This is a genomic window from Rhodococcus sp. Chr-9 (assembly GCF_000801125.1).
GTDB lineage: Bacteria > Actinomycetota > Actinomycetes > Mycobacteriales > Mycobacteriaceae > Rhodococcus > Rhodococcus pyridinivorans.
In genome coordinates, this window is sequence record NZ_JTIZ01000089.1 from 227268 (window position 1) to 284938 (window position 57671).

Genomic DNA, 57671 nt, shown 5'->3' on the forward strand with positions numbered 1-57671 from the left:
CCGATGGCCGTGAGCGCACCGATGGTGACCGTGCCGACGCTGCGCAGGGCGGCGGAGTCGAACACGAGTGTGCGGACCGTCCGCCGCGGCCCGGGTGCGGTGTTCACAGCGACCAGCGGCCTCCCCGGGGTGGGTGGCGGCACCGAGGGGTCGGCGAGCTGTCGCGCCGCATCCACCGACCGCCGCCCGTCGGCGATCACCCGTGGAATCGAGAACGGCAGCCGCAGGACGGCACGCGTAAGCATCCCGGCGGGCGAGAGGGCGCGCGGCGGTGTCGTGGGTGTCGCGGTGCCCGCCAGCAGATCGCGGGCGAGCGCGGAGGTGCGCACCCCGTCTGCGAAGGCGTGCGACATCTGCAGGACGACCACGAGGGCGGGACCGTTCCCGCGCGGAGCACCCGTGACATGTGGGAAGACGTGCAGTCGCCACGGCGAGACGGTGACGTCGACGCGGGTCGCGACGAGCCCGGACAGCGCGACGAGCATCTGTTCGTAGCTGCCGGATTCGTGGACGACGAACCGGTCTTCTGCTGGGGTGTGCGCTGCCCAGTAGGGATAGTCGAGACCCGCGGGTACCTCGACCATCCGCACCTGCAGCTCCCCCATCACCGCCGCCCGCGACCGCAGTTCGTCGAGCACGTCGGCGACCGGAGTCGCGGGGGCGTCGAAACAGTAGAGGGCGAACAGGTCGCCCGGGATGCGGTCGCCGAGCCATTCCCGGCGCGCGTCCGACGGATGCATCTGCACGAGGTCACAGTCTGCCTGCCGCCGGAGGCACGTGCGGGGCGGGTATGAATGGATCATGAGCGACGACACGACCGATCCGTACCTATGGCTCGAGGACGTCACCGGCGAGGAACAACTCGACTGGGTGCGTGCCCGGAACGACCGAACGGTCGAGGAGTACACCCGCACCGAGAGCTTCACCGACCTCGAATCCCGCATCCGCGAGATCCTCGACACCGACGCCCGCATCCCCTATGCGCGTCGGCGGGGCGAATACCTCTACAACTACTGGCGGGACGCCGAGCACGTACGCGGCCTGTGGCGTCGCACGACGATGGAGCAGTACCTGCGCGACGAACCCGAATGGGACGTCCTCGTCGACCTCGACGCCGTCGCCGAGGAAGAGGGCGAGAACTGGGTGTGGTCGGGTGCCCAGGTGCTGCGGCCCGATCAGACCCGCGCGCTCATCAGCTTGTCGCGCGGTGGTGCCGACGCGAGTGTGATCCGCGAGTTCGATCTCGTCGAGCGACGATTCGTCTCGGGCCCGGACAGTTTCGAACTACCCGAGGCGAAGACGGACATCGGGTGGATCGACTCCGACACCGTCTATGTGGGAAGCGATTTCGGCGACGGGTCGCTCACCGACTCGGGTTATCCGCGACTCGCGAAGCGTTGGCGGCGCGGCACTCCGATCGATGAGGCCGAGACGGTCTTCGAAGGTGAGCGCACCGATGTCGCTGTCTCCGCCTGGTACGACAACACTCCCGGATACGAGCGCAGCTTCGTCGACCGCGCGATCGACTTCTACCGGGCGCAGCGTTTCGAACTCACCGCGGACGGCGAGCTCGTCGAACTGGATGTTCCCGACGACGCGCGGGTGAGCGTGTACCGCGACCACCTGCTCGTGCGCACCCGCTCCGAATGGCTCGGCCATCCCGCCGGCACGCTGCTCGCCGCGAACTATCCGGCCTTCCTCGCCGGCTCGCGTGAGGTGACGGTGCTGTTCGCCCCGGACGAGCACACCTCGCTCGAGCAGTACGCGTGGACGCAGAATCACCTGCTCGTCGTCACACTGCGCGACGTGCAGACCCGCGTGCGGGTGCTCACACCGGGTGAGGACGGTTGGTCGGACGAGGAACTGCCCGACGTCCCCGATGCCACGTCGACTTCGATCATCGACGTCGATCCGCTCAACAGCGACGACTTCTTCCTCAACTCCAGCGGTTTCACGATCCCTGCGACCCTGCTGTCGGGGACGGTCGGCGGCCCGGTGGAGGCGATCAAGCAGGCCCCGTCGTTCTTCGACGCCGAGGGCATCACCGTCGAGCAGTTCTTCGCGACGTCCGACGACGGCACGCAGGTGCCCTACTTCGTGGTCGGCAGCAACACCGGAACCCCGTCGCCCACACTGCTGTACGGGTACGGCGGGTTCGAGAACTCGATGGTGCCGGCCTACAGCGGCGGCGTCGGGCGGGCGTGGCTCGAGAAGGGCTACACCTACGTCATCGCGAACATCCGCGGTGGCGGCGAGTACGGACCCAGCTGGCACACGCAGGCCCTGAAGGAAAACCGGCACAAGGTCTTCGAGGACTTCGCCGCGGTCGCGAAGGATCTCGTCGCGCGCGGGATCACGACGGCCGAGCAGCTCGGCACCCAGGGCGGCAGCAACGGCGGTCTGCTCATGGGCGTGATGCTCACCCGCTGTCCCGAACTGTTCGGGGCGATCGTGTGCCAGGTGCCGCTGCTCGACATGAAGCGCTACCACCTGCTGCTCGCCGGTGCGTCGTGGATGGCCGAGTACGGCGACCCCGACAACCCCGCGGAGTGGGAGTTCCTGTCGAAGTACTCGCCGTACCAGAACACCGACCCGGATGCCGACTACCCGCCGATCCTCGTCACCACGTCGACGCGCGACGACCGGGTGCATCCCGGCCATGCGCGGAAGATGGTGGCGCGGCTCGAAGAGCAGGGTCACGAGGTCCGGTACTACGAGAACATCGAGGGCGGCCACGGCGGCGCTGCCGACAACGCCCAGGCGGCGTTCAAGTCGGCGCTGACGTTCACCTTCCTGGCGGACAAGCTCGCGAACCGGTGAACTTCGGGGAGGCTGTGTGCGTTCTCGTCGAGAAAGACGCACACAACCTCCCTCATCTCGCCGGTCCGGTGGACTCGCGGACGACGAGCTGCGTCGGGAGCACGAGTTCGTCGGCCACCGCGACCCGCTCGTAGGCCTGCCGGGCGAGCATCTCGATGGCGCGCGCCCCGGCGTCCTCGGTGCGTTCGGCGAGCGTGGTGAGCGACGGCCGGCACAGGTCGGAGCCGAAGATGTTGTCGAATCCGACCACGCTCACGTGCTCCGGGACGGACACCCCGCGTTCCCGCATCCGGCGCAGCACCCCGATGGCGAGCATGTCGTTGTGGCACACCACCGCGGTGGCACCGGCCGCCACGGCGGCGTCGGCCGCGGCGGCACCGCCACCGAGCGTCGGCGAGTAGGGGCCGAAGCGACGCACCGCGATGCCGTGAGCCTGCGCCGCGGCCTGCAGACCGGCCCAGCGCCGCGCTCCCGACCACGACTCGGGCGGACCGCCGAGGAACAGCAACGAGCGGTGCCCGAGCGACGCGAGGTGGTCGACGATCTGCCGCGTGCCCGTCTCGTAATCGGCGACAACGCAGGAGATTCCGCGGATCGCCCGGTTCACCAGGGTCACGGCGTCGAATTCGGCGACGCGCCGCAGCTCGTCGTCCGGCATACGGGCGGCCGCCAGGACGAAACCGTCGACGGCCGGCCCCAGCCGCCGGATGATGTGCGCTTCGGTGGTCGCGCTCTCCTGGGTGTCGGCGAGGACGAGGGTCCGGCCGGAGGCGACGGCGGCGCGTTCGGCCCCCTTGATCACGCCCGAGAAGAAGGGGTTCGTGATGTCGGGGACCAGCAGCGCCAGGGTGTTGGTGCGTCCCGATTCGAGGGCGCGGGCCGCGGGGTTGGGTGCGTAGCCGAGCCGGTCGGCGACCTCGAGGATGTGGTCGCGAGTGGCGGCGTTGACGCGACCGGGCTTGGTGAACGTGCGCGAGACCGTCGACGCCGCGACCCCTGCCTCGCGGGCCACATCGGTGATGGTGGCGCGTTTCCGTGAACGCGGAGAGGCCGACATACGGACAGTATGGCAAAAAAAATGGCAAACGATTGTCGTGGGCTGCGCCACACCCATAACGTCCGTGTATCCGATACTGAAGACCCACCCCCCGAGGCATCCGATGACTGAAAACACCACGGTGCAGCGCACGCCCCGCAAGGCGGCCCTCGCCGCGTGGAGCGGCAGCGCACTGGAGTACTACGACCTGGCGATCTACGGTACCGCCGCTGCGCTCGTCTTCCCGAAGATCTTCTTCCCCGAGGGCAACCAGGCGGTCGCGACCGTCGCGTCGCTCGCGACCTTCGGCGTCGCCTACGTCGCGCGCCCCTTCGGCTCCGTCCTGATGGGCCACATCGGCGACCGCTTCGGCCGCAAGCTGATCCTCGTCGGCACGCTGCTACTGATGGGTGTCTCGACCTTCCTCATCGGCTGCCTGCCGACCTACGGACAGGTCGGCATGATCGCGCCGATCCTGCTGGTCGTGCTGCGGCTGCTCCAGGGGCTGTCCGCCGCGGGTGAGCAGGCCGGCGCGAACTCGATGTCGTTCGAACACGCCCCCGACGACAGACGCGGTTTCTTCACCAGCTGGACACTGAGCGGCACGCAGGGCGGCCAGGTGCTCGCACCTCTGATGTTCCTGCCCGTGATCGCGCTGCTGTCCGAGGAGCAGTTGCAGTCGTGGGGCTGGCGCGTGCCGTTCTGGATCAGCGCCGTGATCGTGCTGGTCGGTTTCCTCATCCGGCGCAGCCTCGACGAGACCCCCGAGTTCCACGCCGAGAAGGCGCACGACGAGGCCCCCAAGGCACCGCTGGCCGTGCTCTTCCGCCACCATTGGACCGGCGTCCTGCGCGTCTTCTTCGCGGCCTTCATCGCCATGGTCAACACGGCCTTCCAGGTGTTCGCCCTCAACTTCGCCACAGCCGACGAGTACGGCATCGGCATCAGCGACACCACGATGCTGTGGCTGGCGATCGTCGCCAACATCATCGCCGTGGGCACCATCCCCATGTGGGCCCTGCTGTCCGACCGCATCGGTCGCAAGCCGGTCTTCGTCTCCGGCCTGATCGGCAGCGCCGTGATGGTGACGGCCTTCCTGTGGTCGATCTCGCGGGGCGACGTGCCGCTCGTGCTCATCACCGGAATCCTGCTCGCCGGCGTGATCTACAGCATGCCGAACGCGGTGTGGCCCGCCACCTACGCCGAGTACTTTCCCACCAGCGTCCGCCTGTCGGGCATGGCGATCGGCACCCAGTTCGGCTTCGCGCTCGCCGGTTTCACCCCGGCCATCGCCGGCTCGCTCATGGACGGCAACGCCGACAACTGGTACCGCGTGGCCCTGTTCTGCGTCGGCGCCGTCGCCATCTCGCTGATCGCGGTGGCCACCGGACCGTCCGGAACCCACAAGATCCCCACCCGTGAGATCGGCCTGCTCCCCCACGATCGGAACACCGCGCCGGTCCCCGCCGGAGCGGCATCGTGAGTGCTCGTCCGACGATCGCCGTTCTCAACGGGCCCAATCTCAACCTGCTCGGCACGCGCGAACCTCATCTCTACGGCACCGCGACGCTGACGGACATCGAGAAGTCGTGCCGCCGCACCGCCGACGACCTGGGCTTCGACATCGACTTCCGGCAGAGCAACCACGAGGGCGAACTCATCGACGCCGTCCACGAACTCCGCGAATCGGCAGCCGGTTTCGTCGTCAACGCCGCGGCCTACACGCACACCTCGGTCGCACTGCACGACGCGCTCGTGACCGTCGCGGCACCGATCGTGGAAGTGCATTTGACCAACGTCCACGCCCGCGAGGAGTTCCGGCACCGTTCGTTCGTCGCTCCCGTCGCGAAGGCCGTGATCGCCGGATGCGGCCCCGACGGATACGAGTTCGCCGTCCGTCACCTGGCCGCACTCGCACTCGATACCGAGAAGAAGGAAAGCTCCCGATGACCACCGCAGCGCCCGCACGTACGTCCTTCCTGCTGGGCCTGTTCGGCGCCGGGATCGGCGGTTCGCTCACCCCGGCCATGCAGGAACGGGAGGGCTTCGCCTCGGGACTGAACCTGACCTACCGCCTCGTCGACGCCGAGCGCCTCGGCTACGGCGCCGAGAACCTGGCCGAGATGCTCGACTGGGCACAGCGTTTCGGCTTCGACGGGCTCAACATCACGCACCCCTTCAAGCAGGTCGTCATCCCCCTGCTCGATGAGTTGTCCGACGACGCCCACGATCTCGGCGCGGTCAACACGGTGGTGTTCCGGGACGGTCGCGCACTCGGCCGCAATACCGACTGGTCCGGCTGGGGGCGCGCGTTCCGCCGCCGGCTGCCCGAGGCCGTCTCCGACCGCGCCGTGCTGGTCGGGGCCGGCGGTGCCGGTTCGGCCGTCGGGTACGCGCTGCTCGAACAGGGCTCCGCGCACGTGTCCATCGTCGACGTCGACGTCGAGAAGGCGCAGGCCTGCGCGACCCGCCTGGCCAAACGCTTCGGCGACGACCGGGTCCGCGCGACCACCGATCTCGCCGGCGCTCTGGCCTCGGCGCAGGGTCTGGTCAACGCGACCCCCACAGGCATGACCGGCCACCCCGGCCTGCCCGTCCCCGCCGAGCTCGTCCGCGAGGACCTGTGGGTCTCCGACGTCGTGTACTTCCCGCTCGAGACCGAACTGATCCACCTCGCCCGCTCCCGCGGATGCCGCGTGGTGCCCGGTGGCGGCATGGCCGTCTTCCAGGCCGTGGGTGCCTTCGAGTACTTCACGGGCGTCGAACCCGACGCCGAACGAATGGTCCGACACTTCGAGGAGCTGACCAGCTGATGCGCCGCGGAATCGCCACCGTCTCGCTCTCCGGTGTTCTCGCCGACAAACTCGACGCGATCGCCGCCGCAGGATTCGACGGGATCGAAATCTTCGACAACGACCTCATCGCGTCGCCGCTGTCACCCGCCGAGGTAGCGCGGCGCTGCGCCGATCTCGGTCTGTCGATCGACCTGTTCCAGCCGATCCGCGACATCGAGGGCGTCGACCCGCGGCGATTCCCCCACGTCCTGCACCGCGTCCGCCGCAAGCTCGAGGTGATGAACGAGCTCGGCGCAACGACCTTCCTGGCGTGCTCGAACGCGCTGCCGACCGCGATCGACGATCCGGAACTGTCCGCCGAACAGCTGCGCGCCGTCGGCGATCTCGCCGCCTCGCACGGGGTCACCTTCGCCTACGAGGCCCTCGCCTGGGGACGCCACGTCAACCGGGTCGGGCAGGCGTGGAATCTCGTCGAACGCGCCGACCACCCGGCCGTGACGCTGGCCGTGGACACCTTCCACATGCTCGCGCGCGGCGACGACGGACGCGCCCTGGCCGGCATCCCAGGCGAACGCATCGGCTTCCTGCAGGTCGCCGACGCCCCGGTGCTCGACATGAACGTCCTCGAATGGAGCCGCCACTTCCGGTGCTTCCCTGGGCAGGGCATGCTCGACGTCTCGGGGGTGGTCGCGGCCGTGCTCGACGCCGGTTACGACGGTCCGCTCTCGCTCGAGGTCTTCAGCGACGTGGTGCGCGAAGCGGATCCGCATGTGACCGCGCGCGACGCGATGCGGTCGCTTCTGTTCCTCGAGGACCGGCTCGGTGCGCGGGTCACCGGGCCCGCACGCGAGAAGGTGACGGTCGCACCGCCGCTTCCGGCGCACACCGACGCGGCGTTCGTCGAACTCGCCGACCCCGACCGCACCGACTACCCGGCGCTGCTCACCGGACTCGGATTCCATGTCGCCGGCCGGCACCGCAGCAAGCCCGTCGTGTGGTGGCGCAACGGCGGCGCGAACGTCGTCCTGAACGAGGAGCCCGCGCCGGGCCCCGCCGCGACCGCGCTGGGTCTCGTCGCCCCCGACGTCGCCGCGGTGGCCGAACGCGCCGCCAGCCTGTTGTGGCCCGCGGTCGACCGCACCCGCGGGGAGGGCGAGGCGGGCCTGCCGGGCATCACCTCCCCCTCCGGCCTGCACGTCTTCGTCAGTGCCGAGGCGGGGCAGACCGACGACTGGCACAACGACTTCGTGGCCGACGGCGCCCCGGGCACTTTCGTGTCCGACGACGCCGCAGTCACTCCCCCGGCCGACGAGGGATGGCTCGGTCTCGACCACGTCGACGTGACGGTCGCGGCGGACGACCTGAACCAGGAATTGTCGTTCTTCCGCACCCTGTTCGGACTGCGTCCGGAGGACCCCGAGGAGTACATCCAGCCGCAGGGCCGCCTGCGTATCCGCGCCCTGCGTGCGGAGAAGGGGGACCTGCGGGTCGCGTTGAACGTCTCCGAGACCGGTGCGGCGCCACAACCGCACGGGGTGACCCAGCTGGCCTTCGCCACGGCAGACGTCGTCGACTCGGTGCGCCACGCGCGTGCACGCGGTGTGGAGTTCCTCCGGCCACCCGCGAACTACTACGCCGACCTCGATGCGCGGTTCGCGCTCGACCCCGCGTTGCTCACCGCCCTGCAGAGCAACGGCCTGCTCTACGACCGCAACGACGACGGCGGTGAATTCCTGCACGCCTACACGTTCCCGGCGCAGGGCGGATTCCAGGTCGAACTCCTCGAACGGCGTGGTGGCTACACCGGATACGGCTCCCCGAACGCCCACGTCCGGCTCGCCGCGGCCGCCCGCGCGGGGTCAGCGGTCACGTAACCACGCCACGATCTTCGCGACGGTGTCGTCGTTGTCGCGGATCCAGCCGTTGTGGCCCAGGGCCCGCGGATTGTGCCACCGGGTGATCTCGGTGGACGGCAGCTTCTCGAGCAGGTGCTGTGCGGACGCGACGGGGGTGAGTTCGTCGCCGTCGATCGTGATCGACAGGACGGGAAGCGTGAGCCGCCCGATCCGTTCCTCGTAGTCGATGTCCGCGCCGGCCGGTTCGAACCGGCCGGTGCGGGCCAATCGTGCCCAGTCGGAGATCAGGGCGCGCGACTGCCGGCCGAAGCCGGCGACGTCGGTCCGGTCGCCGGGCCAGAACCCGGCGACCGCGGCGGTCAGCGACATCGCCGTCGATCCGAGCCACAGTCCCGGGCCGCGGACGCCGCCGTGGTGCCGGTAGTAGGGCGTGCCCGACGCGACGAGGATCAGCCCGCCGAGCCGACCGCGGATGCGCGCGGCGTAGAGCGCGCCGAGCTGCCCGCCCATGGAGTGACCGAGCAGGTACGGCGTCGAGTCGGGAAAACGTTCCCGCACCACCTCGAAGACGGCGGGGAAATGCGTCGCGACGATCTCGTGGTAGCCGTACGTGCTGTCCGGTCCCGGCCTCGGACGGCTGTCGCCCTGGCCGGCCAGTTCACAGATCGCCGCGTCGAATCCGTGGTCGGTGATCGCCTGCGCGAACGGCTCGTAGTAACCGGCGGGAATACCGAGGCCCGGGACGACGACCACGACGGCGCGGGAGGCGTCGCGGCGTGTCTCGTGCTCGTGGTCGGGTCCCGCGAAGAGGCGCACCGGGGCCGTGGTGCCCCCGGGAAGCTGGATCGGTACGGTCTCCACCGGCCCAGACTAGGCCGATCCGGACGCGGCGGGTGCCGGTTTCCCCAGTGTCCCTGCCACCCCGAGTCCGGAATTCAGGGTCGGGATGGGGGTCGTGCCCGGATGTGCTCGGGCCGGGTCGCGGCGGACGATCGAAATGTCCGGTCCAGCACCCTTTCGGAGGAACCCATGCGTACTCTTGTCACCCGCTCCCGTCTCGCGACCGCCGCCGTCCTGTCGCTCGGCACCGCCGCAGTACTGCTCGGAACAGGAACTGCCACAGCACAACCCGCGCCCGGTGTGGTCGGCTCGAGCGAGCAGGCCGCGGTCGCCGTGCTCGCCGCGGAGGGTGTGCCGTACTCGATCGTCAACCGGTCCGGTTCCGCCGGCGGCGACTGCACCGTGACCGCTCAGCGCGACCGGGGATACCGGACCGAGGTCGAGTACGAATACGACAGTGACGACAACGAGTTCGATCGTGTCGAACGTCAGGTGTGGCGCGGGGTCGGCCTGACGGTCGTGTGCCGCTGACGCCTCCCTGCGGTCAGTCCAGACCGAACCGCGCTCCCGCAGAGCTTCCCGCATCTGTTCCCTGCTCCCGAGCGCGCCGGGCGACGCGAAGCGCCCGAGTACACGTTCGACCCAGCTCTCCGCCAGACCCTGATCGCGGTAGAAGCCCGAGATCTCCTCCTCATCGGCGGCGAGGCCGGCATCCCGTTCCTCGGTCGAGTACTGCTCGCGATGCAGCACCACGTCCTGGCCCAACCGCGGCTTGACCTCCGACTCCACCTCGGGATCGGGACGGCCCACCACCAGCCCGACCACAGCGAAACTGTGGTCGGGCAGAGCCAGTTCTGCGGCCACGTCACGCGGATGGTTGCGGATGGCCCCGATGTAGACGGTGCCGAGGCCGAGCGATTCCGCGGCGAGCACCGCATTCTGTGCGGCGAGCGCGGCATCGACCACCCCGAGCAGCGCGGACTCCACGTAGTCGACGTTGACGAGATCCTTGTCGTGCTGCTCGGCGACCCGCGCCGCCCGGGCGAGGTCGGCCACCCACACGAGCAGCAGTGGAGCGTCACGCACCGCCGGCTGGTTGCCGGCGAAAGTCGCGATCCGGGCGAGCCGGTCGCGGTCGGTGACGGCCACGACGCTCCACAACTGCAGGTTGCTCGAGCTCGCGGCGGACGAAGCCGCGGCCACGATCGCGCGCAGATCGTCCTCGGAGACCGCTTCGGGAAGGAACTTTCGCACGGAGCGATGCGCCAGTTGGAGAGCGATGACGTCGTTCCACGCGCCGGAGCCACCGCGTCCGGCCACCTGCTCGGCGGCCCGGGTGCCGTACCTGCGGCGCAGTGCGGCGAGCTGTTCGTCCAGGACGACGTCGGTCATGACGGGAGATCTCCTTCTGATCGGCAGTACCGACGGTCGAGTCTGCCTCCTCGCGCCCCGGTCGCCGAGCATTGCCCTCAGCGTGATTTCTGCGTTGTTCGGGCCGGCTCGTCCGACCGACCCCGAGACGAAGATCAGGGTGAAGATCCGGGCCGTTCCCGGATGTGCCGAGGCCGTTACGGCGACAGGATGAATACATGAACTTCGAGAACCAGGCTCCCCGTCCCTTCACCCGCTCCTCGTCCCAGCGCATGCTCGGTGGTGTGTGCGCCGGACTGGCCGAGTACTTCAACGTCGACCTCAACCTCGTGCGTGCAGGCGCAGTCCTCGCCGCCTTCGTCACGGGCGGCACCGCCGTGTTGCTCTACCTCGCCCTGTGGATGCTGATCCCCGACGCGTGAGATTCGGATTGTTTCGAATTCCACGCGACCGGAGCGCGCAAATGGTAAGGGAATGACCTCGGATCCGAATCGCGCGCTTCGACGGCGTCAATGCTCCTGATACTTCGTTACACATATGCGATTCCAGCCGTCGAACGAGTGCGAATAGAGCAGATTTCGTTATCTCGTCGTGCGAGTTCGCCACGACTGTGTAACACTCGTATTGCGCCTGATGTTGGGGCGCAAAGGGAAGAGAGTGGCAGCAGCGCTGTCGAAGAACCGAAGGGAGACAACATGCTGGATCTTCTGCTTCAGCTCGTACAGGTCGGCTTCGAGGGCATCCGTGACGTTCTCGGAATCCTCGGAACCGGAAGCGTCGAGGTCGGCGGTTCCGTGGGCGGCGCCGGAGTGTAATGCTCCTTCGATAGGGGAATCGGAGGGTTTCCCCATCGAATTGCTGACGAGTTCGGCCGCAGCGTACCGCGCTGCGGCCGAACTCTGTCCGAATTGCAAGTTACGAATTACAATCCGACGGCCTCGGCAATCATGGGCCATGAATTATGTAGATCCTCCTGCCAATAACCCCAGGAGTGCGTGCCGGTCGGACGAGACTCGATATGGGCAGGAATATCGAGTTCTTCGAGCCTTTTCGCCAATCGCAGAGTGCACTGATGCACGGCTGCTTCGATGACGCCTCCGACGACCACCTGATTCATCAGCGCTTCGGGATCGCCGTCAACCGTCGGTGATTCGAGGTTGTCGTATTTACCGGGTAATCCCGTAGCAGACGATATGTACAATGCGATGCCACGTAGACGCTCGGCGTGCACGTAAGCATCGTTCATACTCCAGGCCGGGTTGCTGGAGGACCCCCACATGTTTTCGACGTCCGCACCGCCCTTGGCTTCCACCACCGTACGTACGTAGAAGCGACCCAGATTCGTACTTGTTTCGGCACAACCACTGTAGGCGGCCACCGCTCGGTACAACTTCGGTTCGGCAACGGCCAGGCTCAGAACGGATGTGCCACCCATCGAGAGTCCCGCGATCGCATTCACGCCGCTGGTACCGAAGGTCTCGTCGATGATGGGGGGCAGTTCGCGGGTGAGGAAGGTGGTCCACTTGTTGCGTCCGAGCACCGGATCGTCGTGCAACCAATCGGTGTAGTAGCTGAACGCACCGTCCAGCGGCGTAACCAGGTTGATGTTCTTGTCATCGAAGAAGTCGTCGACGTCTGTCTCCGAATGCCAGGTCGCGGCGCCCTCTTCCCCTCCGGTCGATCCGTTGAGCAGGTACAGCGTCGGGCGTGGCTCCGAGTCGTCGGCAGCAGTACGGACCCTCACCGAGACGATTCGGTCCATCGAAGCCGAATAGACACGGACGATCGAGTTCCGATCGGTTCCTGCTTCGATCGACGACAGAGCCGAGACCGGCTCGGCCGAGCCGGGTGCCGGCGCGGCTACGGCAACGAGCGTTCCTACGGCCACCGCGCCGAGCACTCGTGGAAACCACTCCAAACCCACTGAAATACCTTCCGAACCACGTCACCCGCGGTGGACCACCGAATGGTGAACCCACCTGCACCAGGAACAACGTACCGATACACTCTGTATGCACGCAAGCCACGCAAACCGGTCGATACCGGCCGCGACAACACCCGCGATAGTCCTGTCCGTTCGAGGCACGAGAACGAAGCCCGACCCCACCGAAGTGGGGCCGGGCCTCGTCTGACTCAGGGGCGGATCAGAAGTCCATGCCGCCCATGCCGCCGGTCGGGTCGCCCACGGGAGCGGCGGCCTTCTCCGGCTTGTCGGCGACGACGGCCTCGGTCGTCAGGAACAGAGCCGCGATCGACGCAGCGTTCTGCAGCGCCGAGCGGGTGACCTTGACCGGGTCGTTGATGCCCGCTTCGAGCAGGTCCTCGTAGTCGCCGGTCGCAGCGTTGAGGCCGTGGCCGGCCTCGAGGTTGCGGACCTTCTCGGCGACGACGCCGGGCTCGAGGCCGGCGTTGAATGCGATCTGCTTCAGCGGCGCCTCGAGAGCGACCTTGACGATGTTGGCACCCGTGGCCTCGTCGCCCTCGAGCTTGAGGTCGTCGAGAACCGGAGCGGCCTGCAGCAGGGCCACGCCACCACCGGCGACGATGCCCTCTTCGACGGCAGCCTTCGCGTTGCGGACGGCGTCCTCGATGCGGTGCTTGCGCTCCTTGAGCTCGACCTCGGTCGCGGCACCGGCCTTGATGACGGCGACGCCGCCGGCCAGCTTCGCGAGGCGCTCCTGCAGCTTCTCGCGGTCGTAGTCCGAATCCGACGCCTCGATCTCGGCGCGGATCTGGTTGACGCGACCGGCGATGGCGTCGGGATCGCCCGCGCCCTCGACGATGGTGGTCTCGTCCTTGGTGACGACGACCTTGCGGGCCTGGCCGAGCACCTCGATGCCGGCGGTCTCGAGGGAGAGGCCGACCTCTTCGCTGACGACCTCGCCACCGGTGAGGATGGCGATGTCGGCGAGCTGGGCCTTGCGGCGGTCGCCGAAGCCCGGAGCCTTGACGGCGACCGACTTGAAGGTGCCGCGGATCTTGTTGAGGACCAGAGTGGACAGAGCCTCGCCCTCGACGTCCTCGGCGATGATCAGCAGCGGCTTGCCCGACTGGATGACCTTCTCGAGCAGCGGCAGCAGGTCCTTGACCGTGGAGATCTTGGAGCTGACGAGCAGGATGTAGGGATCCTCGAGCACGGCCTCCTGACGCTCTGCGTCGGTGGCGAAGTAGAGGGAGATGTAGCCCTTGTCGAAGCGCATGCCCTCGGTCAGCTCGAGCTGGAGGCCGAAGGTGTTGGACTCCTCGACGGTGATGACGCCTTCCTTGCCCACCTTGTCGATGGCCTCGGCGATGAGCTCACCGATCGCGGGGTCGCCGGCGGAGATGCCTGCGGTGGCGGCGATCTGCTCCTTGGTCTCGACCTCCTTGGCGGTGTCGAGCAGCTTGGCGGTGACGGCCTCGACGGCCTTCTCGATGCCGCGCTTCAGGCCGAGGGGGTTGGCGCCCGCAGCAACGTTGCGCAGACCCTCGCGGACGAGCGCCTGGGCGAGCACGGTAGCGGTGGTGGTGCCGTCACCCGCGACGTCGTCGGTCTTCTTGGCAACTTCCTTGACCAGCTCGGCGCCGATCTTCTCGTACGGATCCTCGAGCTCGATCTCCTTGGCGATGGACACACCATCGTTGGTGATCGTGGGGGCGCCCCACTTCTTCTCGAGAACGACGTTGCGACCCTTGGGGCCCAACGTCACCTTGACTGCGTCGGCGAGGCTGTTGAGGCCCCGCTCGAGGCCGCGACGGGCCTCTTCGTCGAACGCGATGATCTTGGCCATTGCGAAGTGATCCTCCGGGTATGGGGGTGACACCGGAGCGATCGCTCGTCGGATCGCTCCATGTACGCCTTCGGCCGGAAGCAGTGCCCGCGACGGACGACCAGGGGTGTCGAAAACCCGGTCTCACCCTACCGACCTGGCACTCACGTGTTGCGAGTGCTAAGTGCATTTTTAGCACTCGGGGGTGGCGAGTGCAAGACTACCGGCACCTGCCACCCCCGTCACGAAGTCCGCGAAAGACCGACTACACGGTCGTCCGGATCATCGGTGCCGCGCTCGCTCAACGCGGCGTCGAACCGACCCCCACGGCGCACCACTGTCCCGTCGCGGTGTTGACCGCGAACGACTGGGCTCCGACGCACGTGACGCCGGTGGTGTCGGCCGTGGCGCCCGACCCGTAGCCGGCCACCGACAGGGTCGTCGCCGGACCCTGAGCCCACGAGTGGCTCAGTCCGCCGCCGAGCGCGTAGGCGAACGACCGGCCGCCGTCACGGGCTGCACTGAGCGCCGTGCCGAAGCCCGTCGCGTGGGCTTCGGCGGCACCGGCCGACTCGGCGACCGACACCGCGGTGCCGCTGTCGGCGGCATACGCGCGAGCGAAGGCGTCCTCGGCGGTGGCGCCGCAGCTGGCGGTATCGGACACCAGGATGTCGTTGGCAGAAGGAGGCGACACACAGGTCACCGGCGCCGCTGCGGCGGTACCCCCACCGAACAGCGCGGCCGAGGCCACACCGACGGCGACGAGTACACCGGCCCGGAACGAACGGCGCGCGGTGAGAACGGATCGGAAGGAACGAATGGACAAGAACGGGCTCCTCTGCACTGGAGTGCCTCTTCGCGAAAGGCTGCGTCTGCGCGAACTGGGGAACGAGCGCCCCGCGCGAACGGGGGGCCGGCGCCCCGGCGGTAGGGTACCGATCACATGCGTCTCACGCGAGACCGCCTGTCACAGACTGTCGAGGAGCCCCGGGAGAGCGGCGACGGAGTCGATGACGTGGTCGGGACGATCGACCGCCAGGTCCAGGACGGATTGCCGAAACTTTCCGGTACGCACCAGGATTCCCGTCATACCGAGGCGTTGCCCCGGGACGACCTCGCCCGCGATGTCGTCGCCGACGACCACCATCCGATCCGGTTCGACACCCATCCGCTCCGACGCGACGAGGAAGCCGCGCAGCGACGGCTTGCCCACCGCCACCACCGACCGGCCGGTGAGCTCCTCGAGTCCGGCCAGGTAGACCCCGGTGTCGATGCGCAACTCGTCGGCGGCCTGCCACGCGAGCGCCCGGTGCATCGCGACCACCGGAACGTCCTCGAGCATCAGTTCGGCGACGCGACTCATCGCCCGGTGCGTGAAGGCATCCCCCGCGCCACCGAGGATCACCACTTCCGGATCGTCCTCGTCCAGCACGAGACCGTCGAGATCCGCGGCGATGTCGCCCTCGTTGAGGACCCAGCAGCGCAGACCCGGATAGGTCTGCCGGACGTGGTCGACGGTGAGGGACACCGCGGTGACGATCTCGTCCGGCGACACCTCCATCCCGAGATCGGTGAGCCGCTGCGCGATCTCGGCGCACGTCCGGGAGGTGGTGTTGGTGAGGAAGGCGCGGCGGACGCCGTCGGCACGCAGTCGTGCCAGGACATCCGCCGCGCCCGGGACGGGCTGCCACTCGGTGACGAGCACGCCCTCGATATCGAACAACACCCCGTCTACACGCGTCATGCATCGAGCCTATCCGCGTGCGTGCCTACGGCGACAGGCTCGGCTCACACGCTTCCGGCGAGACGCTCGGCGAGCAGGCGGGTGAACCGCGCCGGATCCTCCACCTCGCCACCCTCGGCGATCAGCGCCATGCCGTGGAGCAGCTCGGCGACGTCGGCGAGCGAGGCGTCGTCCGGACGCTGTTCCCGGGCCGTGCGCAGACCCGACACGAGCGGGTGATCGGGGTTGAGTTCCAGGATCCGCTTGACCCGCGGCACCGGCTGACCGGACGCCTTGTACATCCGCTCGAGGGCGGGCGACATGCTGAAGGTGTCGCCGACGATGCACGCCGGGGAGGACGTCAGGCGCGACGAGAGCCGCACGTCCTTGACCTGCTCGTCGAGGGTCTCCTTCATCCACGACAGCAGGTCGCCGAACTCCTTCTCCTTCTCCTCGCGTTCGGCTTCGGCGGCCTTCTTCTCGTCCTCGGTACCGAGGTCGACGTCGCCCTTGGCGATCGACTGGAAGCGCTTGCCCTCGAATTCCGGAACGGAGGTCACCCACATCTCGTCGACGGGGTCGGTCAGGAGCAGCACCTCGATGCCCTTGTCGCGGAACGCCTCCATGTGCGGGGAGCTCTCGAGCAGCTGCCGCGACTCGCCGGTGAGGTAGTAGATCGCGTCCTGGCCGTCCTTCATGCGCTCGACGTAGCCGGCGAGCGTGGTCTGCTCCTCCTCGCTCGCCGTCGAGTCGAACGACGAGATCGCCAGCAGCGTGTCGCGGTTGTCGGTGTCGGAGATCAAACCTTCCTTGACGACCCGGCCGAACTCGCGCCAGAACTTCGTGTACTTCTCGGGTTCCTTCGTGGCCATGTCCTTGACGGTCGCGAGGACCTTCTTCGTCAGGCGGCGGCGGATGGCCCGGATCTGCCGGTCCTGCTGCAGGATCTCACGAGAGACGTTGAGCGACAGGTCCTGCGCGTCGACCACACCCTTGACGAAACGCAGGTACTCGGGGACGAGATCCTCGCAGTCGTCCATGATGAACACGCGCTTGACGTACAGCTGCACGCCGGTGCGCCGTTCGCGGGCGAACAGGTCGAAGGGCGCGTGCTCCGGGATGAACAGCAGCGCCTGGTACTCGAAGGTGCCCTCGGCCTTGAGCGGGATGACCTCGAGCGGCTCGTCCCAGGCATGGGCGATGTGCTTGTAGAAGTCCGTGTACTCCTCCTCGGAGACCTCGTCCTTCGAGCGCGCCCACAACGCCTTCTGCGAGTTGAGGGTCTTGGTCTCGAAGGTCACCTCGTCGGTGCCGTCCTCCGACTTCGTGGTGCGCGAGACCTCCATGCGGATCGGCCACGCGATGAAATCCGAGTACTTCTTGACGATCTCCTCGAGCTTCCACTGCGAGGTGTAGTCGAACAGGTGGTCCTCGGCATCCTCGGGCTTGAGATGCAGGACCACCGAGGTGCCCTGGGGCGCGTCGTCGACCTCGGCGATCGTGTAGGTGGATTCGCCGCTGGACTCCCAGCGCGTACCGGTCTTCTCCCCGGCCTTGCGGGTGACGAGCGTGACCTTGTCGGCGACCATGAACGACGAGTAGAAGCCGATACCGAACTGGCCGATCAACTCCTCGGAAGCGGCGGCGTCCTTGGCCTCGCGCAGCTTCTGCCGGAGTTCGCCCGTGCCGGACTTCGCGAGGGTGCCGATGAGATCGACGACCTCGTCGCGGTTCATGCCGATGCCGTTGTCGCGCACGGTCAGGGTGCGCGCATCCTTGTCCACCTCGAGCTCGACGTGCAGGTCGGAGGTGTCGACGTCGAGATCCTTGTTTCGGAAAGACTCCAGCCGGAGCTTGTCCAGGGCGTCCGACGCGTTGGAGATCAACTCGCGCAGGAAGGTGTCCTTGTTCGAGTAGATCGAGTGGATCATCAGATCCAGCAACTGCCGCGTCTCGGCCTGGAATTCACGCTGTTCGACGTTCGTACTCATTCCGGGTTCCCTTTCCACAAGCAGAACTTCCCCGGGAATAGTAAGCCGTCCGCGAGTCCGGCCCGTTCGCGCTTCCGGGTCCATGATGGAGGTGCAGACTTCGTCGTTCACAGGAGGTTGCGATGACGGTTCGTCGGACAGTGGTCGTCGGTGCGGGCATCGTGGGTCTGTCCACCGCGTGGTTTCTGCAGGATCGAGGCATCGAGGTCACGGTGCTCGATCGGGTCGGCGTGGCGGGTGACGCCTCGTGGGGCAACGCCGGGTGGCTCGCGCCGGCACTGACCCTGCCGCTACCCGAGCCGGGGGTGCTGCGTTACGGCTTNGATGTTCCGGCCGTCGTCGCCCGTCTACGTGCCGCCCACGACGGATGTGCGGTTGCTGCGCTTCCTCGCCGACTTCGCCCGGCACTGCACGAGACGGCAGTGGACGTCGTCGATGAAGGTCTTCGCGCGCGCCAACCGCCTCGCCCTCGATGCCTACGACGATCTCGCCCGCGGGTCGGGCGACACGATCGTCACCGAACCGACGCGGGTCGCCGATCCGTTCCTCGCGGCGTTCACCTCGGACGACGACCGTCGGCTGCTGGTCGAGGAGTTCGAGCACGCGCGTGCCGCCGGCAGCGAGATCGACTTCGACCTGCTCGACACCGACACGCTGCATTCGCTCGAACCGCTGCTCGGGGACTCGGTGCGGGTGGGTCTCCGGATCCGGGGGCAGCGGTTCATCGATCCGCCGCGGTTCGTCGCCTCGCTGGCGCACGCGGTCCGCGCCCGGGGTGCGGAGATCGTCACCGACGTCGACGTCGAGGAGGTGCGCGACACCGGTCGCGGGGTGGATGTCGTCGTGGCCGGTGGGCACTCGCGGTCGGCGGATGCGGTGGTACTCGCGAACGGAGCGTGGCTCGGGTCGCTCGCCCGGCCGTTCGGCGTGCGCACGCAGGTCCAGGCCGGTCGCGGCTACAGCTTCAGCGTGCGGCCGCCGAGCCTGCCGAAGAACCCGGTCTACTTCCCGGCCCAGCGGGTGGCGTGCACACCCCTCCAGGACCGTTTCCGGGTCGCGGGAATGATGGAGTTCCGCAGTCCCGACGCCCCGCTCGACCCGCGACGCATCCGGGCGATCGTCGACGCGACCCGTCCGCTGTTGCGTGAGATCGACTGGGACGGGCGCAGCGAGGAGTGGGTGGGCTCACGGCCGTGCACGGCGGACGGGCTCCCGTTGATCGGCCGCACCCGTTCGGATCGGGTGTACGTCGCCGGCGGGCACGGGATGTGGGGTGTGGCGCTCGGTCCCCTCACCGGACGGCTGCTCGCCGGGTCGATGACCGGCGAGCCGGATCCGTTGCTCAGGTCGTTCGATCCGCTGCGCTGACCGGTCCGGGTTCGAGACGGTCGCGCACGCGGTCGAACCATTCGAGGACGGCCCGTTCGTAGAGGATGCCGAAGTCGAGGGTCGCCGCGGCGTGCGGCGGGAGGATGTCGGCCGCCGCCTGCTGTTCGTAGGCGGCGAGCTGCTCCTCGTGTCTGCGGCGATGCTCGGCGAGCATCGAGGCGAGGCGCTCGGGCGAGAGGTGATCGCCGAAGGCGACGGTCAGCAGCAGCGGATGGCGGATGTTCTCATCGCCCGGTTCGCGGTCGATCCATTCGGCGAAGGCCGTGCGTCCGGCCTCGGTCAGCAGGTAGGGCTTGCGGTCGCGCGGGCCCTTCTCCCCTGCCTCGATCAGTCCCTGCCGTTCCATCGCGGCCAGTTCCCGGTAGACCTGGCTCGTCGTCAGCGACCAGAACTTGCCGATGCGCGCCTGTGCGGTGGACACCACCGGCCCCGGTATCGCGACATCGCCGCTGCGCGTCTCCGATGCCGAGCGCGAAACGATCGTGGAGGAGCTCGGGCGCCATCTCACCGCCGGACGGTTGACGATCGGCGAGTTCGACGAGCGTGTGGCCCGGGTCTACCGCGCCGTGACGCAGGACGACGCCGGCGCCGTTCTCGCCGACCTGCCGTCGACACTCGTTCCCACCCCGTCCCCGCCGGCCGGCAAACCGTTCCCACGTCTGCGCCTGCCGCTCCACCAGCGCATCGAATGGGGAGCATGGGCCACCGTGGGATCGATCAATCTCGTGGTGTGGGCACTGGTCTCGCTCGGAACGGCCTCGTCGATCTACTTCTGGCCGATCTGGGTCGTCGTTCCGTGGGGCATCGTGCTGGCGGTGCGCACCGCGCTCGGGGTCGAGGGCGGGCCCGGCCGCCGCAGTGTGCCCGGTGGGCGCGAGAACAATGGTCCGGCGGGTCCGACCTGTCTGCAATAGTCGGGACCAGCCGTGCCCATCCCGGGCATCCCGCACGCCGGAGACGGAGCTGCCGATGTTTCTTCTCGACGACAGGCTGGTCTTCGGCGCCGGAGATCTCACCCGCGCCGCCTCGTGCGAGTTCGCAGTGCTCCGCAACCTCGACTCGACGCTCGGTCGGCTCCCGCGCCCCGACACCGAACCCGACGCAATGCTCGACCGTGTCGCCGCACTCGGCGGCCGCCACGAGCAGCGCGTCCTCGACCGCTTCCGCGCGCAGGTGGGTGCGGAGAAGGTCGTCGAGATCGCCCGGCCCGAGTACACCGCGCAGGCGCTCACCGAGGCGGCGCAGGCCACCCTCGACGCCGTCCGGGCCGGCGCGCCCGTCGTCTATCAGGGCGCTTTCTTCGACACCGGTTCCTCCGACACTGCCCCCGATCCGCTCGGCATGATCGGCTTCTCCGACTTCCTCGTCCTCGAGGACGACGGCTACGCCGTCTACGACAGCAAACTCTCCCGGCACGCGAAGGTCGAGGCCCTGCTCCAGCTCGCCGCTTACGCGGACGCACTCGCGCGCACCGGGACGACGGTGTCCTCGCACGCGCATCTCGTCCTCGGCGACGGCTCGATCGCCTCCTACCCGCTCGCGGAGATCATGCCGGTCTATCGGCACCGACGCGCCTGCCTCGAAACCCTTCTCACGTCGCACCGCGCTGCCCCCGGGCCGGTGCGGTGGGGAGCGGGTGGGCACACCGCCTGCGGTCGCTGCGACGACTGCACCCCGGAACTCGAACGTCACCGCGACCTGCTGCTGGTCGCGGGGATGCGCAGTACCCAGCGGCTGCGGCTGATCGAGGCGGGCGTGTCGACCATCGACGACCTCGCCGCATGCGCGGCACCCGTTGACGGGATGGCGCGCCGCACCTTCGACGCCCTGCGCGCCCAGGCACGGGCGCAGCTCGAGGAGGAGAGGCGGGACAGTCCCTATGCGGAGGTCTACGACGCCACCTCGCTCGGCATCCTGCCCGCGCCCGACGAGGGCGACATCTTCTTCGACTTCGAAGGCGACCCACTGTGGTCCGAGGGCGGCAGTTCCGAGTGGGGACTCGAGTACCTGTTCGGCGTCGTGGAGGGACCGGCCGACGCACCGATCTTCCGGCCCTTCTGGGCACACGACCGCGAGCAGGAGCGGCAGGCACTGCTGGACTTCCTCGACTACGTCACCGACCGCCGGCGTCGCCACCCGAGGATGCACGTCTACCACTACGCCCCGTACGAGAAGACGGCGTTGCTGCGGCTGGCCGGGCGCTACGGCGTCGGCGAGGAGATCGTCGACGACCTGCTGCGCGAAGGTGTGCTCGTCGACCTGTACCCCGTGGTGCGCAACTCGATCCGGGTGGGTGCCCGGACGTACGGACTGAAGAAACTCGAACCGCTCTACACCGAGGAGAGCGAGGCACGCGACGGCGATGTCGCCGACGCGGGCGCCTCGATCGTCGCGTACGCCGACTACTGCGCACTGCGCGATGCCGGGCACCTCGAGGAGGCGGAACGCGAACTCGCGTCGATCGCCTCCTACAACGAGGCCGACTGCATCTCCACCCTGCGTCTGCGCGACTGGCTGCTCACCCACGCCCGCGACCACGGCATCTCCCCCACCGAGACGACCCACGACGAGGCCGCTCCCGACGCGCAGGCGCACCCCGTCGAGACGAAACTCCTCGAATACGTCGGCGGTGCACTGGCGGGCGACCGCACCCCGGAACAGCAGGCGGCCGCACTCGTCGCCGCGGCCATGGGCTACCACCGGCGCGAGCGGAAACCTTTCTGGTGGGGACACTTCGATCGTCTGGCGACGGCTCCCGACGAGTGGGCGGACGCCCGCGACACGCTGGTCGCGGCGACGTGCACACTCGAGACCGACTGGCACAAGGCCACGCCCCGCCGGCGACTGCTCCGGCGTCGGCTGTGCCTCGCGGGCGAGTTCGAGCCGGGCAGCACATTGCGCGCCGGGCAGGACGTCTTCCTGTTGTATGACGCTCCGGGACCGGACGGACTGCCCGACGGCGGCACCGGGACGCGCGCGTGGTCGCGCGGCGTGGTCGTCGAACGCACCACGGGGACGGACCATCCCGACGTGCTCGTCGTGGACGAGTCGCTACGGACGGACGAGGAGTACTCCGTGCTACCGGTGGCCGTCACTCCCGGCGCGCCGATCTCGTCGAAGAACATCGAAGCGGCGATCGCCTCCGCCGCCGAGGCGATGTGCAGCGAGTTGCCGGCTCTGCCGTCGACCGCGGCGGTGGACGTACTGCGCCGCATCCCTCCCCGCCTGCGCTCCGGTGCCGCGCTGCCGCCGCTCGGCGACGACGCGGCCGGCACGATCGTCACGACCGTTCTCAACCTGGAGAATTCGTACCTGGCGGTGCAGGGCCCACCCGGCACCGGCAAGACGTACACCGGGGCCCGGGTGGTGGCGGCGCTCGTGAACGAGCACGGCCGGCGCGTCGGCGTGGTCGCGCAGTCGCATTCGGTGGTCGAGAACATGCTGGCCGGCATCGTCGCCGCGGGAGTGTCGCCGGAACTGGTCGCCAAGGCGAAATGCCAGAGCCCCGATCCGACGTGGACCGCCTTCCCTGACGCGAAGTCCCTTGCGGCGCATATCGGTACATCCGCCACCGGCTATGTGGTGGGCGGAACGGCCTGGGACTTCACGAATCCGAACTGCATCGAGCCCGGCAGCCTCGACCTGCTGGTGGTCGACGAGGCCGGTCAGTTCTGTCTCGCCAACACCATCGCCGTGGCCACGGCGGCGTCGAATCTGCTGCTGCTCGGCGATCCCCGCCAACTGCCGCAGGTCTCGCAGGGCACCCACCCCGAGCCGGTCGACGAGTCCGCCCTCGGATGGCTCGCCGAAGGGCACGGTGCGTTGCCCACCGATCGCGGCTACTTCCTTCCGGTGACCTGGCGGATGCACCCGGATCTGTGCGCGCGGGTGTCCGAGCTGTCCTACGAGGGACGACTGCAGTCGAAGTCCGAGATCACCACGCGCCGCGCGCTCGACGGCGTCCCGCCCGGCGTCCGGCTCGTGGAGGTCGCGCACGAGGGCAATGCGACCTGCTCGCCCGAGGAGAGCGCCGAGATCGTGCGCGCCATCGCGGCCGTGCTCGGCTCGGCGTGGACGGACGACGCCGGCTCCCCGCCGCGACCTCTCGGCGAGGAGGACGTCCTGGTGGTCGCACCGTACAACGCTCAGGTCACCCGCCTACGGCAGGATCTCGCCGCCGCGGGTCTGCACCGGGTCCAGGTGGGCACCGTCGACAAGTTCCAGGGCCGCCAGGCGGCGATGGTGTTCGTGTCGATGACCGCCTCCGCCGTCGAGGACGTGCCGCGGGGCATGTCGTTCCTGTTGTCCCGCAACCGGTCGAACGTGGCTCTCTCACGCGGCAAGTGGTCGGCGGTGATCGTCCGGTCCGGCGCCCTGACCGATCACCTCCCGTCGACACCGGACGGCCTGATCGAACTCGGGGCGTTCATGCGGCTGACCGGAGCCGACCCGACCGGGGCGTGACCGCACTCACATCGTCCGTTAGGATCGACGACGATCCTGTTACCTCCGGTAGCAGATACACGGGACCCGGTCCCCCGAGAAGACCCGGTCCCCCGAGCACAGGAGTACACGTGTCGAAGACCCTCGAGGCCACGATCGAGATCACCGCCTCCCCCGAGCAGGTGTGGCGCGTGGTGTCCGATCTGAAGCGGATGGGCGAGTGGAGCCCGCAGTGCCGTCGGATGATCGTGCGCGGTGGGCCGGTGTCGGCCGGCACCACCACGATCAACATCAACAAGAAGGGGCTGCTGGTGTGGCCCACGACGTCGAAGGTGATCGACTTCGAACCCGGCCGTCGCCTGAGCTTCCGGATCAACGAGAACCGCTCCATCTGGTCGTTCACCCTCGAACCCACCGCCACCGGCACGCGGGTCACCCAGCGGCGCGAGGCGCCCACCGGGACCAGCAAGGTCTCGCAGACCCTGGTCAAGTATGTTCTCGGCGGCACCGAGGCGTTCGACGACGAACTGACGATGGGGATGAACGCGACTCTCGCCCGTCTCAAGAACGAGATCGAGGCGGCCGCGCGGGTCTGACCTTCCCTCCTCGGCTCACGTACGCTGGAGTGCCTGTGGACCGACAGGACCCGCCCGCGAGACGGGCGGGTCCCCTGCGGTCCCGGATCACCGATCGCCAGCGATAAGAGGAGCCCGTGGCACGTAAGCCGACGCCCGCCGGAACACCCCCCACCAGCGGGGTAGCCCACATGGTCGACCTGGTCAGGCATGTCGTACCGCCCATGCATCCGGGCGGTATCCCCTTCGTCGCAGCTCCGCTGGCCGTGGCGACCCTCGGCCGCCGCAAGCCCTGGCTGCGCCGCGCCGGTCTCGCATCGGCACTGGCGTGCGCCACCTTCTTCCGGCACCCGCACCGCGTGCCGCCGAACCGCGCCGGAGTGGTCGTCGCTCCCGCCGACGGTGAGATCGCTCTCGTCGACCATGCCGTGCCGCCCGCCGAACTCGGGCTCGGCAGCGAGGAGCGCCCCCGGGTCAGCATCTTCCTGTCCGTCCTCGACGTGCACGTGCAACGCAGCCCCGTCGGCGGCACCGTCCGCTCGGTGGTCCACACCCCGGGCAAGTTCCTCTCCGCCGATCTCGCCGACGCGAGCGAGGTCAACGAGCGCACCAGCATGCTGATCGAGACGCGCGACGGCGCCGAGGTCGCCGTCGTCCAGATCGCCGGGCTGCTGGCACGGCGCATCGTCAACGACGCGCAGATCGGCGACACCCTGCCGATCGGCGACACCTACGGCCTGATCCGCTTCGGATCCCGGGTCGACACCTACCTGCCGGTCGGGAGCACCCTGCTGGTCGAACGCGGTCAGCGCACCATCGGTGCCGAGACCGTCCTCGCTCAGCTGCCCACGGTGTCGTGAGTCCGCACACGCAGGGTTCGCGTGCGGTCGCGACCGGGCGGTCCCGCAATCGGCCCAACGTCGTCCGCCTGCTGCCGAGCGTCATCACGGTCCTGGCGTTCTCCGCCGGACTGTCGGCGGTGAAGTTCGCGCTCGACGGACAACTCGGCACCGCGCTCGGCATGATCGGCGCCGCGGCCGTCCTCGACTCGCTCGACGGTCGCATCGCCCGCATGCTCGACGCGACCAGCAAGATCGGCGCCGAACTCGACTCGCTGTCGGACGCCGTCGCGTTCGGTGTCGCCCCGGCGCTCGTGCTCTACGTGACGTTGCTCGACGGCAGCCCCTTCGGCTGGATCGTCGCCCTGCTCTACGCAGTGAGCCTCGTGCTGCGACTCGCGCGCTTCAACACCCTGCTCGAGGACGACAGCGTCCCCGCCTACGCACGCGAGTACTTCGTCGGCGTGCCCGCACCGGCGGCCGCCCTCATCGCGCTCGCACCCGTCGCCGCCCACATCCAGTGGGGCGACGGCTGGTGGACCGCCTACGGGCTGGTCGCGGTGTGGATCCTCGGGACGGCCGGGCTCGCGATCAGCCGCATCCCGACCTTCGCGATGAAGTCGGCGTCCGTGCCCGCGCGACTCGCCGTGGTGCTGCTCGTGCTGGTCGCGATGGCGGCGGCCGCGCTGGTCACCTATCCGTTCATCCTCATGCTCGTGCTGGTCGCGGTCTACCTCGCGCACATCCCCTTCGCGGTGCGATCGCGGCGCTGGGTCGCGGCCCGGCCCGAGACCTGGGACATCAAGCCCTCGGAGCGACGCGCACTGCGTGCCCGCAACCGCGCGCAGCGTCCGCGTCGTGTCGCCGCCCGGCGTGTCGCCACGTCGGCGAGATCTCAGGCGCGACTCGGGCTGCGCCGTCCGCGAGGACGATGACATGCACGACCCGCGAGGACGATGACATGCACGACCCGCGAGGACGCTAGTCACGTTCTAGGCTCGGCGGGGTGACGACCCCACAACTCTCACTCACCGTCCGGCTCAACACCTCCGCCGCCGACTCGCGGCGCGGTGTCGTGCGTCTGCACCCCGAGGCGCTGGCCGCGCTGGGCCTGCGGGAATGGGACGCGATCGCGCTGGTGGGAGCGCGTCGCACGGCGGTCGTGGCGGGTCTCGCCCCGGCCGGCACCCCGACCGGCACGATCTTGCTCGATGACGTGGTGCTGTCGAACACAGGCCTGAAGGAGGACGCGACGGTCGTCGTCGCGCCCGTGACGGTCTACGGCGCGCGCACGGTGACGGTCACCGGGTCCACCCTCGCGCGGCAGTCGATCCCGGAGACCACCCTGCGTCAGGCGCTGCTCGGGAAGGTCCTCACCGTCGGCGACGCGGTGTCGCTGCTCCCCCGCGATCTCGGACCGGGCACGAGCAACGCCGAGACGACGCGGGCACTGTCGCGGACGTTCGCGATCGCGTGGACCACCGAACTGCTCACCGTCTCCTCGGTCGATCCGGCCGGACCGGTGAGCGTGCAGCCGAACACCGCCGTCGTGTGGGGCGGTGGCCCGGGTGCCCTGCCGTCCTCCGTGCCGTCCGCTTCCGGATTCGTCTCGTCGGGATTCGTCGCCTCCTCCCCCGCGACCGACCGTCCCGAATCGGCCCCCGCCACGCCTCCGCCACCGCCGGTCGAGGATCTCGTGGGTGTGCAGGCCCAGGTCGCGAAGCTCTCCGAGTGGCTCACCCTCTCGCTCGACGAACCCGAACTGCTGCGCACCCTCGGCGCGTCGCCGCATCTCGGGGTGCTCGTCACCGGTCCCGCCGGGGTCGGTAAGGCGACCTTCGTGCGCTCGGTGGTCGCCGACCGGCGTCTGGTCGAGGTCGACGGGCCGGGCGTGGGTGCACTCGCCGCCGACGAGCGGCTGCGCCGGATCTCCGCGGCGGCCGAAGCGGTGCGCGGTGGGGGCGTCCTGCTGCTCACCGACGTCGATGCCGTGCTCCCCGCCGACACCGAACCCGTCGCGACGTTGATCCTCGACGAGCTGCGGCGGGTGGTCGACACCGAGGGCGCGGTGCTGATCGCGACCACCGCGCATCCCGACGACGTCGACTCCCGGCTGCGTGCCCCGGAGATCTGCGACCGCGAACTGTCCCTGCCGCTGCCCGACGGCGCGACCCGCCGCGCCCTGCTCGACGTGCTGCTGCGCTCGGTGCCGTCCACCGGTCTCGACCTCGCCGCCGTCGCGGGTCGCACCCCCGGTTTCGTCGTCGCCGACCTCGCGGCGCTGTGTCGCGAGGCGGCACTGCGCGCGGCGTCGCGGGCGAACCGCGACGACGACGAACCCTCGCTCGTCCAGGACGACCTGCTCGGCGCGCTCGAGGTGATCCGTCCGCTGTCGCGATCGGGTTCCGAGGAGCTGGCGATCGGCAGCGTGAGCCTCGACGACGTCGGCGACATGGTCGAGACGAAGCAGGCCCTGACCGAAGCCGTCCTGTGGCCGCTGCAGCATCCCGATTCGTTCGAGCGTCTCGGTGTCGATCCGCCGCGCGGTGTGCTGCTGTACGGCCCGCCCGGTTGCGGCAAGACCTATCTCGTCCGCGCTCTCGCCGGCACGGGACGTCTGAGCGTCCACGCCGTCAAGGGCGCCGAACTGATGGACAAGTGGGTCGGTGCGTCGGAGAAGGCGGTGCGCGAGTTGTTCGAGCGTGCCCGCAATTCGGCACCGGCGTTGGTGTTCCTCGACGAGATCGATGCTCTCGCACCGCGCCGCGGGCAGAGCTCCGATTCCGGGGTGTCCGACCGGGTCGTCGCGTCGCTGCTCACCGAACTCGACGGTGTCGAGCCGCTGCGCGACGTCGTGGTGGTGGGAGCGACCAACCGGCCCGACCTCATCGACCCGGCTCTGCTGCGTCCCGGCCGGCTCGAACGTCTCGTGTTCGTGCCGCCGCCGGACGCCGAGGCCCGGGCCGCGATCCTGAAGACCGCGGGCCGATCGGTACCGCTCGACGACGACGTCGACCTCGACGACCTGGCCGCCGGACTCGACGGCTACTCGGCCGCGGACTGCTCGGCGCTGCTGCGCGAGGCCGCGCTCGCGGCGATGCGGCGCAACGTCGACGCCGCCGTGGTCACCGCCGAGGACGTCGCGGTGGCCCGGGAGAAGGTGCGCCCCTCGCTCGATCCCGTGCAGGTCGCTCATCTGCAGGCCTACGCGGAGGGCCGTTGAGATGGCCGTGACCACCGCGGTCCGCGTCGCCGGACCGGCAGCCGTCCTCGCGGCCTTCCTCGCCGCCGGGGTCGCGATCCTCGTCCCGGCCGCGGGCGAATCGGTCCTCCCTGAGGGTGCGCGCAGCGAATGGGCACCCGTGGTCACCGCCGCGCTCGCCGTTCTCTCGGCGGCCGGGCTGCAGCGGACCGGCTCCCGACGTACCGCCTGGATGCTGGCCGCCGCCTCGATCGTGGTCCTCGGGTCGATCCGCTATCTCGTTCCCGCCGGCATCTCGGCCGACAGCCTGACGGTCGTCGGATGGGTGATCGCCGCGATCACCGGTGTGCTGCTCGGGGCGGCGACCGCGGGCTCGTGGGGTTCGGCGACCGGTCAGTGGGCCCTGATCGCCGGTGGGTGGGCGGCCTTCCTCACCGCCGCGGCCGTCGGTTCCGAGGTCCCCGTGGAGGCCATGCGCTGGACGGTTCCCCAGTGGGCGCTGGCCTTCGCACTCGTGGCAACGGTCGCCGCCGCGCTGACGGTGCCTGCCGGGATGCGCGTGCAGCGGGCCGATCCGCGGTTGCTCGCGATCATGGTGACCGCCGCGGTGGTGCTCTCGGTGGGCTACCGACTGCTGGGTGAATTCGTGGGTTCCCGCGCGAGCGACACGGGTGTGCTCCTGTGGCTGGTCGCCGGTGGGGCGCTCGCGGTGGCGGTCGTCGGTGCCGAGATCGTCGCGCGCCTCGTCCCGCCCGGAGACGACCGGTTCGTCCTCGCGGTCACCGGGGCCGTGGCCGCGGCGTACCCCGTCCTCGTCGAGTTGTGGTCGGGTATGCAGTCGGCGACCGTGCCGTGGTGGGTGCTGCTCGTCGCGGTGGCCGCCGTGGTCGCCGGGGTGCGGCTCTCCCCCTCCATGCCGTACGCGCTTCCCGGGCTGATGCTCGCCGCGTCGATCTCGGCGGCGACGGTGTGGTGGCCGGCGGAGATCGGCGAGGGAATCCCTCTTGCGGTGCGGGTGGCGCTCGTCGCGCTGGGCACCGGTCTCGCACTCGGGGCATCGTTGCCGGGCTCGGCGTCCGTCGCGGCTCTCGGCCTGGCGCTGCCGGTGCCGGCGACGGCCGTCGTCGGGGCGGTGTGGATGCTTCCGGCGGATGCGCAGTGGTCGGCGCTCGCACTGTTTACCGCGGCCGTGATCTGTGCGTGGCAGGTGCGCTAGCGCTCTCACCTCCCCGATTCGCAAGCGTGCGAAGACAACCGTTAGGATGTGCACAATCCGTTTTGCCCGATGACGGCGAGCGGCGTGCATGTCGGGGCGATCCCCGTTTCGGCGGTGTGCCGTCCGCTGTGACGACAGCGAGTCCCACGGCCCGCAGTCAGTTTCACCCCGCCGACAGGCCCGACCCCGACGGAGTGCCTTTTGATCGCCATACTCGTTGCCCATGCGGTCGCTGCCCTTCTGGCGCCGCTTCTGGTCCGAGTCATGGGGAGAAATGCATTCCTGCCGCTCGCGGTGGTGCCCCTCGCGAGTCTCAGCTGGGTCGTCACCAACTGGGGAACCGATCAGAAACTGCAGATCGCGTGGGCCTCGACGCTGTCGATGAATTTCGATCTGCGCTTCGACACGCTCGCGGCGATCATGTGCGTGCTCGTTTTGGGCATCGGCTCGTTGATCCTGCTCTACTGCTCGCGCTATTTCGAGGACGACGAGCCCCGCCTGGGCTTGTTCGCCGCCGAGATGGTCGCCTTCGCCGGCGCCATGTTCGGTCTGGTGGTCAGCGACAACATGTTGCTGCTCTACACCTTCTGGGAACTGACGACCGTCCTGTCGTTCCTGCTCGTCGGGCATTACGCCGAACGCGCCTCGAGTCGCCGTGCCGCCACCCAGGCCCTGCTCGTCACCACGGCCGGTGGTCTGGCGATGCTGGTCGGCATCATCATCCTCGGCGAGACGGTCGGCAGCTACAACCTGTCCGACGTCGTCGCGGCGGCACCTCACGGATGGCTCGCCGGCGTCGCCGTGGTGCTCGTGCTCGTCGGCGCACTGTCGAAGTCCGCCGTGGTCCCGCTGCACTTCTGGCTGCCCGGCGCGATGGCCGCCCCCACCCCGGTGTCCGGATATCTTCACGCCGCGGCGATGGTCAAAGCCGGCATCTACCTCGTGGCCCGGCTCGCACCCGGCTTCGCGGACAGCGCCGCGTGGCGGCCGATCGTCATCGGTCTCGGTCTCGCGTCGATGATCCTCGCCGGCTGGCGAGCGTTCCGCGCCTTCGACCTCAAGCTCATCCTGGCCTTCGGCACCGTCAGCCAGCTCGGTTTTCTCACTGCGCTGGTGGGTACGGGCAGCCGGGAAGCGGCCCTGGCGGGCCTGGCGATGGTGATCGCCCACGCCCTGTTCAAGGCATGCCTGTTCATGGTGGTCGGCATCATCGACCACTCCACCGGCACCCGCGACATCCGCAAACTCGCGCATCTCGGCTCTGCCGCCCCCTACCTGATGGTGATCGCGATACTTGCGGCGGCGAGCATGGCCGGTCTGCCGCCGTTCATCGGTTTCGTCGCGAAGGAAGCCGCGCTCGAGTCGTCGCTGGTGGCCGAGGTGCTCCCCGAATGGGCGCGGATCGCCATGACTGCGGGCATCGTGGTGGGCTCGATCCTCACCCTCGCCTACAGCATCCGGTTCATCTGGGGGGCCTTCGGTCGTAAGCAGCTCAAACGTCCGAGCCCCGCGGTGCAGAACCTGCACGCGCCCGGCCCGCTGCTGCTCACCGCCCCGAGCGTCCTCGCGTTCGCCGGTCTCGCCGCGGGCTTCGCGAGCTCGTGGATCGACCATCTGATCACCCCCTACGCCGACGAGCTGCCCACCGAACTCGACAAGCCCTACCACCTGGCGTTGTGGCACGGATTCTCCTTGCCGCTGGGTCTGACCGGCGTGGTGATCGTGGGCGGCACGGTCCTGTTCCTCGCGCACCGCACCATCGCGCGTCTGCGCTTCGAGCACCCGCCGCTCGGAAATGCCGACCGGATGTACGACGCGACCCTCCAGGGCATGGACACCCTGTCCCTGCGCCTGACCGCCTTCCTGCAGCGCGGTTCGCTCCCCCTGACCCAGGCGACCATCCTCATCACCCTGGTGGCGCTCCCGACGGTGCTGATGTTCTTCTTCGGGCTGAGCACGATGCCGTCGACGCGCGCGTGGGACTCGATCTGGCAGCTCGGGGTGGGGTTGATCATGATGGCCGCCGCGATCACCGCGACGGCCCTGCGCAACCGTCTCGGCGCAGTGTTGGTCGTGGGCGTGACCGGTTACGGGCTCGGGGTGCTGTTCGCCCTCCAGGGAGCTCCCGACCTCGCGCTCACCCAGTTCCTCGTCGAGACCGTCACCCTCGTGATGTTCGTGCTGGTCCTGCGCAAGCTGCCCGCCGAGACCGACCCGGCCGCGGTGATGGGCAGCAAGTTCGCCCGCGCGATGCTCGGCATCGCCGTGGGCGCGGTGGTCGCCGGGATCGGCGCCTACGCCGTCGCGGCACGCACCACCGATCCGATCTCGCTGCTGCTGCCCGACGCCGCCTACTACGGCGGTGACGGCAAGAACATCGTCAACGTCCTGCTCGTCGACATCCGCGCCTGGGACACGCTGGGCGAGATCTCGGTGCTGCTGGTCGCCGCGACCGGCGTGGCCAGCCTGGTCTTCCGCACCCGCCGCTTCGGCACCGCCCCGCGTGTGGCGGACGCACCCGCGGCGCAGCTCGACGCGGTCTCCGCCAGCAACGAGACGACCTGGCTGCTCGGCGGCGATCTCATCGATCCGCGCTACCGATCGCTGGTCCTCGAGGTCACCACGCGACTGGTCTTCCCCACCATGATGATCCTGTCGGTGTACTTCTTCTTCTCCGGGCACAACGCGCCCGGTGGCGGTTTCGCGGGCGGTCTCGTCGCCGGTCTCGCGCTGGTGTTGAGGTACCTGGCCGGCGGACGCTACGAGCTCGGAGAGGCGGTTCCCATCGACGCCGGCAAGATCCTCGGCATCGGACTCACCTTCGCCGCGGGCACCGCACTGGTGTCGATGTTCCTCGGCGCCCCGGCGCTGTCGTCGGCGACCCTCGAGCTCACGCTGCCTCTGCTCGGCGACATCAAGCTCGTGACCGCACTGTTCTTCGACCTCGGTGTGTACCTCATCGTCGTCGGACTGGTCCTGGACGTGCTGCGCAGCCTAGGTGCTCGCCTCGACGCCGAGACCGTGGGTGAGCGCCGATGACCGCGAACATCACGCTCCTCGCCGTCGTCGGTGTGCTCGTCGCGGCCGGTGTGTACCTGCTGCTCGAACACAGCATCATCAAGATGCTGCTGGGCCTGCTGCTGGCCGGCAACGGAATCAACCTGCTGCTGCTCACCCTCGGCGGCCCCGCAGGTCATGCACCCATCGTCGGTGTGGAGAGCGACGTCGAGCCGGACATGGCCGATCCCCTCGCGCAGGCGATGATCCTCACCGCGATCGTCATCACGATGGGTGTGGCGGCGTTCGTGCTGGCACTGACCTACCGCTCCTACACCTACCGCGCACGGGACGAGATCGAGAACGACCCCGAGGACACCCTCGTGTCGCAGCGGCGCAGTCTCGCCGATCTACCGTCGCGAGACCGCTCCGACGACCCGCTCACCGGTATCCCGAGCAAGAGCGGCGACGCCTTCGACGCCGCGGGCAACCCGATCCCGCTCGATCAGCTCAAGAACATCGAGGACATCGAGGCGTACGAGGATCTGCACGACGGCGACTTCGACGACCCCACCGACTCGGCCTACACGCAGAACCAGGGGGGGACGGACGAGTCCGGCTCTGCCGAAGATTCGGGCGGGGCCGGCTCTATCGAGGATGTCGAGGACGCCGACGAGGACGTCCGCGCGGACGATCCCGACCCCGAGGCCCCCGACCCTGCCGAGGACGAGCGGACCGGAGACGACGAGAAGAACGGGAAGGAGGATCGCCGATGAACCCGAGCGTCGCGAACCTCGTTCCCCTCCCCGTCCTCATCCCCTTGCTCGCCGCAGCCGCAACCCTGATCGTCGGCCGCCGTCCGCGCGTCCAACGGTGGATCACCGTCTTCGCGCTGGTCGCCTCGCTCGTCGTGTGCGTGGCGCTGCTGTACTACGCCGACGCCGACGGCATCGCGGTACTGCAGATCGGTGGGTGGGAGGCGCCGATCGGCATCTCGCTGGTCGTCGACCGATTGTCGGCGTTGATGCTGGTCGTCTCGGCGATCGTGCTGCTGTCGGTGATGCTGTACGCAGTCGGCCAGGGTATCCACGACGGCAACGAGCAGCAGCCCGTCTCGATCTTCCTGCCGACCTATCTCGCGCTCACCGCGGGTGTCAACATCGCCTTCCTCGCGGGCGACCTGTTCAACCTCTTCGTCGGCTTCGAGGTGCTCCTCGCCGCCTCGTTCGTCCTGCTGACCCTGGGTGCGAGCGCCGACCGCGTACGCGCGGGCGTCTCGTACGTCATGGTCTCGATGGTGTCCTCGCTGGTCTTCCTCATGGGCATCGCCTTCGCCTACGCAGCCACGGGCACTTTGAACCTCGCCCAGATGGCACTGCGGATGGACGAGATCTCACCGGGCACCCGGGCCGCGATCTTCGGTGTGTTGCTCGTGGCTTTCGGTATCAAGGCCGCGGTCTTCCCGCTGTCGTCGTGGCTGCCCGACTCCTACCCCACCGCGCCCGCACCGGTCACGGCCGTCTTCGCCGGCCTGCTGACCAAGGTCGGTGTGTACGCGATCATCCGGGCGCACACCCTGCTGTTCCCGGGCGGCGAACTCGACGACGTCCTGCTCGTCGCGGGTCTGCTCACGATGATCGTCGGCATCCTCGGCGCGATCGCGCAGAACGACATCAAGCGTCTGCTGTCGTTCACGCTCGTCAGCCATATCGGCTACATGATTTTCGGTGTCGCTCTGTCGTCGCAGACCGGTCTCGCGGGCGCCGTCTACTACGTCGGCCACCACATCCTCGTGCAGACCACCCTGTTCCTCGTGGTGGGTCTCATCGAACGCCAGGCCGGGTCGGCGTCGCTGCGACGCCTCGGCAGCCTCGCGCTCATGTCTCCGCTGCTGGCGGTCCTGTTCCTCATCCCGGCGCTCAACCTGGGCGGTATCCCGCCGTTCTCCGGGTTCATCGGCAAGGTCGCCCTGCTGCAGGCCGGCGCGGAGGACGGTTCGGTCCTGGCCTGGGTCCTCGTCGCCGGTGGTGTCGTGACCAGCCTCCTGACGCTGTACGTCGTCGCGCGTATCTGGACGAAGGCGTTCTGGCGGGCACGCGCCGACGCTCCCGAGGGCGATCTCGCGGACATCGGCCCCTCGGCGCTGATCGACGAATCCGCCACCGACATCTCCTTCGAGGAACGCCCGGACGTGGGCCGGATGCCGGCCGCGATGCTCGTCCCCACGGTCTGGCTCGTCGCGATCGGTGTGTCGTTGACGGTCTTCGCCGGTCCCCTGCTCGACATCAGCAACCGTGCCGCGGAGAACCTGCGCGACCGCACGGTGTACATCGAGGCCGTGCTGGGGGGTGAGCAGGAATGATGAAACGCGCCAACGTCCTGCGCATGTTCGTCGTGGGATGGACGACGCTGGTCTGGGTCCTGCTGTGGGGCACCTTCAGCATCGCCAACATCCTCGGCGGTGTGGTCGTCTCGCTCGTCGTCATGTTCGTGCTGCCGCTGCCGCGTGTACCCGTCGAGGGTCGCGTGCACGTCTGGTCCGCGATGCGGCTCGGCGCGGTGATCTTCGGCGAGACCATCCGCTCGACGATCAACGTGGCATGGCTCGCGATCCGGCCGTCCCCGCCGCCGGTTACCGGCGTGCTGCGCTGCCGGCTCACCATCAAGTCCGACCTGGTGCTGACACTGTGGACGGACATCATGAACAACATCCCGGGCACCATGGTGCTCGAGATCGACCAGGTGCGGCGGATCATGTACGTGCACGTCCTCGACGTGGGTACCGACAAGGCCGTGGCCGACTTCTACCGTTCCGCCCGCCTCATCGAACGTCTTCTCATCCGGACGTTCGAACGCGAGTCGGAATGGCAGGCCAGCCCCTGGCGCAGCGGAACGGAGGAACTGACGTGACCGTGACACTGGCGATCGCGGGGGCACTGCTGTTCGTCTCCGCAATCCTGATCACCTACCGCGTGATCGCGGGCCCCAACTCCCTCGACCGGCTCGTCGGCGTCGACGCCCTGCTCGCGCTCGGCATCTGCGGCATCGCGATCTGGGCGGTGTACACACGCGACACGTCGGTGCTGCCCGCCACCGTGGCCCTCGCCCTGGTCGGCTTCATCGGGTCGGTGTCCGTGGCTCGATTCCGGGTGCGTGACGAAGGATGACGACGATCATCGACACCTTCGCCCACCTCCTGATCCTCATCGGGGCGGTCATCTCGTTGACCGCTGCGATCGGCGTGGTGCGTTTCCGCGACACCCTGTCGCGCATGCATCCGGCCACCAAGCCGCAGGTGGTGGGTCTGTTGTTCGTGCTGGGTGGCGCGATGATCATCCTGCGCAGTTCCGTCGACATCTGGATGATGGCGTTGGCGGGCATGTTCATGGTCCTCACGGCACCGGTGATCGCGCACCGCGTCGGTCGCGTCGCCTACCGGGAGCAGCTCGGTCGCGACGGCCTGCTCGACGAGGACGCTCCCGGCGGTGCGTGACAGGTGACGAGGAGCTGACGGCCGGGACGTCCTCGGACGATCACTCCTTCAGTTCCTGCACGAGCGAGTCCACCACCGCGACGAGATCGCCGTCCGTCCGTTCCGCGAGCCGGCGCTGACGCTGATAGGACGCTCCCCTCACCGGGATGTCCGCAACTCGCGCGAGTTCGTCGGCGCAGCCGAGCCGTACCGCGGTGGGCATGATCTGCTCGAGCAGATCGTTCAGGTCGTCGGTGACGAGCCGTTCGGTACACACCGGGTCGAGGATGACCTCGGCATCGAGTCCGTACCGCGCCGCACGCCACTTGTTCTCCTTGACGTGCCACGGTTGCAGCACAGGAAGTTCCTCACCGCGCTCGAGACGTTCGTCGAAGTAGACGACGAGTGAATGCACGAACGCGACGAGGGCGGCCAGTTCGGCGCGGTTGGTGATGCCGTCGAAGACCCGGACTTCGAGGGTGCCCCATTTCGGCGCGGGCCTGATGTCCCAGTGCATGCCTCCGGGGTGGCTGATGACGCCGGACTCGAGCTGGTCGGCGATGAATTTCGCGTACTGCGGCCAGTCGGCGAAGTGGTAGGGCAGGCCGGCGGTCGGCAGCTGCTGGAACATCAGCGCGCGGTTGCTCGCGTAGCCGGTGTCGTAGCCCGCCCAGATCGGCGACGAGGCCGACAACGCGAGCATGTGGGGATATTTCACGAGCATGGCGTTGAGGATCGGGATGATCTTCTCCGCGGAGGAGACTCCCACGTGGACGTGCACTCCCCAGATGAGCATCTGCCGTCCCCACCAGCGGGTGCGGTTGATCATCTCCTCGTAGTCCGGGGAGGGTGTGACGGTCTGGTCGGTCCACTGCGCGAACGGATGGGTGCCGGCACACATCAGGTCCACTCCGAGCGGATCGGCGGCGCGGCGAAGCAACGACAGCGACTCGGACAGATCGTCGACGGCCTCGGCGACGGTGTCGTGTACACCGGTGACGAGTTCGACGGTGTTGCGCAGGAACTCTTTGGTCAGCCGCGGGGTCTCCCCGGCGATCTCCTCCACCCTGTCGAAGACGACCGCCGCGCTGTTCGAGAGATCGCGGGTGGTCTTGTCCACCAGAGCGATCTCCCATTCCACGCCGATCGTGGGACGAGGTGATCCCGGAAACGCGACTGCCACGTCTCGATCCAACCACAGGGCCCCGCCGACGGATGTCCGTCGCGGGGCCCCGTGTCAGGAATTACCCGGGTACCGAGCTTCAGGGGATTCGAACCCTGCTCACCCGATGACGCCGCAGGCGAGGCGTGCGCCGAGGTTGTCCTGGTGCACGACCACAGAGGCGCCGTCCTCACCTTCGAGGTCCTCGAGGCCGAAGGCCGAGGTGGTGACGGTGGCGGTGGCGGTGCCGTCCTCGTGGACGACGAGCGAGACCAGGTCGCCGCTCTCCGGGACGGAGGTGTTGCCACCGGCCTGCAGGTGGGCACCGGCCGACAGGAAGGCGCCGGGCTCGCCGCCGTTCGGCGCGGTGGACTGGGGCTCGCAACGGCCGAACTCGTGGATGTGGACACCGTGGTAGCCGGGCTCGAGACCCTCGACCTCGATGGTCACCTCGACGTCGCCGCCGTTCTCGGCGAACGACACGGTGCCGGCCGACTCGCCGTCGACCGTGGTGAGCTCCGCGGTGAGCGCAGCAGCGGAGGCGGAGCCACCGGCGTGCGACTCGCTCCCACCCTCGGTGCCGTGGTCGTCGCCGTGGGCCTCGGAAGCGGGCGCGGCGGATCCCGTCCACACCGGCGGAGTCGTCCCCGGCTCGGTGCTCGCCTCCTCGCTGTTCGAGCACGCAGTCAGGCCCACCGCGGCGATCGCGACGATCGGGGCCAGAGCACGCCAGGACATGCGACGGGTGGAACTGGAGACCATCAAACCGCTCCTTCGAAGTGCCGAAAAGTCACCCGATCATAACCGGGCGTCTCCGGCGACCACCCGGTGGCGGACCGACACGGTTCCGGCGCTAACGCGAAGTGACGATGACGATCACTCCGGGGGCGGCGTCGCGGATGCCCTCGAAGCGCGGTTGCGCGGTGACACCGAGCGACTCGGCGACGGCTGTCGCGGTCTGCTGCTCTCCGGGAGACGACCCGTAGAACACCGAGGTCTGCTGGAGCAAGCCCTCGCTGTAGTTGCCCGTTTCACTGATGGTGTACCCCTCGTCCTCGAGGTAGGCCGCGGTCTGCGCGGCGAGGCCCGCGACCTCCGAGTTGTTGAACACGCGCACCGGTGCCGTCGCGGAGGCCGAGGTGTCGGACGCGAACGCGGTTCCGCTCCCCACGGGCATGGAAGGAGCCGAAGACACGGCCGTGGTGGTGGTCGCACCGTCCCCGGCGTCGGACGTGCCCCCGTTCGCGGCAGCGGGCGCGGGCGCGGTGGGCACCGCGGCCGAGCGCGTGGACGGTGCGGCCGGCGCAGCAGCGGTCGTCGTCGTGGGTGCCGCCGCGGGAGCGGGTTCGTCGTCGGAATCACCGAGCGAGGCGAAACCGAGACCGGCGAACAGGATGCCCAAGGAGATCAGGACCATCGCGAACGCACGCAGAGGCGGTCCCGAGGGTGCGGGCGCGCGGCTGGGGATCTCGGGGGTTCTGCTCACGACCTCGACCATAGTTGCCCGAGCACACGCAGCGCTGCCGACCGGCCGCGCGTGTCGATATCGCATTATCCGGCCCGACGGCCGCCCGTCTAACGGGTGTCGAAACCGAGCCGGCGGGCCGCGCGGGCCTTCTGACGGCTCGCACGCAACCGCCGCAGCCGCTTGACCAGCATCGGATCGGCGGCGAGCGCCNTCCTTGATGGCGTCCTCCTTGGCACCGGCGTACTTCCACCACTGCCGTTCGAACGCCAGGATGTCGAGATCGCGACGGCTCAGGCCGTTCGCCTCGTCGCCGGTGGGTTCCTGCGCGGATGCGCCGTCGCCCTGCTGGGACACGAGATCGGACCGGTCGTTGCCGTGCGCTGCTGCGCCGTCCATTTCCCTCCTCGACTGACTGGATCACACCGTGACGAAGAGTCCTTGCGTCTCGGCGGAAGTCATTCAATCACGGGGTGGGGACACATACCGGTTCGAGAACGCCGCGAGTCGATCCCATTATCCTGTGTCACCATGGCCATTCTTCCCATCGTCATCGTCGGCGACCCCGTCCTGCACAACCCGACCCGGCCGGTGACCGAGTCACCCGCCGAACTCGCTCAGCTGATCGCCGACATGTTCGAGACGATGGACGCGGCCAACGGCGTCGGCCTCGCCGCCAACCAGGTCGGTGTGGACAAGCGACTGTTCGTCTACGACTGCCCCGACCGCGACGAGTCCGGCAAGGTCGCGCGCCGGCGTGGCGTCGTCGTCAACCCGATCCTCGAGACCTCGGAAATCCCCGAGACGATGCCCGACCCCGAGGACGATCTCGAGGGCTGCCTGTCCGTGCCGGGCGAGAACTTCCCCACCGGTCGCGCCGACTGGGCGAAGGTCACCGGTACCGACGAGAACGGTGAGCCCATCGAGATCGAGGGCCACGGATTCTTCGCTCGCATGCTGCAGCACGAGGTCGGGCACCTCGACGGCTTCCTGTACGTCGACGTTCTGATCGGGCGCAACGCCCGCGCCGCGAAGAAGACCATCAAGCGCGCCGGATGGGGCGTCCCGGGCCTGACCTGGCTCCCGGGTTCGGTGGAGGACCCTTTCGGCCACGACGAGGACGACTGACGAGGCGACCGGCGAACCGTCGATGACGACCGACCGTCCGGCCCCGTCCGTACCCCTCGGTACCCGGGTGGTGCTGCGGTACCGCCTGCCCGCCGGCTACAGCCACCCGATGACCGATGTCATCGGTGAACTCGTCTCCGTCGAACCGGTGGTCGCGGTGCGCACCGCCGACGGTCGTGTCGTCCAGGTGTCCCCCACCTCGGTCGTCGCGCTCAAGCCGATCGCGGCGCGGCCGATCCGCGTCTCGGAGATCCGCGCGCTCGAGCACGCCGCCGCCGCGGGGTGGCCCGGTCTCGAATCGGCCTGGGTGGACGGCTGGCTCGTGCGCGCCGGACACGGTTTCACCCGGCGNCGCTGGGTGAACGCGGCACCGTGGCGGACCCCGCCGATCCGGCGGTGCGCGCCCGGCTCCGTGAATGGTTCGCGGCACGCGGATTGCCGCTGCGGCTGCTGGTGCCCGATCGACTCGCCCGGATCCCCGAGGGGTGGCCGACCTCGGAGCCGGTGCTCGTGATGGGCGCCGACCTCGCGAACATCCCCTTGCCGCCGGAGCCCACCCCGGTCACGATCACCGACCGGCCGGACGCCGACTGGATGTCGCTCCACCGCGCCGACGCCGACCCGCTGCTCGCGCAGGACGTGCTCGGCTCGGTGGCCGCGGGGATCCTCGGGTTCGGCCGCATCGGTGCACCCGGGCAGCCGCCCCTGGCGATCTGCCGCGCGGCGATCACCGATGCGCCGGACGGACGCCGCTGGGTGGGTCTGTCGACCGTCGAGGTCGCTCCCGAACACCGGCGTCGCGGACTCGGCACACTCGTGTGCGGTGCCCTGCTGCGCTGGGCACGCGAGCACGGCACGACCCACGCATATCTGCAGGTCGAGGAGGCGAACACCGCGGCGCGCGCCCTGTATCGCGAACTCGGCTTCGTCGACCACCACCGCTACCGATACGCCTCCGAACCCGTCGGATAGGTCGCCTACAGTGAGCGTGTGCGCCTTGCTACCTGGAATGTGAACTCCGTCCGTGCCCGTACCGACCGCATCCTCGACTGGTTGCAGCGAACCGACACGGATGTGCTCGCGATGCAGGAAACCAAGTGCAAGGACGAGCAGTTCCCGCACGAACGCTTCGAGGAGCTCGGCTACCGCGTCGCGCACGTCGGACTGAGCCAGTGGAACGGTGTGGCCATCGCGTCGCGCGTGGGCCTCGACGACGTGCAGATCGGCTTCGAGGACCAGCCCGGTTTCTCCAAGGACCCGGAGGTCGATCCGGCGCTCGAGGCGCGGGCGATCGGGGCGACGTGCGCGGGTGTGCGCGTATGGAGCCTGTACGTCCCCAACGGCCGCGACCTCAACGACCCGCATTACACCTACAAGCTCGACTGGCTCGCCAAGCTGCGCGCCGACGCGCACGCCTGGGCCACCGCAGCGCCCGGGCAGCCCATCGCGCTGGTCGGCGACTGGAACGTCGCCCCCACCGACGACGACGTGTGGGATCCGGCCTTCTTCGAGGGCAAGACGCACACTTCGCAGCCCGAGCGCGACGCCTTCCACGCGTTCGCCGACGTCGGCTACACCGACGTCGTCCGTCCGTACGCGCCCGGCCCCGGGGTCTACACCTACTGGGACTACACCCAGCTGCGCTTCCCCAAGAAGCAGGGGATGCGGATCGACTTCGTCCTCGGATCACCGGCCTTCGCGGCACGGGTGACGGGCGCCGAGATCGACCGCAACGAACGCAAGGGCAAGGGCGCGAGCGACCACGCACCGGTCGTCGTCGACCTCGACCTCTGAGCAGGTCCCGCGTCGGGTGGACCGCCCGCACAGGCATCAGGCCTTGCGGGCAGGCACCTTGCGCTGCGGCTGCTTGCGCCGGGTCTCTTTGCGGTGGGGGTCCGTGCGCGGCAGCTCGAGAGCCACGACGACGTCGCGGTAGTTCTCGTGCGACGACACGAATCGCTGCACATAGGTGCACACCGGCCGCACCCGCCAGCCTCGGCTGCGAGCGAGATCGAGCGAACCACCGACGAGGACGGCCGCGAGACCCCGATGACCGAAATCCTCGACGATCACGGTGTGCATGAAGTCGACGACCGGCGGGTTCGGCGCCGGAACGCGTTCGAAGTCGTAGTACGCCAGGATGCCGACGAGATCGCCGTTGAGGCGCAGTTCGAACCGGTTCTGGTCGGCGTTGTCCGACACGGCGAGGTCCGGCGAACTCGTGTTCATGAGCGCCTCCAATAGGGGTGTTGCGTGATCGAACTGTGACCTATGCCACTATAGAGCAACGAGGCGACCACCGGCAGCAACGCTGTCGTGTTTCGCAAAGTGCACCCGCCTCAGCGCCTCCCGGCCGTGTTCGAACACACCCTCGGTAGGGTGTCCGCGTGGACCTTCTGCCCCTGTCGCCTCGAGGCGAGACCCCGGTTCGAGCCCTCACCATCGCCGGCACCGACTCCGGAGGCGGAGCCGGCATCCAGGCCGATTCCCGCACGATGGCGATGTGCGGTGTGCACGCATGCGTCGCGGTGGCCGCCGTCACCGTCCAGAACTCCGTCGGCGTCCGCGGGTTCCACGAGATCCCCGCCGAGACCGTGGCCGACCAGGTGCGGTGCGTGGTCGAGGACATCGGGGTGTCCGCAGCGAAGACGGGCATGCTCGCCTCCACGCAGATCATCGAGGCCGTCGCACAGGTGTGCTCCGAGGTGGGCATCGGCCGCGACATGGAGGTACCGCTCGTCGTCGACCCGGTCTGCGCATCGATGCACGGCGACCCGCTGCTGCACTCCGACGCGCTCGACGCGATCCGCGGGGTGCTCATCCCCCTCGCCACCGTCGTCACCCCGAATCTCGACGAGGTACGGCTGATCACGAGCATCGAGGTCGTCGACGACGCGTCGGCCCGGCGCGCCGCCGAAGCGCTCCATGCGCTCGGCGCCCAGTGGGTGATCGTCAAGGGCGGTCATCTGCGCAGCTCGGAGAAGAGCACCGACCTGCTGTTCGACGGCGACCGTTTCCTCGAGTTCAGCACGCCGCGCATCGAGACCGGCAACGACCACGGCGGCGGCGACACGCTCGCAGCCGCGATCGCGTCCGCCCTCGCGCATGGCCGGTCAGTGCCCGAGGCAGTCGAGTTCGCGAAGGAATGGATCACGAAGTGCCTCGAGTGGTCCTACGACCTCGGTCACGGCCACGGCCCGGTCAACCCGTTGTGGCGACTGCACGAGCGCTGATCGCGCCCGTCTTCACTCGGTGAACTCGGCGCGCACCTCGGCCCGCTGGTCACTTGCGGGCACCCCGTCGGGTCCGTCGATCGAATTCGCGTAGACAGCCGTGCCGTAGGCGACGGCGGCGGCCGCCGCGGCGAACGCGTCGCGGTCGATGCCGGCCAGGGTGTCCTCGGGGGTGTGGTAGTTCGGGTCGAAGGGCTGGTCGGCGGTGCCACCCCACCGGTCGGCCTGTTCGGGGGTCTTGACGTCGTCGGCGCCGGTGAACACCCCGCCCGCGGGGATGCCGAAGGCGACGAACGGACCGTAATCGGAACGGCCGTCGAAATCCGTTCCGCCGACCTCGATTCCGCGTTCGTCGAAGAACTGCGCGAAGGTCCGTTCGATACCCGCCGAGCCCTCCGGTCCGGGTCCTTCGCCGACGGCGTCGGAGTCGTCGCCGTCGAACACCAGATATCCGGCGTTGGGCGAGCCGAGCATGTCGAAGTTCAGGTACAGGGCGATGTCGAGTCGTTCCTCGTCGGACAGCGACTCGACGTACCTCGTGGAGCCGACCAGTCCGACCTCCTCGGCGCCCCAGAACGCGAACCGCACGGCGTTGGTCACGCCCGGCTCGCTGCCGAGTTGCAGCGCGGTCTCGAGGACGGCGGCGACGCCGGTTCCGTTGTCGTTGATCCCCGGTCCTTCGGGGACGCTGTCGAGGTGCGCGCCGACGACGACCACGTCGTCGGTCGAGCCGGTGCGCGTCTGCGCGATCACGTTGCGCGACTTCCGGTCCTCGGTGCGGGTCTGGAGTGTCACCGTCACGGTGGTCGCGGCGGACAGGCGCTCGGCGTCGGCCCCGGCCACGCCTCCGACCGGGATGCGGGGGGTCGATTCCGCCCCGAGACCGGCGGCGGCGAGCGGGCCGTCCTCGTTGTTGGCGACGAGCAGCGCGGCCGCTCCCCGTTCGGCGGCGACCTGCTCCTTGACGGCGAAGGTGCACACGCCGCGATCGACGATCACCACCGCGCCGGTCGCGTCGATGCCGTCGTAGTCGGTGGCCTCGCAGCCGGGGGTGTCGTCGGGGGCGATGCGCACGACGCGCGCGGTGAGCCCCTCCGGTCCCGTCGACGGCGACATGCCGAGTGCGCTCACGCCCATCGGCTCCCCGTCGACGGTGAGCTGCTCGTTCTCGACGGCGAACAGGGTCGTGTCGAACTCCGGTGTCTGCACGTCGAATCCGGCGTCGCGCAGGGCTCCGGCGACGTAGTCGACGCTCGCGTCGTAGCCGGGGGTTCCGAGCGAACGGTTTCCGTCGTTCTCGCCGGCGATCCGTTCGAGTTCCGTCAGGTGCGTCATGACGGCATCGAGTTGCACGGCGTCGGCGAGCGCCGTCGGGTCGACGGGCGGCGCCTCCACCTCCGCCTCCGAGCATCCCGCCGTCAGCAGTACACCGGCGGCGATCAGGGCCGCTCCCCGCATGCCGTATCTCGTCTGCGCCCACGCCATCGACCGAGCGTACACAAAAGCACTGCGCCGCACGGGGAAAGCGTGCGGCGCAGTGTGCGGAGGCAGAACCTGCGGCGTGTCGAGGTAGTCCCTCAGGCGTGTCGAGACAGTACCTCAGGCGTCGCGGCGGTTGACCACCACGAGTGAGGCCGCGAACACCAGGAACGAGAAGGCCGCGAAGTACAGGAGCGATCCCCATGGACCCCAGTGGAATTCGATTCCCTGCCCGATACCCAGGAAGTTGTTCGCGTTCGCGAACGGCAGGAACGGCTGGATCTCGCGGCCCACCGAACCGAACAGCGCGAACAACGACTCGAGCAGCAGCGGCCACAGCATCAGCAGCGCGATCGTGCCGGCCGACTGCCGCAGCAGCGTGCCCACACCGACCGCGAGGAAGACGCACAGGAACGCGTAGATCGCGGTGCCGTAGACCGCGCGCCACGCCGTGTCGCCGCTGAGGACGAGCTCGCGACCTGCGTCGGGCCCGGCCAGTGCCTTCGCGAGGTAGAAGGCACCGAACGAGACCGCGAGTGTCAGCACCGCGCCCAGCACACCGATGAGCAGGGCCTTCATCGTCAGGAGCAGGGTGCGGTTCGGGGTGGCCTGGAAGGTCGTGCGGATGACCCCGAAACGGTATTCGCTGGTGACCGACAGTGCCGCGAGGATCATGAGCACCAGCACACCGAAGCCGGTGACGCCGCTGACCGCGACGTCCACGGTCGGATAGAACCGTCCCAGTTCGTCGTCCATCCCGGCCGACGCGCGGGAGACCGACCCGAGGATCGCGGCCAGACCCAGACCGAGGGCGACGATGACGAGGGTGCACCACAGCGGTGACTGCACCGACGTGAGCTTGATCCGTTCGGCCCGCAGTGTGTCGAGCGCCGTACTCATCACAGTCCACCCTTCATGACGTCGTCGACTCCGGATCCGTGGTATTCGACCTCGCCACCGGTGAGTTTCATGAACGCTTCCTCGAGCGACGCGTTGCGGCCCGCGAGTTCGTGCAGCACGATCGACCGGGTCGCAGCGAGTTCGCCGATCTCCGCCGCCGGAGCGCCCGAGACGTGCAGGGCACCGTCGTTCTCCCGCACAGTGTGCCCGCGTTCGGTGAGCGCGGTGCGCAGCTCGTCGAGTTGCGGGCTGCGCACGACGACGAACGAGTCGGACGCGCGGTCGACGAACGCCTTCACCGAGGTGTCGGCGATGAGCCGTCCACGGCCGATGACGATGAGATGTTCGGCGGTCTGCGCCATCTCCGAGAGCAGGTGGCTGGACACGAGCACCGTGCGGCCTTCCGTGGCGAGCGCCTGCATGAACCTCCGGATCCACACGATGCCCTCGGGGTCGAGGCCGTTGACCGGTTCGTCGAACAGCAGCACGCGCGGGTTGCCGAGCAGTGCGGCGGCGAGACCGAGTCGCTGCGACATGCCGAGCGAGAAGCCGCCGGCGCGCTTGCCCGCGACCTCCGTCAGTCCCACCTGGCGCAGAACCTCGTCGACACGCGAGGCAGGCAGACCGTTCGACGCGGCCAGCCAGGCGAGATGCGACCGCGCCGACCGGTTGGGATGCACCCACTTCGCGTCGAGCAACGCCCCGACGGTGGTGAGCGGCCGTGTCAGCTCGCTGTACGGCTTCCCTTCGATCAGTGCGGTTCCCGAGGTCGGCCGGTCCAGCCCCAGGATCATGCGCATCGTGGTGGACTTCCCCGCGCCGTTGGGGCCGAGGAAGCCGGTGACGATGCCGGGACGGACCGTGAACGTCAGGTCGTCGACCGCGGTCGTGGACCCGAAGGTCTTGGTCAAGCCGGTCACTTCGATCATGCGCACCACCCTACGTGCGGCTCCGGCGAGCGCATCCGATCACACTCCCCGGAGCCGCACGCGGTGCGTCAGGGGACGAAGACCTCGGTGGTGACCGGGATGCTCGGTCGCTCGGTACGCATCGTCAGGGCGACGCGGCCGGGCCCGGGGAACACGTGCATGAACAACGGCCGGGTGCTCGTGTGGAAGGCCGGCACGAAGCGGGTCTCCGTACCGCGGGCACCGGTGTCGAGGTTGTGCCAGTCGAAAGCGACGGTGACGTCGCAGTTCAGGATGCTCGGCGTCCACTCGCCGAGAAGCGAGTAGCCCTGCGTGATCCGCAGTTCGATCCCGTGGGTGGCACCCGGCGCCGAGGAGTACTCGTAGAGCGGGCCGTCGAAGGCGGTTCCACCGGCGCGCACGATGCCGGCGCAGATGCCGTCGCCCAATGTCAGCACGGGTGGCGTGGACAACTCCGTCGTCGCGCACGACCTCGGTCCGGTGTTCGACCAGCCCATCTGACACGGTTCCTGGGCGCCCGCGACACCCGGCGCCGCGACGGCGACGACAGTGCCCATGAGCCCGGCAGCGGCGGCAGCGAGAATTCTGTGTGCAACTGTCATGCCCGGGGATCGTACAGACCGATCGGTAACCCGTCGCGCGACAATCGGAAACCCCTGAACACCAAGGTGCTCAGGGGCTTCCCGTACCGGTCACGGCTCCATCGGCGAAGATGCCTGGGCCCAGAAGCGTTTCGGGATCCGGCCGGCGTGCCGGGCACGGAATCCCGCTTCGACGGCGTGACGCATCGCCGACGCCATCAGCGCCGGATCCTTCGCGCGGGTGACGGCGGTCGCGAGCAGCACGGCGTCGCAACCGAGTTCCATCGCGAGCGCCGCGTCGGAGGCGGTTCCGATTCCCGCGTCGAGGATCACCGGCACACCCGCAGCCTCGACGATCATCTCGATGTGGTGCGGGTTCGAGATACCGAGGCCGGTCCCGATCGGCGAGCCGAGCGGCATCACCGCGGCACAACCGACGTCCTCGAGGCGCCGCGCGAGGACGGGATCGTCCGTCGTGTACGGCAGGACGACGAAGCCGTCGTCGACGAGTTGTTCGGCCGCGGAGACGAGTTCGATGGCATCGGGCAGCAGCGTCCGTTCGTCGGCGATGACCTCGAGTTTCACCCAGTCGGTCTCCAGCGCCTCCCGCCCGAGCTGCGCGGTCAGCACGGCTTCCTTCGCGCCGCGGCACCCGGCAGTGTTCGGCAGCGGTTCGATGCCGAGGCGGCGCAGCAGGTCGAGGACACCGGTTCCGGAGGCCGCGTCGACACGGCGCATCGCGACGGTGGTCAGTTCGGTGCCCGACGCGACGAGTGCCTCCTCGAGCACGGCCAGGTTCGCCGCGCCACCGGTGCCGGTGATCAGCCGCGACCCGAAGGTGCGGCCGGCGATGGTCAGCTGCGGCAGGTCGGCGCCGGGATCGTGTGTGTCAGCCACCCTGGACCGCCGTGAGGATCTCGATGCTCGCTCCGCGTGTGACCGGCTCCGACCAGCGGCCGCGCGGGCACACGACACCGTCGACGGCGACCGCGATGCCCTTCTCGGGCAGACCGAGCTCGTTCAGCAGTTGTGACACGGTCGGGGCCGCGTCGTAGTACTTGTCCTCACCGTTGACGGTGATGCCCACGGACACGTTCGTCATCCCACACTCGCTTCCGTAATTCGTCCAGGACAGGCGTACTGCGCGTCGGCCAGCGACCGCCCACCGAGTTCGGCGAGCACCGCGTCGACGGTGAGCGGCGTGAGCAGCACACCGTTGCGGCCGTGGCCGGTCGCGGCGACGACACGATCGGAGAGCCGGCCGATCAGCGGCAGGTTGTCGGGGGTCATCGGGCGCAGGCCCGCGCTCGCCTCGAACAGTTCGTACTCGCCGAGCGCAGGAAAGATCTTCTCGGCGTCGGCGATCAGATCGCGCACCCCGGCCACCGTGACCTGTGTGTCGGACGCCTCGTACTGTGTGGCGCCCACGACGAGGCCGTCGTGGCGGGGCACCAGATAGGCGGGGCGTCCGTGGACACTCGCGCGCACGGTGCGCTGCGGCGGCGGGGTCGCGCCCGGCCGCACCCGCAGGCGCAGGATCTCGCCCTTGACCGGACGGACCGGAAGGCCCGGCCACAGTCGCGCCGACGCCGAGCCGGCGGCGAGCACCACCTGATCGTCGGGAAGGTCGGCGAGATCGTGGACGGCGGCGTCGGAGAAACGCACCCCGGCCGCGGTGGCCGCGACGCGCAGGGCGTCGACGAGCGTACGGTTGTCGACCGACGACTCGGTGGGCGCGAGCAGTCCGAGACGCACCTTCGGCCCGAGCGACGGTTCGAACTCCCGGATCTCCGCACGGGAGAGCAGACGCATCTCGTGCCCCCGCTCCCCGACCCATTCGGCGACGGTCCGCAAGTCGGCCGCGTCCGCCGCGTCGAGCGCGACGGTCAGCGACTCCTCGGCGGTGAACACGTCGACGCCGGTCTCCGCGCGCAGTGCATCCGCGAATCCGGGCCAGCGGTCGAGCGAGGCCGCACCCAGGGACAGCACGTGGTCCTCACCGGGCCAGCCCTCGGACAGCGGGGCCAGCATCCCGCCGGCCACCCACGAGGCGCCACTGCCGGGATTCGGGTCGTGCACGGTCACGATGTGCCCCGAGCGGGCCGCGCGCCATGCGATCGACAGCCCGATCACTCCGCCACCCACGACGGCCACAGTTGCCATTGGTCCACCTCACTCCCTGCGCCGGCATGATCCGGGTCAGGTCATAACGGTCGGGGCCGGCAGGCCCCCTCTCAGCCCCGCGAACCTCGGGACTCCCGTGTCGTCACTTTCTGCTTAGAGGCTACCGTCTTGGTCGTGACCACCTATCGCGGCAACCATCCCGACCCGCGCGGCCGCCTCGCGACCGCCCGGTTGTATCTGTGCACCGACGCTCGCCGGGACACCGGCGACCTCGCACGGTTCGTCGAGGAGGCCCTCGCCGGTGGGGTCGACATCGTCCAGTTGCGCGACAAGGACTCGGCCGGCGAGAAGAAGTTCGGACGCCTCGAGGCACGCGAGGAACTCGCCGCCCTCGAGATCATCGGCGAGGCGTGTGCACGCCACGGTGCGCTCCTGGCCGTGAACGACCGCGCCGACATCGCGCTCGCGTCGGGCGCCGACATCCTGCATCTCGGTCAGGGCGACCTGCCGGTGCGGCACGCGCGGCAGATCCTCGGCGACGAGATCGTCATCGGCCGCTCGACGTCGAGCCGCGCGCAGGCTGCGCTCGCCGACATCGAGGAGGGCGTCGACTACTTCGCATCCGGGCCGGTGTGGGACACACCGACCAAGCCGGGACGGACCGCAGCGGGGCTGGAGGTGACGCGCGAGGTCACGCAGTCGCAGCCGGCACGGCCGTGGTTCGCGATCGGCGGCATCGATCTCGAGCGACTCCCCGAGGTGCTCGACGCCGGTGCCACGCGGGTCGCGGTGGTCCGGGCGATCACGAAGGCATCCGATCCGCGGGCAGCCGCGGCGGCGCTGAAGGCCGCACTCCCGACCTGAGGCGTTACAGCCAGCCCAGCACGGCCGAGGGCGACATCGCGATCGTGCCCTCGGGCAACCGCGCGCGCAGGCCGCGATCCGCGGTGACCACGACCGTCACCCCGGGGTCGACCACGGCCGTCGTGGTGGAGGCCAGCCGGGTCAGTTCGTCGTCGCCGCTGCCGTCCGCGCTGTGCACCGGGATCCGGACGTCGTCGATCGTCGCGTCGCGGGCATGCCCTTCGAGGACCGCTTCGACGCGGGGGACCCAGCCGAACGTCCCGTCGGGAATTTCGACGGTGCGGGGCAGGACCGCGGCGAGGTCGGCGAGCAGGGCGCTCGTCGCGCCGGGGCGGTCGCGCCACCATCCGGTGGGGCCGCTCGCTCCGAGCACGTTCGCGGTGTCGAGCAGCATGCGTACCGGTGAGGTGCGCAGCGACGGCCACGCCTCGGCGAAGCCGCTGTGCAGCGGCATCGCCTCGACCTCCGGTTCGGGCACCCAGCGCAGTTCGGTGCTCTCCTGGTTGAGACTGGTCACGAGAGTTTCGGTGGCGTCGGCGACGACGGTGGTGTAGGTCCATCCGCCCGCGAGACCGGAGGTGACGCGTTCGGCGCGTACCGTCACGGCCGCGAGATCGATGCCGGCCTCCTCGTGGGCCTCCCGCACGGCGGCGTCGACGGTGCTCTCGTGCGAGTCGCGCGCTCCACCGGGAAGTGCCCACGTCCCGCCCTGGTGCGACCATGCCGCCCGATGCTGCAGGAGAACCGCGGGGCGACCGTCCGCGAGCGGAGCGCGCAGCAGCAGACCTGCGGCGCCGTGCCGTCCCCAGCGCTTCTCGCCGTCCGGTCCGACCGCCCAGCCGTCACCGTCTCCACGCATTGCGTCCGCCTCTCCGACCCGCCCTCGCCCGGACCTGTGCCCGGTACCGGATCCCCGCCGTCCGTGGACGGCAACAATACCGCCGGGCTGCTTATATGCTCCCCTCAGACCGCTCGACACGAGGAAGGGAGTGCCCGGTGGACGTACGGATCACCCCTCCCTTCGCTCCTGTCGAGAGCCACATCCGCGACGACGCCGATACGGACACTCCGGACGCCCGGTTCGACGACGCTCGTGCCCTGCTCCGGTCCACGCCGGTCCGGTTGGTGGTCCTCGGGGTGGTGCTCACCGTGCTGCTCGTCGCCTCGGCAGCGGTCTCCGCAACGATGGTGTCCGGCAGGCAGGCCACCCACGATCGTCTCCTCGCGTCCATCGAGCCGCTCGCCAGCGCGGCCCAGAATCTCTACAGCGCGCTGTCGGTGGCCGACGCCGCCGCCGTGACGGGCTTCATCTCGGGCGGACTCGAACCGGAGGCGGTGCGCAGTCGCTACATCCGGGCGACCAACGAGGCCGCGGAATATCTCGTCATCGCGGCGACCGGCCTGACCGATGCCGACCGCGAGACCGCGCACAACCTGACGGAGATCGGGCGGCTGCTGCCCGTCTACACGGGTCTCATCGAGACGGCTCGCACCAACAACCGCACCGGGCATCCGGTCGGCGCCGCATATCTCGGCGAGGCCTCGCACCTGATGCAGACCGAACTGCTCCCCGCCGCGCAGGAACTGCACACGCGCGGCGTCGCCGCGGTCGAGGACACCCAGCGCGACGCGGTGCGACCGCCCTGGCTCGCGATCGGATTGCTCCTCGTCACGGTCGCTGCCCTGTGCGTGGCGCACGCCGTCGTGAGCCGCCGCAGTCGTCGCACCCTCAATCCCGGAATCCTCGTCGCGATCGGCGCGACCGGCGCGCTGCTGTGCTGGTTGCTCGTCGCGGGCCTGGCCTCGTCGAGTGCCACCGAACGCGCCATCGAGCGCGGTGCGGCACCGCTCGCCGATCTCACCGAGGGCCGGATCCTCGCCCAGCAGTCGCGTACCGCCGAGACCCTGCTGATCGCCCGGCGCGACACGACCGGCGCGTACGACGACACCTTCGAGACCAACATGGCGCGGCTCGGCGACATCCTCGACGAGTACGGTCGCGATTCCGCCCTCGAGGCGGGCGCCGAGGCAGTGGAGACCGCCCGGTCGGCGCACGACGCATGGATCAACTCGCATGCACGCATGGTCGACGCCCTCGTCCGCGGCGACTACGCAGCGGCCTCGGTCCTCGCAGTCGGTGCAGGTCCCGGCGAGTCCACCGCCCGGTTCGTCGCTCTCGATGCGGCCCTGACGGAAGGAATCGACGACACCCGCACCGAACTGCGCGACAACGAGTTCCGCGCCTCCCGCACCCTCGCCGGCCTCGCACCGATGTCGGTGGTGCTGCTGACGGTGGCGCTGGTCGGCGTGTGGGTCGGTCTCCGGCCGCGGTTGAAGGAGTACCAGTGAGAGAGCGCGTTCTCGTCGCGGGCCTGTGCGTCGTCGCCGCACTCGCCGGCGGGTGCGCGACCGACCCCCCACCGCGCGCCCCCGGCCTCCAAGGGACGACGACCTCTCTCCCGCTTCCCGAGAACGCGCGGATGCTCGAGTCGTCGGTGGCCACACCGCCCGCCCCCGACTGCGGCGATCCCACCGCCTCGCTTCCCCCGGATCCGAACGCCACCGGACCTGCGATCGATCGGATCCGCACGCGCGGCCGGCTGATCGTCGGCCTCGACACCGGCAGCAACCTCATGAGCTACCGCGACACCGCGACCGGGCGCATCACCGGTTTCGACGTCGACATCGCACGTGAGCTCGCCCGCGACCTCCTGGGCGATCCCGACCTCGTCGACTACCGCATCCTGTCGTCGGCCGAGCGCGAGAAGGCGCTGCAGGACTCCACCGTCGACATCGTCGCGAAGACCATGAGCATCACGTGCGCCCGACGCGAGAAGGTCGACTTCTCCACCGAGTACTTCCGAGCCCAGCAGCGCGTGCTCGTCGTCCGGGGATCCGGCATCCGCTCCGCCGCCGATCTCGCCGGCCGGCGCGTGTGCATCGTCGAGGGCACCACCTCGCTGCTCCGGATGCGAGAAGTGCAGCCGTCGGCGTCGATCCTCACCGTGCCGTCGTGGGCCGACTGCCTCGTCGTCCTCCAGCAACAGCAGGTCGACGCCGTGAGCACCGACGACACGATCCTCGCCGGACTCGCCTCACAGGACCCCTATCTCGAACTCGTCGGCCCCTCCCTGGGATCGGAGCCGTACGGAATCGGAATCCGGCTGGGCAGCGACGAGCTCGTACGCTTCGTCAACGCCACCCTCGAACGGATCCGCTCCGACGGGACGTGGACGGCGCTGTACGAGAAGTACCTGCGGGTGCTCGGTCCCACTCCGTCACCCCCGACACCGAACTACCGGAAGTGACGGCCATGTCCGACGAACCCGAACCGGCCGATACCCCGTCGGCCGATTCCGGCCCCGCCACCGAACGCGGCCCCGGCCCCGTCCCCGCCACGCGGCCCGACTCCACCCAGCGCTCGTCGATCTGGTCCGGCTCGTCCTCCCAGCGTTCGTCCTCCCAACGTTCGTCGAACCGCCGCATCCGGCCGCGCGGAACCCAGCGTCGCCGCATCGCCGGCCTCGTCGACGTGCCGGTCCCCACCACGAAGGATCCGGTCGACGCCGTCCTCCGCGATCCTCACGTCTCCGAAGGCAAGAGGTTCTGCGCGAAGTGCGGACAACCGGTGGGACGCAGCACCCCGTCGGGGCCGGGTCCCACAGAAGGTGATTGCCCCCAGTGCGGAACACATTTCCAGTTCACTCCGGCCCTGCACCGCGGGGACCTCGTCGCCGGGCAGTACGAGGTGCAGGGTTGTCTCGCCCACGGCGGACTGGGATGGATCTACCTCGCGATCGACCGCAACGTGAGCGACCGCTGGGTAGTGCTGAAGGGCCTGCTGCAGAGTGGCGACGCCGAGGCCCAGGCGGTCGCGGTGGCCGAACGCCAGTTCCTGGCCGAGGTCAGCCATCCGAGCATCGTGCAGATCTACAACTTCGTCGAGCACCCCTCACCCGACGGCACCCCGATGGGATACATCGTCATGGAGTACCTGGGTGGTCACACCCTGCGTACCGTGCTCGACAACTATCCCCCACCGAACCGCATCCCCGTCGAGCAGGCCATCGCATACATGCTCGAAGTGCTACCGGCACTGCAGTATCTGCACGACATCGGACTGGTCTACAACGACCTCAAGCCCGAGAACATCATGGTCACCGACGAGCAGATCGAACTCATCGACCTCGGCGCCGTCTCCGCGATCGAGGGATACGGCTATCTGTACGGGACGCCGGGATACCAAGCACCCGAGATCGTCCGGACCGGGCCGACGGTCGCGAGCGACATCTACACGGTCGGACGCACACTCGCGGTGCTCACCCTCGACATGCCCTCGGACAAAGGCCGTTACCGCGACGGTCTGCCCACCCCCGAGCAGGCTCCCCTGCTCGACGAGTTCGACTCCTTCCACCGCCTGCTCCTGCGGGCCACGAACCCCGATCCGCAGCAGCGCTTCTCGTCCGCCGACGAATTGCACGGACAGCTCACCGGTGTGCTGCGCGAGATCCTGTCGAAGAAACTCGGCACCGAACACCCCGGACTGTCCCGGCTGTTCAGCCCGCCCCGCACGACCTTCGGCACCGACGAGGCACTCGTCCCCACCGACGTGTACGCCGACGGGATCGAGCGCGACCCCAAACTGCGGGGCCAGGATGTCGCGGCGGCACTGCCCGTCCCCCTGCTCGACCCCAACGATCCGAGTGCCGCGCTCCTCGCCGCCGCGGTGCACAGCGAACCGCAGCAGACCCTCGACTCGCTCCGGCACGCGCGCGAGAACGGGGTCGGGCGGGTCGTCGGAGCATCCGACGTGTCGTTCTCCAAGGAGATCACCCTCGCCGAGGTCCGCGCCCATCTCGATCTCGGGCAGGTCGACAGCGCGGTGGAGATCCTCACCCGCCTCGAGCGCGAGTTCGGCGACGACTGGCGCATGGACTGGTACGCCGGCATCGCCGAACTGCTGCAGGACGACTACGAGGCAGCGTTCACCCGGTTCGACAAGGTGCTGCACGCGCTTCCGGGTGAGATCGCCCCGAAGATCGCACTCGGGGCCACCGCCGAACTGACGCTGCAGCATTGGGAGAGCGACGACCCCGACGCGTGGCGACGCTTCTGCGAGCAGTCCTACCGGGTCGTGTGGCGCACCGATCACGCCGTCGTCAGCGCGGCCTTCGGGTTGGCACGCCAGCTCACCGCCCGCGACGAGATCCGCGCCGCCGTGGACGTGCTCGACGAGGTCCCCACGACCTCCCGGCACCACAGTGCCGCGACCATGACCGCCGCGCTGATCCTGTTACGAGGCGGTCGCGTCGAGGAGATCTCCGAGGCGGATCTGCGCGAGGCCGCGCACCGGATCGCGTCGCTGCCTCCCGACGAGGGTCGCGCCCTGCAGATGCGCGCACTGGTCCTCGGGACAGCGCTCGAATGGGTGCGCAGTGGACGGGCATCGAGTCGCGAGTACGACCGCATCCTCGACGTACCGTTCACCGAGAAGGGACTCCGCCTGGGCACCGAGGCGGCGCTGCGGCAATTGGCGCGCAACGCCCCTTCCCGCACACACCGCTACACCCTCGTCGACCTCGCGAACGCGATCCGGCCGCGCAGTTTGACCTGATCAGAAGTCAGCGCCGGGCGAACTGTACGGCCGCGCGGGCGATGGCGAGTTCCTCGTTCGTGGGGATCACGAGAACCTCCACCTGCGACGAGTCGGTCGAGATCCGGCGTTCCCCGTCGTCGTCGGCAGTGTTGCGCGCATCGTCGACGACGATGCCGAGCCGGTCGAGGCCGGAGAGGCTGTCGCGCCGGACGTCGACGTTGTTCTCCCCCACCCCACCGGTGAACACGACCGCGTCGACGCCGCCGAGCTCGAAGGTGTAGGCGCCCAAGTACTTCCGGATACGATGCACGTAGACTTCGTACGCGAGTCGCGCGTCCTCGTCGCCCTCGCCGACGAGCTTCAGCAGAGCCCGGAAGTCGTTGACACCCGACAGCCCCTTCAGGCCCGAATGCCGGTTGAGCAGGTCGTCGATGGCGTCGACCTTCAACCCGGCCGCCCGGTTGAGGTGCATGACGACACCCGGATCGATGTCGCCGCTGCGCGTGCCCATGACGAGACCCTCGAGCGGGGTCAGTCCCATCGAGGTGTCGATCGGGCTCCCACCTGCGACCGCCGACGCCGACGCACCGTTACCCAGATGGAGCACAACCAGATTCAGGTCCGCGATGTCGCGTCCGAGGAACTCCGCGGCACGCCCCGACACGTATTCGTGTGAAGTACCGTGGAATCCGTACCGCCGGATGTCGTGCTTGTGGGCGATGTCGCGGTCGATCGCATAGGTCGCCGCGTGCGGCGGAAGACCGTGGAAGAAGGCGGTGTCGAATACACCCACATGGGGGATGTCGGGCAGTTCCTCCCGCGCGACCTCCATTCCCACGACGTTCGCCGGATTGTGGAGGGGCGCAAGGATCGACAATTCGTCGACGGCGCGGACCACGTCGTCGTCGATCAGGGTCGGTTCGTAGAAGACCTTGCCGCCGTGCACGAGTCGGTGTCCGACGGCGACGATGCCCACCTCGTGCAGCGGACGGCCCAGCCCTTCGAGCATCTCCAGTACCGCACGCAGTCCGGTCCGGTGGTCGGCGATGGCGTCGTTGCGTTCGTCCGCCCCCGCCGTGTGGTGGAAGACGATCCGGCCCTCCGGTTCCCCGATCCGCTCGATCAGTCCGTGCGCCAGCGACTTTCCGCTCTCCGGTTCGATCAGCTGGAACTTGATCGACGACGATCCGGAGTTGAGGACCAGGACGGTGCCTGCGGTGACCGGGTTCGGGCTGCTCACGCGTCTTCCTCCTGCGCCTGGATCGCGGTGATGGCGATGGTGTTGACGATGTCCTGGATCAGGGCGCCCCGCGAGAGGTCGTTGACCGGCTTGTTCAGGCCTTGCAGGACGGGTCCGACGGCGACGGCACCGGCGCTGCGCTGCACGGCCTTGTAGGTGTTGTTGCCGGTGTTCAGGTCCGGGAAGATGAACACCGTGGCGCGTCCGGCGACGTCGGAGTCGGGCAGCTTCGCGCTCGCGACCGTCGGTTCGATCGCCGCGTCGTACTGGATCGGACCTTCCACCGGCAGGTCGGGTCGCCGCTCCCGGACCAACGTCGTGGCCGAGCGGACCTTGTCGACGTCGGCACCCGAACCGGATTCGCCGGTGGAGTACGACAGCATCGCGACCCTCGGGTCGATGCCGAACCGGGCGGCGGTCGCGGCGGACGAAATCGCGATGTCGGCGAGCTGGTCGGCGGTCGGGTCGGGGACGACGGCGCAGTCGCCGTACGCGAGGACACGGTCGGCGAGGCACATCAGGAAGATGCTCGACACCGTGGAGACGCCCGGTTCGGTCTTGATGATCTCGAGGGCGGGGCGGATCGTGTGGGCGGTGGTGTGGGCCGCGCCCGAAACCATGCCGTCGGCCAGTCCCAGGTGCACCATCATCGTGCC

49 protein-coding genes, 8 pseudogenes and 1 riboswitch (2 of these 58 cut by a window edge) are annotated in these 57671 nt (G+C 69.1%); of the genes and pseudogenes, 31 read left to right on the plus strand and 26 right to left on the minus strand.

Annotation, left to right across the window (positions count from 1 at the left end; translation table 11 throughout):
• Positions 1-803 carry the 5' portion of a wax ester/triacylglycerol synthase domain-containing protein gene (locus QR64_RS13090; protein ID WP_082331842.1) on the minus strand. It extends 532 nt beyond the left edge of the window, so only the first 803 of its 1335 coding nucleotides appear in the window; the start codon lies at positions 801-803; the stop codon falls past the left edge of the window.
• Here QR64_RS13090 and QR64_RS13095 point away from each other — a divergent pair.
• Complete coding sequence (locus QR64_RS13095) at positions 802-2820, plus strand: prolyl oligopeptidase family serine peptidase (protein WP_019291130.1); 2019 nt, start codon at positions 802-804, stop codon at positions 2818-2820. The genes QR64_RS13090 and QR64_RS13095 overlap by 2 nt on opposite strands.
• A 52-nt stretch (positions 2821-2872) precedes the next feature.
• Here the strand turns inward: QR64_RS13095 and QR64_RS13100 are convergent, their stop codons facing one another.
• Positions 2873-3877 carry a LacI family DNA-binding transcriptional regulator gene (locus tag QR64_RS13100; protein ID WP_019291129.1) on the minus strand — a complete coding sequence of 335 codons (1005 nt, stop codon included), beginning with the start codon at positions 3875-3877 and terminating at the stop codon, positions 2873-2875.
• Between the two features lie 103 nt (positions 3878-3980).
• Here QR64_RS13100 and QR64_RS13105 point away from each other — a divergent pair, with 103 nt between their 5' ends.
• The 4 genes from QR64_RS13105 to QR64_RS13120 are packed head-to-tail and all read left to right on the plus strand — an operon-like array spanning position 3981 to position 8525.
• Positions 3981-5339 carry an MFS transporter gene (locus QR64_RS13105; RefSeq protein WP_039585457.1) on the plus strand — a complete coding sequence of 453 codons (1359 nt, stop codon included), beginning with the start codon at positions 3981-3983 and terminating at the stop codon, positions 5337-5339.
• Positions 5336-5806: a type II 3-dehydroquinate dehydratase gene (aroQ, locus tag QR64_RS13110; RefSeq protein ID WP_006553614.1), complete on the plus strand. Its 471-nt coding sequence runs from the start codon at positions 5336-5338 to the stop codon at positions 5804-5806. The genes QR64_RS13105 and aroQ overlap by 4 nt, the downstream gene beginning before the upstream one ends.
• Positions 5803-6669, plus strand: coding sequence for a shikimate dehydrogenase (locus QR64_RS13115; RefSeq protein WP_019291127.1), 867 nt, complete (start codon positions 5803-5805; stop codon positions 6667-6669). The genes aroQ and QR64_RS13115 overlap by 4 nt, the downstream gene beginning before the upstream one ends.
• Entirely contained in the window at positions 6669-8525 is a 1857-nt protein-coding gene (locus tag QR64_RS13120) for a sugar phosphate isomerase/epimerase and 4-hydroxyphenylpyruvate domain-containing protein (RefSeq protein ID WP_039585459.1), read from the plus strand. The genes QR64_RS13115 and QR64_RS13120 overlap by 1 nt, the downstream gene beginning before the upstream one ends.
• Here the strand turns inward: QR64_RS13120 and QR64_RS13125 are convergent.
• Positions 8511-9368 (minus strand): alpha/beta fold hydrolase, encoded by an 858-nt coding sequence (locus tag QR64_RS13125; protein WP_039585461.1) that lies wholly within the window; start codon positions 9366-9368, stop codon positions 8511-8513. The two genes, QR64_RS13120 and QR64_RS13125, sit on opposite strands and share 15 nt — an antisense overlap.
• A gap of 168 nt (positions 9369-9536) precedes the next feature.
• Between QR64_RS13125 and QR64_RS27820 the strand changes: the two genes are divergently transcribed.
• A complete protein-coding gene (locus QR64_RS27820; RefSeq protein ID WP_006553618.1) occupies positions 9537-9878 on the plus strand; it encodes a hypothetical protein in 342 nt (113 codons plus the stop codon).
• 27 nt (positions 9879-9905) lie between these two features.
• Here QR64_RS27820 and QR64_RS27825 read toward each other — a convergent pair.
• Positions 9906-10739: pseudogene (locus QR64_RS27825) on the minus strand (NADPH-dependent oxidoreductase); the annotation flags it as partial.
• Between the two features lie 197 nt (positions 10740-10936).
• On the opposite strand from QR64_RS27825, the gene QR64_RS13135 reads away from it, so the two are divergent.
• Positions 10937-11140 carry a PspC domain-containing protein gene (locus QR64_RS13135; protein ID WP_039585463.1) on the plus strand — a complete coding sequence of 68 codons (204 nt, stop codon included), beginning with the start codon at positions 10937-10939 and terminating at the stop codon, positions 11138-11140.
• Positions 11141-11640: 500 nt separating this feature from the next.
• Here the strand turns inward: QR64_RS13135 and QR64_RS13140 are convergent, their stop codons facing one another.
• From QR64_RS13140 to htpG, 5 genes are all read right to left on the minus strand, one after another.
• On the minus strand, positions 11641-12642 hold the full coding sequence (locus QR64_RS13140) for an alpha/beta hydrolase (RefSeq protein WP_039585464.1): 1002 nt from the start codon (positions 12640-12642) through the stop codon (positions 11641-11643).
• A 220-nt stretch (positions 12643-12862) separates the two neighbouring features.
• Complete coding sequence (groL, locus tag QR64_RS13145) at positions 12863-14488, minus strand: chaperonin GroEL (RefSeq protein ID WP_006553623.1); 1626 nt, start codon at positions 14486-14488, stop codon at positions 12863-12865.
• Positions 14489-14768: 280 nt separating this feature from the next.
• A complete protein-coding gene (locus QR64_RS13150) occupies positions 14769-15293 on the minus strand; it encodes a DUF6764 family protein (protein ID WP_016691625.1) in 525 nt (174 codons plus the stop codon).
• 141 nt (positions 15294-15434) lie between these two features.
• Positions 15435-16211, minus strand: a complete 777-nt coding sequence (locus QR64_RS13155; protein ID WP_024101800.1) for an HAD-IIA family hydrolase — start codon at positions 16209-16211, stop codon at positions 15435-15437.
• Between the two features lie 44 nt (positions 16212-16255).
• Positions 16256-18181 (minus strand): molecular chaperone HtpG, encoded by a 1926-nt coding sequence (gene htpG, locus QR64_RS13160; RefSeq protein ID WP_039585466.1) that lies wholly within the window; start codon positions 18179-18181, stop codon positions 16256-16258.
• 122 nt (positions 18182-18303) lie between these two features.
• On the opposite strand from htpG, the pseudogene QR64_RS27830 reads away from it, so the two are divergent.
• Together QR64_RS27830 and QR64_RS13165 are read left to right on the plus strand one after the other, a co-directional pair.
• Positions 18304-18503, plus strand: a pseudogene (locus QR64_RS27830) (FAD-dependent oxidoreductase); the annotation flags it as partial.
• Between the two features lies 1 nt (position 18504).
• Positions 18505-19549 (plus strand): annotated as a pseudogene (locus QR64_RS13165) (NAD(P)/FAD-dependent oxidoreductase); the annotation flags it as partial.
• Here QR64_RS13165 and QR64_RS13170 read toward each other — a convergent pair.
• A pseudogene (locus tag QR64_RS13170) lies at positions 19524-19994 on the minus strand (PadR family transcriptional regulator); the annotation flags it as partial. The pseudogenes QR64_RS13165 and QR64_RS13170 overlap by 26 nt on opposite strands.
• On the opposite strand from QR64_RS13170, the gene QR64_RS13175 reads away from it, so the two are divergent.
• The 13 genes and pseudogenes from QR64_RS13175 (at position 19984) to mnhG (ending at position 36335) form a co-directional block, all read left to right on the plus strand.
• On the plus strand, positions 19984-20484 hold the full coding sequence (locus QR64_RS13175; RefSeq protein ID WP_235367122.1) for a DUF1707 domain-containing protein: 501 nt from the start codon (positions 19984-19986) through the stop codon (positions 20482-20484). The pseudogene QR64_RS13170 and the gene QR64_RS13175 sit on opposite strands and share 11 nt — an antisense overlap.
• 55 nt (positions 20485-20539) lie before the next feature.
• Positions 20540-24034, plus strand: a complete 3495-nt coding sequence (locus QR64_RS13180) for a TM0106 family RecB-like putative nuclease (RefSeq protein WP_039585468.1) — start codon at positions 20540-20542, stop codon at positions 24032-24034.
• Between the two features lie 110 nt (positions 24035-24144).
• Positions 24145-24609, plus strand: coding sequence for an SRPBCC family protein (locus tag QR64_RS13185; protein ID WP_006553630.1), 465 nt, complete (start codon positions 24145-24147; stop codon positions 24607-24609).
• A gap of 116 nt (positions 24610-24725) precedes the next feature.
• Positions 24726-25448 (plus strand): phosphatidylserine decarboxylase, encoded by a 723-nt coding sequence (locus QR64_RS13190; RefSeq protein ID WP_024101805.1) that lies wholly within the window; start codon positions 24726-24728, stop codon positions 25446-25448.
• The gene (locus QR64_RS13195) at positions 25445-26362 is read left to right on the plus strand and encodes a CDP-alcohol phosphatidyltransferase family protein (protein WP_006553633.1); all 918 of its coding nucleotides are present in this window, start codon (positions 25445-25447) and stop codon (positions 26360-26362) included. Before QR64_RS13190 ends, QR64_RS13195 begins: the two co-directional genes overlap by 4 nt.
• Positions 26363-26433: 71 nt before the next feature.
• The gene (locus QR64_RS13200; RefSeq protein WP_033096170.1) at positions 26434-28650 is read left to right on the plus strand and encodes an AAA family ATPase; all 2217 of its coding nucleotides are present in this window, start codon (positions 26434-26436) and stop codon (positions 28648-28650) included.
• Between the two features lies 1 nt (position 28651).
• Positions 28652-29845: a hypothetical protein gene (locus QR64_RS13205; RefSeq protein ID WP_039585470.1), complete on the plus strand. Its 1194-nt coding sequence runs from the start codon at positions 28652-28654 to the stop codon at positions 29843-29845.
• 201 nt (positions 29846-30046) lie between these two features.
• Positions 30047-32884, plus strand: coding sequence for a Na+/H+ antiporter subunit A (locus QR64_RS13210; protein WP_039585472.1), 2838 nt, complete (start codon positions 30047-30049; stop codon positions 32882-32884).
• A pseudogene (locus tag QR64_RS13215) lies at positions 32881-33423 on the plus strand (Na(+)/H(+) antiporter subunit C); the annotation flags it as partial. The gene QR64_RS13210 and the pseudogene QR64_RS13215, both read left to right, overlap by 4 nt.
• A 191-nt stretch (positions 33424-33614) precedes the next feature.
• The gene (locus QR64_RS13220) at positions 33615-35204 is read left to right on the plus strand and encodes a Na+/H+ antiporter subunit D (protein WP_039585475.1); all 1590 of its coding nucleotides are present in this window, start codon (positions 33615-33617) and stop codon (positions 35202-35204) included.
• Positions 35204-35752 (plus strand): Na+/H+ antiporter subunit E, encoded by a 549-nt coding sequence (locus tag QR64_RS13225; RefSeq protein ID WP_006553639.1) that lies wholly within the window; start codon positions 35204-35206, stop codon positions 35750-35752. Before QR64_RS13220 ends, QR64_RS13225 begins: the two co-directional genes overlap by 1 nt.
• Positions 35749-36009, plus strand: coding sequence for a monovalent cation/H+ antiporter complex subunit F (locus QR64_RS13230; protein ID WP_006553640.1), 261 nt, complete (start codon positions 35749-35751; stop codon positions 36007-36009). Before QR64_RS13225 ends, QR64_RS13230 begins: the two co-directional genes overlap by 4 nt.
• Entirely contained in the window at positions 36006-36335 is a 330-nt protein-coding gene (gene mnhG / locus QR64_RS13235; protein ID WP_006553641.1) for a monovalent cation/H(+) antiporter subunit G, read from the plus strand. The genes QR64_RS13230 and mnhG overlap by 4 nt, the downstream gene beginning before the upstream one ends.
• A gap of 40 nt (positions 36336-36375) precedes the next feature.
• On the opposite strand, the gene QR64_RS13240 is transcribed toward mnhG, so the two are convergent.
• The 5 genes and pseudogenes from QR64_RS13240 to QR64_RS27840 form a co-directional block, all read right to left on the minus strand.
• Complete coding sequence (locus QR64_RS13240; protein WP_039585476.1) at positions 36376-37497, minus strand: glutamate--cysteine ligase; 1122 nt, start codon at positions 37495-37497, stop codon at positions 36376-36378.
• Between the two features lie 99 nt (positions 37498-37596).
• The gene (locus tag QR64_RS13245) at positions 37597-38238 is read right to left on the minus strand and encodes a superoxide dismutase family protein (protein WP_019291110.1); all 642 of its coding nucleotides are present in this window, start codon (positions 38236-38238) and stop codon (positions 37597-37599) included.
• Between the two features lie 91 nt (positions 38239-38329).
• A complete protein-coding gene (locus QR64_RS13250; protein WP_006553644.1) occupies positions 38330-38974 on the minus strand; it encodes a LytR C-terminal domain-containing protein in 645 nt (214 codons plus the stop codon).
• Positions 38975-39051: 77 nt separating this feature from the next.
• A partial coding sequence (locus QR64_RS27835) for a DUF3263 domain-containing protein (protein ID WP_235367140.1) occupies positions 39052-39154 on the minus strand: 103 nt, incomplete at its 5' end.
• A 1-nt stretch (position 39155) separates the two neighbouring features.
• A pseudogene (locus QR64_RS27840) lies at positions 39156-39340 on the minus strand (DUF3263 domain-containing protein); the annotation flags it as partial.
• A 132-nt stretch (positions 39341-39472) separates the two neighbouring features.
• Between QR64_RS27840 and QR64_RS13255 the strand changes: the two are divergent.
• The 4 genes and pseudogenes from QR64_RS13255 to QR64_RS13265 all read left to right on the plus strand — a co-directional run bounded on the left by QR64_RS13255 (position 39473) and on the right by QR64_RS13265 (position 41863).
• The gene (locus tag QR64_RS13255; protein ID WP_039585478.1) at positions 39473-40069 is read left to right on the plus strand and encodes a peptide deformylase; all 597 of its coding nucleotides are present in this window, start codon (positions 39473-39475) and stop codon (positions 40067-40069) included.
• Between the two features lie 22 nt (positions 40070-40091).
• A pseudogene (locus QR64_RS27845) lies at positions 40092-40420 on the plus strand (GNAT family N-acetyltransferase); the annotation flags it as partial.
• A 1-nt stretch (position 40421) separates the two neighbouring features.
• Positions 40422-41041 (plus strand): annotated as a pseudogene (locus tag QR64_RS13260) (GNAT family N-acetyltransferase); the annotation flags it as partial.
• Between the two features lie 18 nt (positions 41042-41059).
• On the plus strand, positions 41060-41863 hold the full coding sequence (locus QR64_RS13265) for an exodeoxyribonuclease III (RefSeq protein WP_039585481.1): 804 nt from the start codon (positions 41060-41062) through the stop codon (positions 41861-41863).
• Positions 41864-41899: 36 nt separating this feature from the next.
• Here QR64_RS13265 and QR64_RS13270 read toward each other — a convergent pair whose 3' ends face one another.
• The gene (locus QR64_RS13270) at positions 41900-42298 is read right to left on the minus strand and encodes a GNAT family N-acetyltransferase (protein ID WP_019291107.1); all 399 of its coding nucleotides are present in this window, start codon (positions 42296-42298) and stop codon (positions 41900-41902) included.
• Between the two features lie 158 nt (positions 42299-42456).
• Between QR64_RS13270 and thiD the strand changes: the two genes are divergently transcribed.
• A complete protein-coding gene (gene thiD, locus QR64_RS13275; RefSeq protein WP_006553650.1) occupies positions 42457-43302 on the plus strand; it encodes a bifunctional hydroxymethylpyrimidine kinase/phosphomethylpyrimidine kinase in 846 nt (281 codons plus the stop codon).
• Between the two features lie 12 nt (positions 43303-43314).
• Here the strand turns inward: thiD and QR64_RS13280 are convergent, their stop codons facing one another.
• From QR64_RS13280 to thiO, 7 genes are all read right to left on the minus strand, one after another.
• A complete protein-coding gene (locus QR64_RS13280; RefSeq protein WP_231913161.1) occupies positions 43315-44787 on the minus strand; it encodes a M20/M25/M40 family metallo-hydrolase in 1473 nt (490 codons plus the stop codon).
• Between the two features lie 114 nt (positions 44788-44901).
• Positions 44902-45681, minus strand: a complete 780-nt coding sequence (locus QR64_RS13285; RefSeq protein WP_006553652.1) for an ABC transporter permease — start codon at positions 45679-45681, stop codon at positions 44902-44904.
• Entirely contained in the window at positions 45681-46610 is a 930-nt protein-coding gene (locus QR64_RS13290; protein WP_039585666.1) for an ATP-binding cassette domain-containing protein, read from the minus strand. The genes QR64_RS13285 and QR64_RS13290 overlap by 1 nt, the downstream gene beginning before the upstream one ends.
• 68 nt (positions 46611-46678) lie before the next feature.
• Positions 46679-47212, minus strand: a complete 534-nt coding sequence (locus tag QR64_RS13295; protein ID WP_230809913.1) for a hypothetical protein — start codon at positions 47210-47212, stop codon at positions 46679-46681.
• Positions 47213-47302: 90 nt separating this feature from the next.
• Complete coding sequence (locus tag QR64_RS13300) at positions 47303-48088, minus strand: thiazole synthase (RefSeq protein ID WP_006553655.1); 786 nt, start codon at positions 48086-48088, stop codon at positions 47303-47305.
• Entirely contained in the window at positions 48081-48293 is a 213-nt protein-coding gene (thiS, locus tag QR64_RS13305) for a sulfur carrier protein ThiS (RefSeq protein ID WP_006553656.1), read from the minus strand. The genes QR64_RS13300 and thiS overlap by 8 nt, the downstream gene beginning before the upstream one ends.
• On the minus strand, positions 48290-49354 hold the full coding sequence (gene thiO, locus QR64_RS13310; RefSeq protein WP_039585483.1) for a glycine oxidase ThiO: 1065 nt from the start codon (positions 49352-49354) through the stop codon (positions 48290-48292). Before thiO ends, thiS begins: the two co-directional genes overlap by 4 nt.
• A riboswitch (TPP riboswitch) is annotated at positions 49351-49463 on the minus strand. (Overlaps the previous gene by 4 nt.)
• 26 nt (positions 49464-49489) lie before the next feature.
• On the opposite strand from thiO, the gene thiE reads away from it, so the two are divergent.
• Positions 49490-50179 (plus strand): thiamine phosphate synthase, encoded by a 690-nt coding sequence (thiE, locus tag QR64_RS13315; RefSeq protein ID WP_033096181.1) that lies wholly within the window; start codon positions 49490-49492, stop codon positions 50177-50179.
• Positions 50180-50183: 4 nt separating this feature from the next.
• Here thiE and QR64_RS13320 read toward each other — a convergent pair whose 3' ends face one another.
• Positions 50184-51038 carry an NUDIX hydrolase gene (locus tag QR64_RS13320; RefSeq protein ID WP_039585485.1) on the minus strand — a complete coding sequence of 285 codons (855 nt, stop codon included), beginning with the start codon at positions 51036-51038 and terminating at the stop codon, positions 50184-50186.
• 137 nt (positions 51039-51175) lie between these two features.
• Here QR64_RS13320 and QR64_RS13325 point away from each other — a divergent pair, with 137 nt between their 5' ends.
• The 3 genes from QR64_RS13325 to QR64_RS13335 are packed head-to-tail and all read left to right on the plus strand — an operon-like array spanning position 51176 to position 55793.
• Positions 51176-52528, plus strand: a complete 1353-nt coding sequence (locus QR64_RS13325; RefSeq protein WP_019291100.1) for a hypothetical protein — start codon at positions 51176-51178, stop codon at positions 52526-52528.
• Positions 52525-53487, plus strand: a complete 963-nt coding sequence (locus tag QR64_RS13330; RefSeq protein ID WP_019291099.1) for a glutamate ABC transporter substrate-binding protein — start codon at positions 52525-52527, stop codon at positions 53485-53487. Before QR64_RS13325 ends, QR64_RS13330 begins: the two co-directional genes overlap by 4 nt.
• Positions 53488-53492: 5 nt before the next feature.
• Positions 53493-55793, plus strand: coding sequence for a serine/threonine-protein kinase (locus tag QR64_RS13335; protein ID WP_082937664.1), 2301 nt, complete (start codon positions 53493-53495; stop codon positions 55791-55793).
• 7 nt (positions 55794-55800) lie between these two features.
• Here QR64_RS13335 and QR64_RS13340 read toward each other — a convergent pair whose 3' ends face one another.
• Together QR64_RS13340 and pta are read right to left on the minus strand one after the other, a co-directional pair.
• Entirely contained in the window at positions 55801-57015 is a 1215-nt protein-coding gene (locus QR64_RS13340; protein WP_039585487.1) for an acetate/propionate family kinase, read from the minus strand.
• Positions 57012-57671, minus strand: the 3' portion of a protein-coding gene (pta, locus tag QR64_RS13345) for a phosphate acetyltransferase (RefSeq protein ID WP_039585489.1). Its footprint extends 1425 nt past the window's final position; 660 of the gene's 2085 nt are visible here — the last part of the coding sequence; the start codon falls outside the window, past its right edge; its stop codon occupies positions 57012-57014. The genes QR64_RS13340 and pta overlap by 4 nt, the downstream gene beginning before the upstream one ends.

What these genes read in the sequence shown, in the direction of transcription:
- QR64_RS13095 (WP_019291130.1), top strand. Translation starts at nt 802, where the DNA reads ATGAGCGACGACACGACCGATCCGTACCTATGGCTCGAGGACGTCACC.
- QR64_RS13100 (WP_019291129.1), bottom strand. Translation starts at nt 3,877, where the DNA reads ATGTCGGCCTCTCCGCGTTCACGGAAACGCGCCACCATCACCGATGTG.
- QR64_RS13105 (WP_039585457.1), top strand. Translation starts at nt 3,981, where the DNA reads ATGACTGAAAACACCACGGTGCAGCGCACGCCCCGCAAGGCGGCCCTC.
- QR64_RS13115 (WP_019291127.1), top strand. Translation starts at nt 5,803, where the DNA reads ATGACCACCGCAGCGCCCGCACGTACGTCCTTCCTGCTGGGCCTGTTC.
- QR64_RS13120 (WP_039585459.1), top strand. Translation starts at nt 6,669, where the DNA reads ATGCGCCGCGGAATCGCCACCGTCTCGCTCTCCGGTGTTCTCGCCGAC.
- QR64_RS27820 (WP_006553618.1), top strand. Translation starts at nt 9,537, where the DNA reads ATGCGTACTCTTGTCACCCGCTCCCGTCTCGCGACCGCCGCCGTCCTG.
- QR64_RS13135 (WP_039585463.1), top strand. Translation starts at nt 10,937, where the DNA reads ATGAACTTCGAGAACCAGGCTCCCCGTCCCTTCACCCGCTCCTCGTCC.
- groL (WP_006553623.1), bottom strand. Translation starts at nt 14,488, where the DNA reads ATGGCCAAGATCATCGCGTTCGACGAAGAGGCCCGTCGCGGCCTCGAG.
- QR64_RS13155 (WP_024101800.1), bottom strand. Translation starts at nt 16,211, where the DNA reads ATGACGCGTGTAGACGGGGTGTTGTTCGATATCGAGGGCGTGCTCGTC.
- htpG (WP_039585466.1), bottom strand. Translation starts at nt 18,181, where the DNA reads ATGAGTACGAACGTCGAACAGCGTGAATTCCAGGCCGAGACGCGGCAG.
- QR64_RS13180 (WP_039585468.1), top strand. Translation starts at nt 20,540, where the DNA reads ATGTTTCTTCTCGACGACAGGCTGGTCTTCGGCGCCGGAGATCTCACC.
- QR64_RS13205 (WP_039585470.1), top strand. Translation starts at nt 28,652, where the DNA reads ATGGCCGTGACCACCGCGGTCCGCGTCGCCGGACCGGCAGCCGTCCTC.
- QR64_RS13220 (WP_039585475.1), top strand. Translation starts at nt 33,615, where the DNA reads ATGAACCCGAGCGTCGCGAACCTCGTTCCCCTCCCCGTCCTCATCCCC.
- QR64_RS13225 (WP_006553639.1), top strand. Translation starts at nt 35,204, where the DNA reads ATGAAACGCGCCAACGTCCTGCGCATGTTCGTCGTGGGATGGACGACG.
- mnhG (WP_006553641.1), top strand. Translation starts at nt 36,006, where the DNA reads ATGACGACGATCATCGACACCTTCGCCCACCTCCTGATCCTCATCGGG.
- QR64_RS13245 (WP_019291110.1), bottom strand. Translation starts at nt 38,238, where the DNA reads ATGGTCTCCAGTTCCACCCGTCGCATGTCCTGGCGTGCTCTGGCCCCG.
- QR64_RS13250 (WP_006553644.1), bottom strand. Translation starts at nt 38,974, where the DNA reads ATGGTCGAGGTCGTGAGCAGAACCCCCGAGATCCCCAGCCGCGCGCCC.
- QR64_RS13255 (WP_039585478.1), top strand. Translation starts at nt 39,473, where the DNA reads ATGGCCATTCTTCCCATCGTCATCGTCGGCGACCCCGTCCTGCACAAC.
- QR64_RS13270 (WP_019291107.1), bottom strand. Translation starts at nt 42,298, where the DNA reads ATGAACACGAGTTCGCCGGACCTCGCCGTGTCGGACAACGCCGACCAG.
- QR64_RS13280 (WP_231913161.1), bottom strand. Translation starts at nt 44,787, where the DNA reads ATGGCGTGGGCGCAGACGAGATACGGCATGCGGGGAGCGGCCCTGATC.
- QR64_RS13285 (WP_006553652.1), bottom strand. Translation starts at nt 45,681, where the DNA reads ATGAGTACGGCGCTCGACACACTGCGGGCCGAACGGATCAAGCTCACG.
- QR64_RS13290 (WP_039585666.1), bottom strand. Translation starts at nt 46,610, where the DNA reads ATGATCGAAGTGACCGGCTTGACCAAGACCTTCGGGTCCACGACCGCG.
- QR64_RS13295 (WP_230809913.1), bottom strand. Translation starts at nt 47,212, where the DNA reads ATGACAGTTGCACACAGAATTCTCGCTGCCGCCGCTGCCGGGCTCATG.
- thiS (WP_006553656.1), bottom strand. Translation starts at nt 48,293, where the DNA reads ATGACGAACGTGTCCGTGGGCATCACCGTCAACGGTGAGGACAAGTAC.
- thiO (WP_039585483.1), bottom strand. Translation starts at nt 49,354, where the DNA reads ATGGCAACTGTGGCCGTCGTGGGTGGCGGAGTGATCGGGCTGTCGATC.
- QR64_RS13320 (WP_039585485.1), bottom strand. Translation starts at nt 51,038, where the DNA reads ATGCGTGGAGACGGTGACGGCTGGGCGGTCGGACCGGACGGCGAGAAG.
- QR64_RS13335 (WP_082937664.1), top strand. Translation starts at nt 53,493, where the DNA reads ATGTCCGACGAACCCGAACCGGCCGATACCCCGTCGGCCGATTCCGGC.